At 65.3% G+C, this 56206-nt stretch carries 56 protein-coding genes and 1 pseudogene (1 of these 57 running past the window's edge); 27 read left to right on the forward strand and 30 right to left on the reverse strand.

The annotated features are described in order from the left end of the window. Positions 1-31: 31 nt before the first annotated feature. Positions 32-862: a helix-turn-helix transcriptional regulator gene (locus AB3X98_RS28825; protein ID WP_342947087.1), complete on the reverse strand. Its 831-nt coding sequence runs from the start codon at positions 860-862 to the stop codon at positions 32-34. A gap of 165 nt (positions 863-1027) precedes the next feature. On the opposite strand from AB3X98_RS28825, the gene AB3X98_RS28830 reads away from it, so the two are divergent. The 5 genes from AB3X98_RS28830 (at position 1028) to ampC (ending at position 6764) form a co-directional block, all read left to right on the forward strand. After that, a complete protein-coding gene (locus AB3X98_RS28830) occupies positions 1028-1372 on the forward strand; it encodes a cupin domain-containing protein (RefSeq protein ID WP_342947088.1) in 345 nt (114 codons plus the stop codon). A 68-nt stretch (positions 1373-1440) separates the two neighbouring features. Beyond that, positions 1441-2874 carry an NAD(P)/FAD-dependent oxidoreductase gene (locus tag AB3X98_RS28835; RefSeq protein ID WP_368603395.1) on the forward strand — a complete coding sequence of 478 codons (1434 nt, stop codon included), beginning with the start codon at positions 1441-1443 and terminating at the stop codon, positions 2872-2874. Between the two features lie 12 nt (positions 2875-2886). Then, positions 2887-3816, forward strand: a complete 930-nt coding sequence (locus tag AB3X98_RS28840; protein WP_342947089.1) for a LysR family transcriptional regulator — start codon at positions 2887-2889, stop codon at positions 3814-3816. A 160-nt stretch (positions 3817-3976) separates the two neighbouring features. Beyond that, positions 3977-5503 carry a cytosine permease gene (locus AB3X98_RS28845; protein ID WP_368603396.1) on the forward strand — a complete coding sequence of 509 codons (1527 nt, stop codon included), beginning with the start codon at positions 3977-3979 and terminating at the stop codon, positions 5501-5503. A gap of 88 nt (positions 5504-5591) precedes the next feature. Next, positions 5592-6764, forward strand: a complete 1173-nt coding sequence (gene ampC, locus AB3X98_RS28850; RefSeq protein ID WP_368603397.1) for a class C beta-lactamase — start codon at positions 5592-5594, stop codon at positions 6762-6764. On the opposite strand, the gene AB3X98_RS28855 is transcribed toward ampC, so the two are convergent. The 10 genes from AB3X98_RS28855 to AB3X98_RS28900 all read right to left on the reverse strand — a co-directional run bounded on the left by AB3X98_RS28855 (position 6761) and on the right by AB3X98_RS28900 (position 15567). Then, positions 6761-8161: an ATP-binding protein gene (locus AB3X98_RS28855; protein ID WP_069266136.1), complete on the reverse strand. Its 1401-nt coding sequence runs from the start codon at positions 8159-8161 to the stop codon at positions 6761-6763. The two genes, ampC and AB3X98_RS28855, sit on opposite strands and share 4 nt — an antisense overlap. Further along, positions 8158-8820, reverse strand: coding sequence for a response regulator (locus AB3X98_RS28860; protein WP_028203032.1), 663 nt, complete (start codon positions 8818-8820; stop codon positions 8158-8160). Before AB3X98_RS28860 ends, AB3X98_RS28855 begins: the two co-directional genes overlap by 4 nt. Positions 8821-8866: 46 nt before the next feature. Further along, entirely contained in the window at positions 8867-9022 is a 156-nt protein-coding gene (locus AB3X98_RS28865) for a hypothetical protein (RefSeq protein ID WP_368603398.1), read from the reverse strand. Between the two features lie 94 nt (positions 9023-9116). Beyond that, the gene (locus AB3X98_RS28870; protein WP_218108666.1) at positions 9117-10031 is read right to left on the reverse strand and encodes a dihydrodipicolinate synthase family protein; all 915 of its coding nucleotides are present in this window, start codon (positions 10029-10031) and stop codon (positions 9117-9119) included. Positions 10032-10210: 179 nt separating this feature from the next. Then, entirely contained in the window at positions 10211-10993 is a 783-nt protein-coding gene (locus tag AB3X98_RS28875) for a helix-turn-helix domain-containing protein (RefSeq protein ID WP_368603399.1), read from the reverse strand. An 89-nt stretch (positions 10994-11082) separates the two neighbouring features. Then, positions 11083-12351 carry an FAD-dependent oxidoreductase gene (locus AB3X98_RS28880; RefSeq protein ID WP_368603400.1) on the reverse strand — a complete coding sequence of 423 codons (1269 nt, stop codon included), beginning with the start codon at positions 12349-12351 and terminating at the stop codon, positions 11083-11085. After that, positions 12348-12623 carry a 2Fe-2S iron-sulfur cluster-binding protein gene (locus AB3X98_RS28885; protein WP_342947098.1) on the reverse strand — a complete coding sequence of 92 codons (276 nt, stop codon included), beginning with the start codon at positions 12621-12623 and terminating at the stop codon, positions 12348-12350. Before AB3X98_RS28885 ends, AB3X98_RS28880 begins: the two co-directional genes overlap by 4 nt. Next, entirely contained in the window at positions 12616-13773 is a 1158-nt protein-coding gene (locus tag AB3X98_RS28890; protein ID WP_069266131.1) for an FAD-binding oxidoreductase, read from the reverse strand. Before AB3X98_RS28890 ends, AB3X98_RS28885 begins: the two co-directional genes overlap by 8 nt. Beyond that, complete coding sequence (locus AB3X98_RS28895; protein ID WP_368603502.1) at positions 13773-14732, reverse strand: 4-hydroxyproline epimerase; 960 nt, start codon at positions 14730-14732, stop codon at positions 13773-13775. Before AB3X98_RS28895 ends, AB3X98_RS28890 begins: the two co-directional genes overlap by 1 nt. Positions 14733-14850: 118 nt before the next feature. Further along, positions 14851-15567, reverse strand: a complete 717-nt coding sequence (locus tag AB3X98_RS28900; RefSeq protein ID WP_069266187.1) for a TetR/AcrR family transcriptional regulator — start codon at positions 15565-15567, stop codon at positions 14851-14853. 63 nt (positions 15568-15630) lie between these two features. Between AB3X98_RS28900 and shc the strand changes: the two genes are divergently transcribed. Continuing rightward, complete coding sequence (gene shc / locus AB3X98_RS28905) at positions 15631-17667, forward strand: squalene--hopene cyclase (protein WP_368603401.1); 2037 nt, start codon at positions 15631-15633, stop codon at positions 17665-17667. Positions 17668-17703: 36 nt separating this feature from the next. Here shc and AB3X98_RS28910 read toward each other — a convergent pair whose 3' ends face one another. The 10 genes from AB3X98_RS28910 to AB3X98_RS28955 all read right to left on the reverse strand — a co-directional run bounded on the left by AB3X98_RS28910 (position 17704) and on the right by AB3X98_RS28955 (position 25876). Beyond that, positions 17704-19383, reverse strand: a complete 1680-nt coding sequence (locus tag AB3X98_RS28910) for a purple acid phosphatase family protein (RefSeq protein WP_368603402.1) — start codon at positions 19381-19383, stop codon at positions 17704-17706. A 191-nt stretch (positions 19384-19574) separates the two neighbouring features. Further along, a complete protein-coding gene (locus tag AB3X98_RS28915; RefSeq protein WP_342947101.1) occupies positions 19575-19733 on the reverse strand; it encodes a hypothetical protein in 159 nt (52 codons plus the stop codon). Between the two features lie 65 nt (positions 19734-19798). Next, positions 19799-19975 carry a DUF1328 family protein gene (locus AB3X98_RS28920; RefSeq protein WP_368603403.1) on the reverse strand — a complete coding sequence of 59 codons (177 nt, stop codon included), beginning with the start codon at positions 19973-19975 and terminating at the stop codon, positions 19799-19801. Between the two features lie 251 nt (positions 19976-20226). Next, the gene (locus AB3X98_RS28925; protein ID WP_069266127.1) at positions 20227-20523 is read right to left on the reverse strand and encodes a YciI family protein; all 297 of its coding nucleotides are present in this window, start codon (positions 20521-20523) and stop codon (positions 20227-20229) included. Positions 20524-20535: 12 nt separating this feature from the next. Next, entirely contained in the window at positions 20536-20820 is a 285-nt protein-coding gene (catC, locus tag AB3X98_RS28930) for a muconolactone Delta-isomerase (RefSeq protein ID WP_069266126.1), read from the reverse strand. Between the two features lie 56 nt (positions 20821-20876). After that, the gene (locus AB3X98_RS28935) at positions 20877-22208 is read right to left on the reverse strand and encodes a short-chain fatty acid transporter (protein WP_368603404.1); all 1332 of its coding nucleotides are present in this window, start codon (positions 22206-22208) and stop codon (positions 20877-20879) included. A 68-nt stretch (positions 22209-22276) separates the two neighbouring features. Then, a complete protein-coding gene (locus tag AB3X98_RS28940) occupies positions 22277-23257 on the reverse strand; it encodes a 3-hydroxyacyl-CoA dehydrogenase (RefSeq protein WP_368603405.1) in 981 nt (326 codons plus the stop codon). Positions 23258-23259: 2 nt separating this feature from the next. Beyond that, positions 23260-23961 (reverse strand): SDR family oxidoreductase, encoded by a 702-nt coding sequence (locus tag AB3X98_RS28945; protein WP_069266123.1) that lies wholly within the window; start codon positions 23959-23961, stop codon positions 23260-23262. A 45-nt stretch (positions 23962-24006) separates the two neighbouring features. Then, positions 24007-25059 (reverse strand): cyclase family protein, encoded by a 1053-nt coding sequence (locus AB3X98_RS28950; RefSeq protein ID WP_342947105.1) that lies wholly within the window; start codon positions 25057-25059, stop codon positions 24007-24009. Between the two features lie 73 nt (positions 25060-25132). Beyond that, complete coding sequence (locus AB3X98_RS28955; RefSeq protein WP_368603406.1) at positions 25133-25876, reverse strand: IclR family transcriptional regulator; 744 nt, start codon at positions 25874-25876, stop codon at positions 25133-25135. A gap of 89 nt (positions 25877-25965) precedes the next feature. On the opposite strand from AB3X98_RS28955, the gene AB3X98_RS28960 reads away from it, so the two are divergent. After that, positions 25966-26619, forward strand: coding sequence for a DinB family protein (locus AB3X98_RS28960; protein WP_368603407.1), 654 nt, complete (start codon positions 25966-25968; stop codon positions 26617-26619). On the opposite strand, the gene AB3X98_RS28965 is transcribed toward AB3X98_RS28960, so the two are convergent. Beyond that, the gene (locus tag AB3X98_RS28965) at positions 26616-27581 is read right to left on the reverse strand and encodes a LysR family transcriptional regulator (RefSeq protein WP_069266119.1); all 966 of its coding nucleotides are present in this window, start codon (positions 27579-27581) and stop codon (positions 26616-26618) included. The genes AB3X98_RS28960 and AB3X98_RS28965 overlap by 4 nt on opposite strands. A gap of 140 nt (positions 27582-27721) precedes the next feature. Between AB3X98_RS28965 and AB3X98_RS28970 the strand changes: the two genes are divergently transcribed. Then, positions 27722-30007 (forward strand): NADP-dependent malic enzyme, encoded by a 2286-nt coding sequence (locus tag AB3X98_RS28970; protein WP_069266118.1) that lies wholly within the window; start codon positions 27722-27724, stop codon positions 30005-30007. Between the two features lie 85 nt (positions 30008-30092). Here AB3X98_RS28970 and AB3X98_RS28975 read toward each other — a convergent pair whose 3' ends face one another. Further along, positions 30093-30362 (reverse strand): hypothetical protein, encoded by a 270-nt coding sequence (locus tag AB3X98_RS28975; RefSeq protein WP_368603408.1) that lies wholly within the window; start codon positions 30360-30362, stop codon positions 30093-30095. A 353-nt stretch (positions 30363-30715) separates the two neighbouring features. Between AB3X98_RS28975 and AB3X98_RS28980 the strand changes: the two genes are divergently transcribed. Then, complete coding sequence (locus AB3X98_RS28980) at positions 30716-31069, forward strand: hypothetical protein (RefSeq protein WP_368603409.1); 354 nt, start codon at positions 30716-30718, stop codon at positions 31067-31069. Positions 31070-31090: 21 nt separating this feature from the next. On the opposite strand, the gene AB3X98_RS28985 is transcribed toward AB3X98_RS28980, so the two are convergent. The 4 genes from AB3X98_RS28985 to AB3X98_RS29000 form a co-directional block, all read right to left on the reverse strand. After that, the gene (locus tag AB3X98_RS28985; RefSeq protein ID WP_069266115.1) at positions 31091-31639 is read right to left on the reverse strand and encodes a GNAT family N-acetyltransferase; all 549 of its coding nucleotides are present in this window, start codon (positions 31637-31639) and stop codon (positions 31091-31093) included. 53 nt (positions 31640-31692) lie between these two features. Further along, on the reverse strand, positions 31693-32283 hold the full coding sequence (locus tag AB3X98_RS28990) for a helix-turn-helix domain-containing protein (protein ID WP_368603410.1): 591 nt from the start codon (positions 32281-32283) through the stop codon (positions 31693-31695). Between the two features lie 103 nt (positions 32284-32386). Next, the gene (locus AB3X98_RS28995) at positions 32387-33778 is read right to left on the reverse strand and encodes a uracil-xanthine permease family protein (RefSeq protein ID WP_368603411.1); all 1392 of its coding nucleotides are present in this window, start codon (positions 33776-33778) and stop codon (positions 32387-32389) included. 94 nt (positions 33779-33872) lie between these two features. Continuing rightward, positions 33873-34334: a hypothetical protein gene (locus AB3X98_RS29000; protein ID WP_342947110.1), complete on the reverse strand. Its 462-nt coding sequence runs from the start codon at positions 34332-34334 to the stop codon at positions 33873-33875. A 71-nt stretch (positions 34335-34405) separates the two neighbouring features. On the opposite strand from AB3X98_RS29000, the gene AB3X98_RS29005 reads away from it, so the two are divergent. The 9 genes from AB3X98_RS29005 (at position 34406) to AB3X98_RS29045 (ending at position 44787) form a co-directional block, all read left to right on the forward strand. After that, entirely contained in the window at positions 34406-35185 is a 780-nt protein-coding gene (locus AB3X98_RS29005) for a DeoR/GlpR family DNA-binding transcription regulator (RefSeq protein ID WP_368603412.1), read from the forward strand. A 290-nt stretch (positions 35186-35475) separates the two neighbouring features. Beyond that, entirely contained in the window at positions 35476-37026 is a 1551-nt protein-coding gene (gene glpD, locus AB3X98_RS29010) for a glycerol-3-phosphate dehydrogenase (RefSeq protein WP_368603413.1), read from the forward strand. Positions 37027-37120: 94 nt separating this feature from the next. Next, entirely contained in the window at positions 37121-38623 is a 1503-nt protein-coding gene (gene glpK / locus AB3X98_RS29015) for a glycerol kinase GlpK (protein ID WP_368603414.1), read from the forward strand. Between the two features lie 112 nt (positions 38624-38735). Further along, positions 38736-39452, forward strand: a complete 717-nt coding sequence (locus AB3X98_RS29020; protein ID WP_028203061.1) for an MIP/aquaporin family protein — start codon at positions 38736-38738, stop codon at positions 39450-39452. 230 nt (positions 39453-39682) lie between these two features. Further along, complete coding sequence (locus AB3X98_RS29025) at positions 39683-40546, forward strand: fumarylacetoacetate hydrolase family protein (RefSeq protein ID WP_368603415.1); 864 nt, start codon at positions 39683-39685, stop codon at positions 40544-40546. After that, positions 40543-41295, forward strand: a complete 753-nt coding sequence (locus AB3X98_RS29030; RefSeq protein ID WP_368603416.1) for an SDR family NAD(P)-dependent oxidoreductase — start codon at positions 40543-40545, stop codon at positions 41293-41295. Before AB3X98_RS29025 ends, AB3X98_RS29030 begins: the two co-directional genes overlap by 4 nt. Before the next feature lie 94 nt (positions 41296-41389). Continuing rightward, positions 41390-42748: an MFS transporter gene (locus AB3X98_RS29035; RefSeq protein WP_069266106.1), complete on the forward strand. Its 1359-nt coding sequence runs from the start codon at positions 41390-41392 to the stop codon at positions 42746-42748. Between the two features lie 24 nt (positions 42749-42772). Beyond that, positions 42773-43951 carry an L-rhamnonate dehydratase gene (gene rhmD / locus AB3X98_RS29040; protein WP_368603417.1) on the forward strand — a complete coding sequence of 393 codons (1179 nt, stop codon included), beginning with the start codon at positions 42773-42775 and terminating at the stop codon, positions 43949-43951. Positions 43952-44004: 53 nt separating this feature from the next. Continuing rightward, positions 44005-44787, forward strand: a complete 783-nt coding sequence (locus tag AB3X98_RS29045) for an SDR family NAD(P)-dependent oxidoreductase (RefSeq protein ID WP_368603418.1) — start codon at positions 44005-44007, stop codon at positions 44785-44787. A 17-nt stretch (positions 44788-44804) separates the two neighbouring features. Here the strand turns inward: AB3X98_RS29045 and AB3X98_RS29050 are convergent, their stop codons facing one another. Beyond that, complete coding sequence (locus AB3X98_RS29050) at positions 44805-45797, reverse strand: LysR family transcriptional regulator (protein WP_069266186.1); 993 nt, start codon at positions 45795-45797, stop codon at positions 44805-44807. Between the two features lie 213 nt (positions 45798-46010). On the opposite strand from AB3X98_RS29050, the gene rhaM reads away from it, so the two are divergent. The 6 genes from rhaM to rhaS all read left to right on the forward strand — a co-directional run bounded on the left by rhaM (position 46011) and on the right by rhaS (position 51973). Further along, positions 46011-46325 carry an L-rhamnose mutarotase gene (gene rhaM / locus AB3X98_RS29055; protein WP_368603419.1) on the forward strand — a complete coding sequence of 105 codons (315 nt, stop codon included), beginning with the start codon at positions 46011-46013 and terminating at the stop codon, positions 46323-46325. A 20-nt stretch (positions 46326-46345) separates the two neighbouring features. Next, positions 46346-47251 (forward strand): amidohydrolase, encoded by a 906-nt coding sequence (locus AB3X98_RS29060; protein ID WP_368603420.1) that lies wholly within the window; start codon positions 46346-46348, stop codon positions 47249-47251. A gap of 28 nt (positions 47252-47279) precedes the next feature. Then, positions 47280-48821: a sugar ABC transporter ATP-binding protein gene (locus AB3X98_RS29065; protein ID WP_368603421.1), complete on the forward strand. Its 1542-nt coding sequence runs from the start codon at positions 47280-47282 to the stop codon at positions 48819-48821. Continuing rightward, a complete protein-coding gene (locus AB3X98_RS29070; protein WP_368603422.1) occupies positions 48818-49873 on the forward strand; it encodes an ABC transporter permease in 1056 nt (351 codons plus the stop codon). Before AB3X98_RS29065 ends, AB3X98_RS29070 begins: the two co-directional genes overlap by 4 nt. Further along, complete coding sequence (locus AB3X98_RS29075; RefSeq protein ID WP_368603423.1) at positions 49866-50885, forward strand: ABC transporter permease; 1020 nt, start codon at positions 49866-49868, stop codon at positions 50883-50885. The genes AB3X98_RS29070 and AB3X98_RS29075 overlap by 8 nt, the downstream gene beginning before the upstream one ends. An 80-nt stretch (positions 50886-50965) precedes the next feature. Next, a complete protein-coding gene (gene rhaS / locus AB3X98_RS29080; protein WP_368603424.1) occupies positions 50966-51973 on the forward strand; it encodes a rhamnose ABC transporter substrate-binding protein in 1008 nt (335 codons plus the stop codon). Positions 51974-52046: 73 nt separating this feature from the next. Here rhaS and AB3X98_RS29085 read toward each other — a convergent pair whose 3' ends face one another. Both AB3X98_RS29085 and AB3X98_RS29090 read right to left on the reverse strand, forming a co-directional pair. Continuing rightward, positions 52047-52742, reverse strand: a complete 696-nt coding sequence (locus AB3X98_RS29085; protein WP_368603425.1) for an SOS response-associated peptidase — start codon at positions 52740-52742, stop codon at positions 52047-52049. Between the two features lie 260 nt (positions 52743-53002). After that, positions 53003-53269: pseudogene (locus AB3X98_RS29090) on the reverse strand (tyrosine-type recombinase/integrase); the annotation flags it as partial. A gap of 592 nt (positions 53270-53861) precedes the next feature. Here AB3X98_RS29090 and AB3X98_RS29095 point away from each other — a divergent pair. The 3 genes in view from AB3X98_RS29095 to AB3X98_RS29105 are tightly spaced (at most 46 nt apart) and all read left to right on the forward strand, a layout consistent with a single transcriptional unit that may run on beyond the window. Further along, positions 53862-55505, forward strand: a complete 1644-nt coding sequence (locus tag AB3X98_RS29095) for a fatty acid--CoA ligase (RefSeq protein WP_368603426.1) — start codon at positions 53862-53864, stop codon at positions 55503-55505. Between the two features lie 36 nt (positions 55506-55541). Then, the gene (locus AB3X98_RS29100) at positions 55542-56006 is read left to right on the forward strand and encodes a MaoC family dehydratase (protein WP_368603427.1); all 465 of its coding nucleotides are present in this window, start codon (positions 55542-55544) and stop codon (positions 56004-56006) included. Between the two features lie 46 nt (positions 56007-56052). Beyond that, a protein-coding gene (locus AB3X98_RS29105; RefSeq protein WP_368603428.1) for an alpha/beta fold hydrolase crosses the window boundary here: on the forward strand, positions 56053-56206 show its beginning. 1553 nt of this gene lie beyond the right edge of the window; only the first 154 of its 1707 coding nucleotides appear in the window; the start codon lies at positions 56053-56055; its stop codon lies beyond the right edge, outside the window.

The following is a 56206-nucleotide window of genomic DNA, read 5'->3' on the forward strand; positions in this document are numbered from 1 at the left end:
ATGCGGGTCCTTAACAGGCCGACCAGCCTGACTAAACCGCGGCGTGGCCCCAGGCGATCAGTTCGCGCTTGGTGCGCACGCCCAGTTTCGCGAAGGCGCGCTTCACGTACGACTCGGCGGTGGCCACCTGCACGCCCAGGATCTGCGCGGCTTCGGGCACGGTCTTGCCGGTGATGAGGTGCGCACAGGTTTCGTATTCGCGCTTGGACAGGCGCACGTTGTCGGCCGCAAGGCGTGCGTCGAACTGCGCGAGCGGATGCATGAACGGAGCCGCATGGGCGATGCGCCGGGCCGCGCTCGTGGAGGCGTGCAATTCGAGCAGTGGAAACAGAAACTCGCTCACGCTGCGAAAACGGTTCATTTCCATGAGCGTAAACGGCGGTTCGCGCAGCCCGCGTTCGAGCGCGATGGAGTCCTGCGCGTGGCGGGTGCCGCGAGCGAGCACGCATTCGTGGGCAATGCGCGCCTCGTCGAAGAGCCGCTGGCGGAATTCGCCCGGCGGCATCGCGCCGATGTCGCGCACCACCAGCATCGTGCCGAGCTTGCCGCGAATGCCCGCGAAGAGCGGATCGCTTTCGTAGAAGCGGTCGTAGTAGAGCGTCATCACGTCCGAGATCGCGCCCGAATCCATTCCGACCCCGCCACTGCCGATCCATTCGCAGCGATAGCCCGTGGGCATCGTGTTGTCCGCGCGCGAACGTTCGATATGCACGACATTGACCGGCACGACCTCGTTGAGCAGCAGCGTGAGACGCGGCACGAAATCGGGCGTGCCGACGGCCTCGATCACGTTGCCGAGGGTCTTGAACGAGAGCGGAAAGTTCGGTTGGTCGCGGTTCAGCGGGGGGACGTTGAGCAGCATGGCACGCCCATTCATAATGGCTGATTGATTATAGCCGAACGCTATTGGCCCCCAAAATGCCCAAATCACGCAGCAAAATACCGCTTGCCCCCCCTGAGGGGGGGCATACCGCAACCGCGCGAGTCGGTAACTTTGGCGTCACTCAATCAACTGGAAGCGACGCAAATGAGCAAACTGATTCAGGACATCGTGCCGCTGGGCGCTGGCATCGGCGAATTCACCAAACTGGAATACGGCATGGACGAAAGCGACTGGCGCGCCACGGTCGGCAAGAACAATCACTACGTGATCGGCTGGTGGGAAGGCAAGGTCGGCGCGGTGGACTTCCCGGCCACGACCGCCGACGAAGCGGTATGGCTCGTGGAAGGCAAGATCGCCCTGACCGACGCGAACGGCGCCCGCAAGGAATTTGCGGCCGGCCAGGGCTATCTGCTGCCCGCCGGCTTTGCAGGCCGCTGGGAAACCCTCGAAGACGCGAAGAAGTTCTACGTCGTGCTCGAACAGGCCTAAGGACCATGGCGAGCCGCCTTCAACGGGAGGCGGTTCTGTTTCTCTCGTTCCGCGCAGTGAAGCCAATCATGAGTACCCCTGCAGAAGTTGAAGTCGAATCGCGCCCGGGAGCCACGCTCAGCGTGCAAGAGGTGCTTTCGCGCACACGGTTCTTTCCGTACTGGCTCGACAACCCCGCCGAGCCGCCGACCGAGCCCAGGCTCACCGCCAACGTCGAGGCCGACCTGCTGATCGTCGGCGGCGGTTTCACGGGGTTATGGGCCGCCGTGCAGGCCAGGGAGCAGATGCCGCATCTGAACGTCGTGCTGATCGAGGCGGGTAAGGTCGCGCACGGCGCGTCGGGCCGCGCGGGCGGCATCATCTCGACTTCGGTGATGCATGGACTGCCCAATGCCGTACGGGTATTCCCCAACGATATTGCGCAGCTCGAAGAATTCGGTCATCACAACCTCGATGGCTTCGAGCAGACGCTCAAGCGCTACAACATCGACGCCGACATCGAATGGAACGGCGAAATGACGGTGGCGGTCGATCCGGAGCATATCGAGCACTTGCGCGGCGACTACGAACTGCACAAGCGCTACGGGCACGATGTCGTTCTGCTCGACAGCAAAGCGACGCGCGAGCAACTCGATTCGCCGTTGTTCGCCGGCGCGCTGTGGTCGCGCAATCGCAGCGGCATCGTGCATCCGGCCAAGCTCGCGTGGGGCCTCAAACGCGCGGCGCTTTCGCTCGGCGTGAAGCTCTACGAGCACACGCCGCTCATCGATGTCATCGACGAAGGCCAAACTGTTTACGTGAAGACGCCCGAAGGCAGCGTGCGCGCGCCGCGGGTGGTGTTCGGCAGCGGTACGGCGAAGGTCGGCATTCCCGATATCAACCGGCGCGTGCTGCAGGTGCGCGACCACGTGCTCGCCACCGAAGCGCTCACCGAAGAACAGCTCGCGCGTATCGGCTGGAAGCATCGCCAGGGCATTTACGACACGCGCACGCAGCTCAATTACTTCCGCCTCACGAAGAACAACAACATCATCTTCGGCGGGCTCGTGAGCTATCACTTCGACGGCGATCCGAATCCCGCGCAGGACCAGAAGGCCGAGACCTACTATCGGCTCGCGCAGGCGTTCTACCGCACCTTCCCGCAGCTTGCCGACGTGCGCTTCTCGCATGCATGGGGCGGCCCGATCGACTACTGCTCGCGCGGCTCCGTATTCGCGAAGCGCTATCTGAACGACAAAGCTGTTTTCGTGGCGGGTTACACGGGCTTTGGCGTGGCGGCGAGCCGCTTCGGCGCCTTCATGGGCCTGAATATCCTGTTCGACCGCAACAGCCCCGAGCGCGCGCTCGATATCGCCAACCAGAGCCCGACCTATATCCCGCCGGAGCCAGTGCGCTGGCTGGCCGCCAAGGTCACGTTCCATGCGTTCGACGGCGCCGATGCCGAAGGCGGCTGGAAGCGCGCATGGATCAAGGGTATCAAGGCGATGGGATTTCCGATGTGAGGGACTAGCGGCATGTTCTCCAATACCTCCGATCTCGACCTGCGGCTCATCCGCGTGTTTCTCGCCGTGGTGGACGCGCGCGGTATCACGGCAGCCGAAGCGACGCTAGGCGTGCGGCAGTCCACCATCAGCACGCAGCTCTCGGCGCTCGAGGCGCGCGTGGGCTTCAAGCTCTGCGAGCGCGGACGCGGCGGCTTTCGTCTCACGTCGAAGGGCGAACGTTTCGTGCCCTCGGCGCGCGCGCTCGTTGCGGCCACCACCGAGTTCGTGGCGCGGGTGCGCGATATTGACCGAAAACTCGTCGGCACGCTCGGCATCGGCCTGATTGGCCAGGCTTCGCACGTCGAGAACGCGCGGCTCGCGGAAGCGATAGGCGCATTCCGCAAACGCGATCAGGCCGTGCGTTTCACGATGAAGGTCGCGGCGCCGCAGGAACTCGAAGAAAGCCTCGTCAACAACCACCTCGACATTGCGATCGGCTACTTCTGGCATCGCGTGGCGGGCCTCGACTACACCGAGCTGTTCAGCGAGCGCCAGGTGCTGTGCTGCGGGCGCGGGCACGCGCTGTTCCATCATGCGCCGCACGTCAATGTCGATGATCTGCGCGAGCACGACTGGGTCTGGCGCAGCTATCCGATCCCGGAGGAGCTTGCCGGTATCGGCGACCGGCAGGTGACGGCGATTGCCGACAGCATCGACGCCGCCACGGTCCTGATCCTCTCGGGCAGCCATATCGGCTATCTGCCTGCGCATCACGCCGAGCCGTTCGAGCAACGCGGCCTCATCCGGGCGCTCGGACGCACCACGTTCGGCTTCGACGTGCCGATGCATCTGGCCGTCAAGCGCAGCGCGGCGGAAAAGCCCATCGTGCGCGCCTTCTGCGACGATCTGCTGGGCGTCTACGGGCAGCATGCCGCCGCGCCCGAAGCGCTGGTTGAATGAAAGAAGCGCTGCGCGCCATACATTGGCTGCGCAAGATGTAAACGTATGGAATGCAGAATAATTAGCCCGCTGCCATCGATTAAAGTGGGCGAGAGACGTTGATAGTGCGTTGGCCGGTTGTTGCAAAAGCAGCCAGATCAGCGCGGCAAGGAGTGAGACAATGAGCAATAACAGCATTACCCAGATCGAAACATTCGGTTTCGAACGCATTCCCGATGCATCGCGCTACGCGCGGCCCATCGATCTTTTCCGGCTGCTGTTCGGCGGCTGCAATACCTTCTCCACCTCGGTGCTGGGCAGCTTTCCGGTGCTGGTCGGCCTCTCGTTCAAGGCGGGCGTGTGGTCCCTCGTGCTCGGCGTGCTCGCCGGCACCTGCATTCTCGCGCCCATGAGCCTGTTCGGTCCGCGCAACGGCACGAGCGATCCCGTTTCGTCGGGGGCGCACTTCGGCATCCATGGGCGGATCGTGGGCTCGTTCCTCGCGCTGCTCACATCGATCGCGTTCTTCGCGCTCGCCGTGTGGAGTTCGGGCGATGCACTCGTGGGCGGCGCGCACGACATGGTCGGCGTGCCGGTCAACGCCTGGACACTCAGCTCGGCTTACATGGTGTTCGCCGTGCTCGTGGTGGTGGTGTGCATCTACGGCTTTCGCTTCATGCTGTGGGTGAACAAGATCGCCGTATGGGCGGCGAGCCTCATGTTCGTGGTGGGCGCCTTCGCGTTCGCGGGCGCATTCGATCCCAACTACGCCGGCACGCTGCATGAGGGCGGCGCGGGTTTCTGGGTGGCCTTCGTGAGCGCCGTGCTCGTCGCATTGAGCAACCCGGTGTCGTTCGCCTCGACGCTCGGCGACTGGGCGCGCTACATTCCGCAGCACACACCGCGCCACCGCGTGATGGGCGCCGTATTCGCCGCGCAGATCGCCACTTTCGTGCCATTCTTCTTCGGCCTCGTCACGGCTACGCTCATCGCTACGAAGGCGCCGAGCTTTATTGCCTCGAACGACTATGTCGGCGGACTGCTGGCCGTGTCGCCGCGCTGGTTCCTGCTGCCTACTTGCCTCATTGCGATCATCGGCGGCATGTCCACGGGCACGACCGCGCTCTATGGCACCGGCCTCGACATGTCGAGCATGTTCCCGAAGCTCCTGAACCGCGTGCGTGCAACCATGCTGATCGGCACGCTGGCCATCGGCTTCATCTTCGTCGGCCGCTTCGCGTTCAATCTCGTGGAAAGCGTCTCGACATTCTCCACGCTCATCTGCACGTTCAGCTGCCCGTGGATGGCGATCATGGTGATCGGGTTCGTTACGCGCCGCGGCCACTATCTCAACGATGACCTCCAGGTCTTCAATCGCGGCGGCCGTGGCGGCCACTACTGGTTCACGCACGGCTGGAATCTGCGCGCGATGGGTGCCTGGCTGCCGGCGGCGTTCCTCGGTCTTTCGTTCGTGAATCTGCCGGGGCAATTCGTCGGTCCGCTTGGCTCGCTGGCGGGTGGACTCGATCTGAGCGTGCCGGTTTCGCTGGCGGTGGGCGGCATGATCTACGTCGTACTGCTGACGATCTTCCCCGAGCCGGATGCCGTGTACGGCCGGGAAGGGCGCCGCTTCGTGCGCGGCGGCGCGCGCAGGCAAGCGGCTGGTGCAGTGCGTGAACTGCAACGCAGCCCGGAGTACGCCGAGTAAGTCGGCAAGCACCAGGTCGCTTCGCCGGGAGCCGTTGCGCAGAGAGCGGGTAAGATCACGGCTTTGCGCAGCGCGTAAGGAGGCGATCTTGCTTCGTTCACTCGTAAGGGGCTGTGCCGGTGCCCTGCTCTTCGCCATCGCCATAAGCAGTCCCGCCTTTGCCGCCGAACCCGCCACCGGCAGCGACGCTCAGATACGCGAAGCCGCGCTCGCCTTCATGCGCGAGAACGGCATCCCCGGTCTCGCGATCGGGGTCGCCGTGAACGGCACGGAGCGCTTCTACAACTTCGGCGTCGCATCGAAGGAAACGGGCGAGCCGGTCACGAACGAAACGCTGTTCGAACTCGGCTCGATGAGCAAGACGTTCGCCGCCACCCTGGCCGGGTGGGCGCAGGTGAATGGCAAGCTCTCGCTCGATGCGCCGGTGAGCACCTATGTGCCTGAGATGCGCGGCACGCCATTCGGCGCGCTCACGCTCGTCAATCTCGGTACGCACACGGGCGGCGGCTTCCCGCTGCAGGTGCCCGATGAAGTCACGAACGACGCGCAGCTGACAGCTTGGCTCAAGGCATGGCGGCCGCGTTATCCGGCTGGCACGCAGCGCACCTACGCGAACCCGAGCATCGGCATGTTCGCGCGCATCGCGGCGCAGCAGCTCGGCATGAGCTACCCGGATGCGGTGGAGACACTGCTCTTTCCGAAGCTCGGGCTCACGCACACGTTCATCCGCGTGCCGGCCGCGGAGCGCGCGGCCTATGCGCAGGGCTACAACAGCAAGAACGCGCCGGTGCGTCTGCATCCCGGCGTGCTAGCCGACGAAGCCTACGGCGTGAAATCGGATACGCGAGACATGCTGCGCTTTCTCGAAGCGAACCTGGGCCAGGTCGAAGTGGAACCGGAGATGCAGCGCGCGCTGGAGGCCACGCATGTGGGCTATTTCCGCACGGGGCCGTTCGTTCAGGACCTCGTATGGGAGCAGTACGCGCAGCCGGTGGGCCTGAACGATCTCGTGAAAGGCAACGCGAACGTGATGGTGCTGGAGGACAACCCGGCCACGGCGTTGATTCCGCCGCTGCCGCCGCAGCCCGACGTGTTGCTCGACAAGACGGGCGCGACCAATGGTTTTGGCGGCTATCTGGCGTTCGAGCCTTCGCGCAAGACGGCCATCGTCATTCTCGCCAACCGCAATCACCCCACCGAGTCGCGCGTGCGGTTCGCCTATCGCGTGCTGGAACGGGTGCAGGGCGTGCCGGCACCTTAGGCCGAATCGCTCGTCGCCCGCGCGGTTCGGCTGGCGGGCGCATTCGTGTTAGCCGCCGGGCTGTCGTGCACAGGCAGCCCGCTCACCGCCGCCGTGAGACCGCGCCCGCCCGGGTTGTTGCGCAGCGTGAACGTCAGGCCATGACGCTGCGCGATGCGCGCCACGATCGAAAGACCGAGCCCGCTGCCTGTGCCCTGGGCATGATCGCCGCGAAAGAAGCGGTCGACCACGCGCTCGAGATCGGCTTCGGGAATCCCGGGCCCGTTATCGATGACTTCGAAGCCGAGCGTGTCCTGCGAACGCGTGAGCACGAGATCGATCTTGCCGCCTGAGGGCGTGTAGCGGATCGCGTTGTCGAGCAGGTTGTTCAGCAGGGTGTTCAGGCCGTGCGCGTCGGCGTTCACGTTGCAGATGCAATTGGGCGTGATGGGCGGCCGCGACTCGAGGCCGAGGTCGATGCCTTTCTCTTCCGCGAGCAGCGAGAAGTCGCCGATGGCTTGCTCGCCGAGCCGACGCAGGCTCACGACAGTGGCGGGCGTGCTCGCTTGCGCATCTTCGCGCGCAAGCGTGAGCAGTTGCTGCACGAGGCGGATCGTGCGGTTCAGGCGCGTTTGCATGCGCTCGAGCGTACGCGGCTCGCCGTTGAGCGTGCCGTCGTGCAGCGCCGCCTGCCATTGCAGCTTGAGCGCGGCGAGCGGCGAGCGCAGCTCGTGCGCCGCGTCGGCGATGAAGGTGCGCTGCGCCTGCGAAGCCGTATTCAGGCGGTCCAGCAGATCGTTGAGCGCGACGACGAGCGGGCGCAGTTCGACGGGCACCGAGCCGTCGAGGCGCAACGGCTCCAGCTCATGCGCCGAGCGCGAAGCGAGCAGCGCCGACAACGCGCCCACCGGCGCGAGCCCGCGCGTCACCACGAACAGCAGCAGCACGATGGCCACCGGCACGAGCAGTGCGAGCGGCCACAACGTATGCAGCGCGAGATGCAGCGCCAGCCCGTCGCGCACGGAAATGGGCTGCGCCACCTGAACGAAGCGATCCGGTTGCGCGATGCCGTACACGCGCCAATGCACCTCGTCGTGCTCGATGGTGCGAAAGCCCGTGGCCTGGCGCGGCAGCACGGGCGTTTCCTGCGAGCGGTAAACCAGCTTGCCGTCGTGGTCCCAGATCTGGATGAGAATACGGTCGTCGGCGATCTCGTCGAAGCCGGGGCCGGACTGCTCGACCTCGCGCGCCATCGCGGCGTTCGCGGGCATGGATTGCGCCACGGCATGCAGCTCGTAATCAAAGAGCTCGCCCGCTTCTTCACGCGCGCTGTGAAAAATGCCGAAGCCGGCCACGATGGAGGCGGCCGCGAATCCGCAGATGAGCCAGCCCAGCAGGCGGCGGCGGATGGAGTTCATTCCGATCTCTTGAGCCGGTAACCTACGCCGCGCACAGTCACGATCTGGTCGGTGCCGATCTTGCGGCGCAAGCTGTGCACGTGCACCTCGATCGCGTTGCTGCCGACTTCCTCGCCCCAGCCGTACATGCGCTCTTCGAGTTCGGCCTTCGTGAAGACGCGCGCGGGCTGCTCGATGAGCACGCGCAGCAGCGCGAACTCGCGCGGCACGAGCGCGACGCTTTCGCCGTCTTTCGTCACCTCGTGCGCGGCGGGGTCGAGCGCAAGGCCGCTGTGCGTGTAGACGGGCTGTTTCTGGCCCGTGCGGCGGCGGAGCATGGCGCGCGTACGGGCGGCCAGTTCGTCGAGATCGAAGGGCTTGATGAGGTAATCGTCGGCGCCGGCGTCGAGCCCGGCGATGCGGTCCGTCACCGAGTCGCGCGCGGTCAGGATCAGCACGGCCGCTTCGCCGCCCTTGCGGCGGTAGCCGTTCAGCACTTCGATCCCGTCCTTCTTCGGCAGCCCGAGGTCGAGCAGCACGAGGTCGTACACGTCGTTGTCGAGCGAAAGCTCCGCTTCCCGCCCGTCGCGCGCCCAGTCGACGGCATGACCCTCGCGGCGCATCGAGTCGAGCACCGTTTCCGCAATCATTTCGTCGTCTTCCACCAGCAACAGGCGCATCGCTCGCTCCCCCAATTTCCAGCCTTACATTGTCGCTCATCCTGGCTTAACCGGTGCTTAAGCGGCACGCTCCCACGGCCAGCACGCCGGGCGCGATATCGCGCAGCGTGGGCTCGGCGCGCGCATCGGACATGCCTTGCGGCAGCACGTTGCGCGAGAGCGTGAAGACTTCGTCGAGCGTGAGGACGATGGTGGCGGACATGGCATCCCGTGTAAAAAAACAAACCGGGCCAACGTGGCCCGGTTTCGGCGATTCGAATGAAGATTGGGAGAGAGGCGCGTTGAATGCGTAGCGCTTACAGACCGACGTCCGGCAGGGCGGGGCGCGTGGCGAGCGCCTTCTCGACCACGGCCTTCACATGCGCGAGCGCTTCGCCTTCGAGCGGCAGGCGCGGCGGGCGCGTGACGGCGCTGCCGCGACCCACCAGTTCCTCGCACAGCTTGATGCATTGCACGAGGTCGGGACGCGCGTCGAGGTGCAGCAGCGGCATGAACCAGTGGTAGAGCGCGAGCGCTTCGTCAAAGCGCTTTTGCTTCGCGAGGCGGAACAGCGTTTCGCCTTCCTTCGGGAACACGTTCGACATGCCCGAGACCCAGCCTTGCGCGCCCACGGCCACGCTCTCGACCACTACGTCGTCGAGGCCCGCGAACAGCACGAAGCGATCGCCCACGGCGTTGCGCAGATCGATGAAGCGGCGCGTATCGCCCGACGAATCCTTGAAGCAGACGATATTTTCGCAATCCTGAAGAGCGATCAGGATGTCGGGTGTGACGTCGTTCTTGTAGATCGGCGGATTGTTGTAGACCATCACCGGCACGTCGGTGCTCGACGCCACGGCGCGGAAATGCGCGGCCGTTTCGTGCGGCTTCGAGGAATACACGAGCGCCGGCATGACCATCACGCCGTCCACGCCGACGCTCGCCGCTTCCTTCACGGTTTGACGCGCGAACTCGGTGGTGAATTCGGCAATGCCCGCGATTACCGGCACCTTGCCGCCTGCCGCGTCGCGCGCGGCCTCGATCACCGCAATCTTTTCGCTCGTCGCGAGCGAGGTGTTCTCGCCGACGGTGCCGCACACCACGAGGCCCGACACGCCGTCCTTGACGAGATTGCTCACCACCCGGTGCGTGGCGTCGATATCGACCGAGAAGTCCGCCTTGAACTGCGTGCTGACGGCGGGAAACACCCCGCTCCACTGGATAGCGCTCACTGTGACTCACTCCTTGAATGCGTAGCGGCTCGCGCCGGTACCTGTTGAATATGAGTGAAGTATCGCTGTCCAGATCGTTTGACGCTTGAGGCCTTTCGCGCCTCAAAAAGACGAAATCTGCATAGTCCGCCGCTTGCTTCAGCGGCCCAGGGACAACCCTGGGCAAGCTGGCGCGAGGCTTAGGCGCCGGACGCCTGCGCGCTTTCGGGCGTTTGCAGCAGCGCGCGGTACTGGCTGGGCGTGACACCCACCGTGGCCTTGAATTGCCGCGTGAACGCGCTGTGATCGTTATAACCGCACTGCGTGGCGATGTCGGTGATGCTCAGCTCGCTCGCGAGCAGCACCGAGGCCGCATCCAGACGCGTTTTCAGCAGCATCTGGCGGGGCGTGAGGTGAAAGATCTTGTGGAAGTAACGCTCGATCTGCGCCACCGACATGTTGATGAGCTTCGCCAGGTGCGCGAGCTTGAGCGGTTGCGCATAGTTGTCCTGGATGTACTTCGCGGCGACCGCGAGCCGCTGGTAAGCGGGATGCGTGCCTTCGGCGGCCTGCAGGTCGCGCGAAATGCCCGCCACGCCCAGCACGCGGCCGCGCGCGTCGTGCAGCGGGACTTTCGAGGTGAGACACCAGCCCGGCTGCCGGCCCGGATACAGATGCAGTTCGAGCTGGTCGATGAGACTGCTGTCGAGCCGCACCACGGCCCGGTCCTGGGCGGTATAGCTGTGGCCGAAGCGCGAGGGAAAGACCTGCTCGGCCGTCTTGCCGAGCAGCGCGCGTTTCTCCTTGAAACCGCAGCGCGCGGCGAGCGTGGTGTTGGCGATCACGTAGCGCGCCTCGTGATCCTTCACGAAGAACACCACGTCGGGCATGGCGTCGAACAGCGGTTCGAGCATGGTGAAATGCGCGATCATCTGCGCAAACGTGGCGTTTTCGAGGGCGGCGGGCAGGACCGGTTCGGACATCGCGAGGCGCTTGGGGCGGTATCGGCGGAAAATACCATTGTGCCGATTTGCGCACGCGCGCGCATCTGCAACAAAAAGCGGGTGTGGCGCTATTGCGCCGCTTCTACCTGCAGCAAGGTGTCGATGCGCGCGGGCGAGAACGGAGGGCGCTGGCCATTTTGCGGCCAGCCGAAACAGAACGCCGCCGCCTCGCCGCAAATCTTGCCCTGACAGGGACCCATGCCGCAGCGCGTCTGCAGCTTGGCGTCGCGCCACGACGTATGGCGCGCGACGTCGCCATACGCGACGTCTTCGCAACGGCAAAACACAGTGTCGGGCTGCGGCAGCGCCCGCAACGCGGGGGCGAGTTCGAACGCCGCGTGCAGGCGCGTGGCGAAACGGCGGTAACGCTCGCGTTCGGCGAACAGGTGCCGGGCGTTCGCGTGGTCGCCGAGCGCAGCATACGCGGCGATGCGTCCTTCCACCGCCGCGAGTTCCATGCCGCCCACGCCTGTGCATTCGCCGGCCGCGTAAACGGCTTCGGCTGAGGTCTGCTGCCATTCGTTCACGGCGATGGCGGGAGAACCCGCATGGGTTTCGAGGCGGCAACCCAGCGCCGCGCCGATGCCCGTATTCGGCACGAGGCCATAAGCGCATGCGATCCGGTCGCAATCGACCAGCACGTCGTCGTTGCCGCGCCGCACGCGCGCCTGCGTCACGCGCGTCGTGCCGATGGCTTCGGCAACGTACGCATCGCACCAGTAGGGCGTCGCGCGCAGATCGAAGCGCATGCGCAGCGCCTGGGCGAGCTTCGCGGGCGTATGGACGAGGCCTGCCGCGAAGCGGCGCACCGCCTGGGGCGGCGCCTGCTCGACGACGGCGGCGATCGTTGCGCCATGCTGGCGCGCGGTGACCGCGGCGGCCCAGAGCAACGGCCCGCTCCCCGCGATGACGATGCGTTCGCCGCGCACGGGCATCCCGCCCTTGATGAGCGCCTGCAAGCCGCCCGCGCCCGTGACGCCCGGCAAGGTCCAGCCGGGATAAGGCAGGAAGCGTTCGCGCGCGCCCGAGGCGACGATGAGCTTGCCGTAAGCGAGCGCGAGCGCACGGTCGGGGCTCTCCGCGAGCAGTTGCCGCCCGGGCAGCGCCTGCACGATGCGGGTGGCGCCCAGCAGCGTGACGTTGGTGCGGGCCGCGAGGGCGTCTAGTACGGCGCGTGCGGGACCGGCGGCGCGATGCCCGGGACCCTGACGCCAGATCTGGCCGCCGGGCAGCGCATTGTCGTCGACGATGGCAACGCTTGCGCCCGCCTGTGCGGCGATGCGCGCGGCGTTCAATCCGGCCGGACCGGCGCCAATGATCAGGATATCGAACTTCATGGTGCCGCATTCCCGGTGACGACGTTCATGCCCGCGACGCAAACCGTCTGGCAGGCAAGCCGATGCGGCACGCCGTCGATGGTGACGCGGCATTCCTGGCAGACGCCCATTCCGCACAACGGCCCGCGCAGCGCGCCGCTCACCGAGCACCGCGTGACGGGCGCTGCGTGTTCTGCATGCGCGGCAATGGCGATGGCGGCTGCGACCGAGCTGCCCGGCGCGACGCCCACGTTGCGACCGTCGATCGTCAAGGTCGTATTGGCTTCAGGCATGCACGGCCCCCTGGTCAGCGAAGCGCGCGGGCAGATACGGCGTCGCGTCGATCTCGGCGGCGCGTCCGAGCATCTGCGCGGCAATCAGCTTCGCGGTGCCGAGCGCCGTGGTGACGCCGAGGCCCTCGTGCCCGGTGGCGAGCCACGTCGACGGATGGCTGTCGTCATCGGCGAACGCCGCCGCGGGGCCGATCAGCGGCATGCCGTCGCTCGATGCCGGGCGAAAGCCCGTCCATGCGCGGATCGCGTTGAGCGCGGGCAGTTGCGGCAGATAGTCGGCGGCGCGGCGCAGCATGCGCGCGAGAATCGCCGGCTCGACGGCGGGGTCCGTGCTGTCGAACTGGCGCGACGAGCCGATCAGCAATTGACCGGTCGGCCGCGGCTGCACGTTGAACGCCACCGAGGTGCCGCTCGCGTTGTGCGCGCTTTTGATGTAGCCGAGTTCGAGAATCTGATGACGAATCGCGCCGGGATAGCGGTCGGTAATGAGCAGGTGTCCCTTCTTCGCCTGGAGCGGCAGGCGCGGTAGCAACTCGAGCGCCGCCAGGCCGTTCGCGATCAATACCGCGCCCGCGCCGACGACCTCGCCATCGGAGAGGTGTACGCCCACGCGGTCGATACGCACGACCTGCGTCTGCGTGCGGCAGGTCAAGCGGCCGCTAACGGGCTGCTCGAGCAGCCATGCGGCTACGGCAGGCGCGTAAACCACGGCGTCGTTGTCGACGATCATGCCGCCCACGAGGCCCTTGCGCAGCCCCGGTTCCGCTTTGCGCAACTGGCGCGCGTCGAGCATCGAACACGCCACGCCCTGGTGTTGCAACGCCTGCTGACGCGTCTGCGCGAGCGCCAGTTCTTCTTCGTCGGCGGCGACCCAGAGCGTGCCGCAGCGCAGGAACGCGTGGCGCTCGTCGAGACGCGGCGCCAGCGCGTGCCACAGCGCCAGCGACCAAGCGCTCAGCGCGAATTCGGCGGGGGTGTCGTCCATCACGACGAGGTGGCCCATGCCCGCGGCCGTCACGCCGCCGCCTATGCCGGCGCGCTCGATGACGAGCACGTTCAGGCCCTGCGCCGCGAGTTCATGCGCGCAAGCCGCGCCCACGATGCCCGCGCCGATCACGACGACATCGTGTCGACGGCTCGAACCTTGCATCACGCGGGAATGCCCCACGCGAACGGATCGTCGTCGGAGAAAATCAGTTTGGACTCCGCGCTAATATGCGCGCTGCCGCGTATGCTCGGGCGCACATGGCCTGCGGGAAGGTCGGGCGTGATTTCATAGCAGGCTTCGAACACGCTGCCGATGATGCTTTCCTGGCGCCACCGCGCGCCGGGCGCGAGCGTGCCGTCCGCTGCGAGGCACGCGACTTTCGCGCTCGTACCGGTGCCGCACGGCGAACGGTCGTAAGCCTTGCCGGGACACAGCACGAAATTGCGGCTGTCGATGCCCTCGACGTCCGAGTGCGCGAACAGTTCGATATGGTCGATCAGCGCGCCGTCCGTGCCGGTCACGCCGTTCGCTTCGAGCGCCTGGCGCATGGCCCACGTGGCTTCGGTGAGCGCTTCGACGTTGCCCGCTTCGAGCGACAGGTTGTGATCGGCGACGAGGAAGAACCAGTTGCCGCCCCACGCGATGTCGCCGTGCACGCGGCCGTAGCCGGGCACGTCGAGCGGCACGGCCTGGCGGTAGCGATACGCGGGCACGTTGCGCACGGTGACGCTGCCGTCGGCGTTCAGTTCGGCTTCGACGTTGCCGACCGGCGTTTCGATGCGATGCACGCCTGGCGCGATGCGCCCGAGATGCGCGAGCGACGCGATGAGGCCGATGGTGCCGTGGCCGCACATGCCGAGAAAACCGACGTTGTTGAAGAAGATTACGCCGGCAGAGCAGGACGGATCATGCGGCTCGCAAAGCAGCGCGCCGACCATCACGTCCGAGCCACGCGGCTCGTTGACGACGCCTGCGCGCACGCGGTCGAAGTCGCGACGGAATACGGCGAGGCGTTCGGCGAGCGGGCCGCGGCCCAACTCGGGGCCGCCGTCGATCACGAGGCGCGTGGGCTCGCCGCCCGTGTGGGAGTCGATAACGGTCAGGGCTTTCATGCCGACAATCGTAGGTCGCGCCATTTTGGCCGTCTTGCTCGAACGACCCATGCGCGGTGACGATTTCGGCATAGTGCGCCGGGCGTGAATGCGCGGCGGTGAGGCGGAACCCTTGCGCGTGCTTTCGTCAGGCTTTCACGAGCGCCAGCTGCTCCAGCTGGCGCACCACTTCGGCGCGCAGGCGCGGCGGCATGTTCTGGTAGCCGAGCAGGTCGGAGATCCACAGGCCGTCCGCCGCGAGCCGGCAGATCATGAGGCGGGCGGCGGCTTCGAGCGGCAGCGGGTCGGGGCGCGTCCACTTGCGCATGGGCGCGGCGTAGCGCTCGCGAATCGCGGGATCGGTCATCATCGCGGCCACCAGCACGCGCAGCACGTTGGTGCTGGCGGCAGGGCTCGTTTCGTCGATCGTGGTGTGCAGGTAGGCGCGCGCGGCGGCGCCGTGTTTCGGCGTGCCTTGCGCCACGCCTTCGTCGATGCGCGTGTGCATCTGCTGCTCGAAGCGCGTTAGCGTCTGCTCGAAGAGGGCATCGAGCAAGCCCTGCTTGTTGGCGAAGTGATACTGCAGCGCGCCTTTGGTCACGCCCGCGCGTTCGGCCACGGCGTCGAGCGTGACGGCGGGCACGCCTTGATCGGTGGCGATATCGGAAGCCGCTTGCAGCAACTGCGCGCGCACCTGAGCCGGGGCTTTCTTGCGGCGCGTGCCGGCGGCAGGCGCCGCGTCCTTGCGTGGGGAACGGGGTTTCGGGGCCGGGGAGGCCGGCGGAGCCGAGGGGGCCGCTGCGTCAGCCGCCTTCGCGCTGCGCCTTGTCGCGCGCGCGGGCGCCTTGACGGAGGAGTCTTTCATGGCGGCGATCATACCATTCAGGCGCTGCTGCTAAACATTCCGTACGGATGGTATGATCCGCCGATGAATAATTCCAACCCGCCTTTTACCGCCTCTGCAGCCGCCATGGCGGCGCTCGACGCCTCGATCGTTCGCGGCCGCGACGCGCTCGTGCGAGAGCAGGACGCCGATGGAAGCTGGTGCTTCGAGCTCGAATCGGACGCCACGATCACCGCCGAATACATCCTCATGATGCATTTCATGGGCAAGATCGACACGGTGCGTCAGGAGAAGATGGCGCGCTATCTACGCGCGATCCAGCGTTTGCAAACGCACGGCGCATGGGATCTCTACGTGGATGGCGCGCCCGATGTCTCGTGCAGCGTGAAGGCGTACTTCGCGCTGAAGGCGGCAGGGGATTCGGCGAACGCGCCGCACATGGTGCGCGCGCGGGAGACCATTCTGAAGCTCGGCGGCGCGGCAAAGTCCAACGTGTTCACGCGCATTCTGCTCGCCACCTTCGGTCAGGTGCCGTGGCGCGCCACGCCGTTCATGCCGATCGAATTCGTGCTGTTCCCGAAGTGGGTGCCCATTTCGATGTACAAGGTCGCCTACTGGGCGCGCACGACCATGGTGCCGCTGCTCGCGCTCTGTTCGCTGAAGGCGCGCGCGGCCAATCCGCATGACGTATCGATCGCCGAACTGTTCGTCACCCCGCCCGAGAAGGAGCGCGAATACTTTGCGCGCGGCAAGGGCATCCGCCGGTTCTTTCTCGCGGCTGACCGGGCGCTGCGCCATATCGAGCCGCTGCTGCCGCGCGCGCTGCGCCAGCGCGCCATGAAATATGCCGAGGCCTGGTGCGCCGAGCGCATGAACGGCGAGGACGGCATGGGCGGCATCTTTCCGCCCATCGTCTACAGCTACCAGATGATGCAGGTGCTTGGGTATCCGGAGGATCATCCGTTGCGCCGCGATTGCGAGAACGCGCTGGAAAAGCTGCTCGTCGAGCGCCCGGACGGCAGCGTGTATTGCCAGCCATGTCTCTCGCCGGTGTGGGACACGGCCTGGAGCACGATGGCGCTCGAACAGGCGTGCACAGTCGTGCCCGCCGATCCGGCGTCGGCCGCGATCAGCGACCAGGAACTGCAGCGGTGCATTGCGCGCGCGTACGACTGGCTCGCCGAGCGTCAGGTGGACGACGTGCGCGGCGACTGGATCGAGAACGCGCAGCCCGACACGCCGGTTGGCGGCTGGGCCTTTCAGTACGAGAACCCGTACTATCCCGACATCGACGATACCGCCGTGGTCGCTGCGATGCTCCATCGTCGGGGCCTTGGGCAGGCGCGCAAAACGGGCACCGACCCGTATGCGGTACGCGTCGCGCGCGCGCTCGACTGGATGCGCGGCCTGCAATCGCGCAACGGCGGCTTCGGGGCCTTCGACGCCGATTGCGACCGCCTCTATCTGAACGCGATCCCCTTCGCGGATCACGGCGCCTTGCTCGACCCGCCTACCGAAGACGTATCGGGCCGCGTGCTGCTGTGCTTCGGCGTGACGGGCCGCGAGGAGGACAAGGCGGCGCTCGCGCGCGCCATCGAGTACGTGAAGGCCACGCAGCAAGCCGACGGCAGCTGGTGGGGCCGCTGGGGCACCAACTACATCTACGGCACGTGGAGCGTGCTGGCGGGTCTCGCGCTCGCGGGCGAGGACCCGAAGCAGCCGTACATCGCACGCGCGCTGGCGTGGCTGCGCGCCCGCCAGCACGCCGATGGCGGCTGGGGCGAAACCAACGACAGCTATATCGACCCGCGCCTTGCCGGCACCAATGGCGGCGAAAGCGCGTCGAACTTCACCGCGTGGGCGCTGCTCGCGCAAATGGCGTTCGGTGACTGGGAATCCGAATCGGTGCGGCGCGGCGTGGCGTATCTGCTATCCGTGCAACAGGAAGATGGATTCTGGTGGCACCGTTCGCACAATGCGCCGGGGTTCCCGCGCATTTACTACCTCAAGTATCACGGGTACACGGCCTATTTCCCCCTGTGGGCGCTGTCGCGCTACCGGCGGCTGGCTGCCGGTGCGGTCGCGGTGCGGGAAGTGGAAGAAGCCGCGCTCGCGGTTTGAATTCGAAGCGGGGCGCAAGCGCCCCGCGTGATTCGCTTAGCGTGACTTCGCCAGCGTAACCGTTTCGAACAACTCATAATTGCCGGTCGGCGTTTGATCCGCACCCGGCGCGTGATAGTAGTTCATCGTGATCGTCGTCTTGCCGCCGTGCGCGCCGGGATCGACGTCGAACACCGCAATGCCATAGCCCGTGCCCGTATCGCGCTGCGCCGACCAGATCGCGTCTTCGAGCGCATCCGCCGTGGGGCGCGCGAAGGTGCCCGCGGTCGTGCCCGCCACCGGGTGATTGGGCTTCGTGAACACCTGCGCCTGCGGATTGCCGTTGCCGGCATCCACGCCATACACGTCGAGCGGCGCGCTCGTGCCGCCGCCGCCCAGGATCAGGTGGATCGTGCCGTGGCTCGTGTCGAAGGTGTTGCCCGTGCCCTGAGCGTGCGTGACGGGGCGCGGCTGAAGCGTGTCGACGCTCGCGCCGGTCTTCGCATCGACGCCCGCGTGATGATTGCAGCCGCGCACCGGGTAGCTGCGCTCGTAGTCGTGATCGTGGCCGCACACCACGAGATCCACGCCATAGCGGTCGAAGAGGGGCAGCCACGCTTCGCGTATGCCCTTGTCCGAGCCGTTGCCCGTCTTCGACGAGCTGAGCGCGTCCTGGTGCATCTGCACCACGATCCAGTCGATATCGTCGTCCTCTCTTGCCTGCTTCAAGGTTTGCTCGAGCCAGCGCGTCTGCACGCCGTTGCTGTAGCCGCGCACGTAGAACGACGTGCCCGGCTGAACCGGCGCGTTGCCCGTGCTCGCCGCGGGCACGAGCGGCGACGGGCCGGCCACGAACGCGGCGGCGTCCTGGTAGACCACGTCGTCGGCGTCGAGCGAGACGAACAGCACGTTGCTCACGCGGAAGCTGTACCACCGGCCCGAAAACTGCGTGCCGTTATGCGGCAGTGTATAGCGCGTGAGATACGAATTCAGACCCTGCGGGCCGTTGTAGAACTCGATCTCGTGATTGCCGGGGCACGGCATCCAAGGACGATTCGCGGACGACGTCTGATTGTTGTTGCCGAAGTCGCGCCACACGTCGGTCTGGTGCGCGGGATTCAGGTTCGCATAGCAGAGGTCGCCATTGAGCAGATGAAAGAGCGGCTGGAAGCGCTCCACGGCCTCGACGGCGAAGCGGCTTTGCGGCGACGACAGCACCCAGCCCGTGTTCGGCGTGGCGAGGTCGCCGTAGCTCGTGAAGCGGAACTTTACGCGCCCGCGCGGCGCCGTGGTGAAGCTCGACGAAAACGGGCTGCTCGCGTGGCTGTCGTTATCGGCGGTGACTTCGTAGCGGTAGGTCGTGGCCGGGTCCAGCCCGCGCAGCCGCGCGTGATACGTGAAGACGACGACGCCGGTGAGCCCGTCGGTATAGGTGCGTTGAATGGCGTGCACCGTCTCGTGTTTGCCGCGATCGGCGCTGTAGATCACGCGCGGATTCGTGGAGGAGGCGAGCGATGCCCACGAAACGACGACTTCGCGTGTCGGATCTTCGCCCCAGGTGAGGTGGATCTGCTCGGGCGTGCCGTCGGCTGTGGCGGCGTCGGCTTTCGCACTGCCCGCGAAAGCGCTCGCCGCGCTCGCGAAGCCGGAAGCGCCGGCGAGCTTGAGGAAGCCGCGGCGCGAGACACTGGCGCCGCTTTCGGTGGATGCATTCTCGGGGATGTCTTTATTCGTCATGTCGTCTCGCCTCGGGAGCAGAAGGCGAAGCCTGCGCTGGCGGACTTGCATGACTGACGCGCGCGGGCGCAAGCATCGCAGGGTGAGTGTCTGCGCAACGATGGCGCGCTTGCATGACCTGGCGATGACACTGCCCTTATTTTACGCAGCACGACGGGCCGCGCTTGCATCGCGCGGCCCGCGCTTGGCCGTTAAGCATGGGCTTGGAACTTCAGGCGCATGCCTGCCGCGACGACTGCTTGCGTATTGCTCGGGAAGTTATTGAACCTCAGGTAGTCGGCGTCGAACGCATTGAGCGAGCCACCCCGGGCGGTCTGCGTGGGCTCGGCAACCATCGTGCGCGTGAACACGAGCCCCACCTTTGCCGGCCCGATCGTCTAGCTGCCGCCCGCGCCGGGCGTCGTTCGCGCTTCGGTCAATCGACGATCTTCTTCGTAACCACGAGTGCGATCACGAGGAATACCACGCACAGCACCACAAAGATAAAGAACAGGATCTTCGCAATCGCGGCCGCGCTGGCCGCAATACCCGTGAAGCCAAACAGGGCCGCGATCACGGCGATCACGGCAAAGAACAGGGCCATTTTTAGCATGATCGGTTTCCTCCTCGCGTGAAGGCGCCGCCACATGGGCCGCGCTGCTTGATGGACTGACAGCGCACCTGCTCAGCAATCGATGTGCCCAGCACCGGGGCACGCAGCCAGGCGCCTAACCGGGCGGGAATGAAAAACGGCCCGGCGTGCGGAGGCACACGCCGGGCCAAAACGGCGCTGTACAGGGGAGCACGGCGCCGTCGAGGTCGAAAAACGAACTTAACGTTCGCGGGACTGCAGGTGCGTTGCGCTTACAGGTAGGAGGTTCCGTCAATATAGGCCTTGCGCCAGCGAACGATCTTCACGCTCTCGAACAGCCCGACATGCGTGAACGGATCCTGCGCGATGAAGCGCTCGGCTTCCTCGCGCGTTTCGAGATCGACGATATAGATGCCGCCGCCTGCGCTGCTCCCGTCGTCGTTGAGCTTCGCGCCGCAGGCCAGCAACAGCGCCTTGTTTTGCGCGAGAAACGCCAGATGTGAATCGCGCTCGCGTGCGCGCACTTCGGCGTGACCGGGCTTGTCGAACGTTTCGATGAGAAAAGGCATGGCGCGTTCCTCTTAATTGGGCACGATGGCCGACGGATGCTGGGCGAGCGGCGTCACGCTGATCTTCAGGAACGGGAAGAGCGGCAGCGCGGTCAGCAGCGTATGGAGTTCGTCGTTCGATTCGACATCGAACACGCTGTAATTCGCATATTCGCCGGCCACGCGCCACAGGTGGCGCCATTTGCCTTCTCGTTGCAGCTTCTGCGAAAACGCTTTTTCCTCGGCCTTCAGGGCGTCGGCGAAGGCGGCGTCGGTGCCGTGCGGAATCTGCACCTGCATGTGCACAAGAAACAGCATGAATAGTCTCCGGTGAGGATGGGGTTCAGAAAGGGGCGCCTATAAGGGAGAGCCAATCAGCCCCAGGCGAGAATCGCAACCGAATACACGATGCCGATCCAGAACATCATGATGACCGTGTAGCCCATGATGTCCTTGAGCTTGAGCTTCGAAAGCGCAAGCGCGGGCAAGATCCAGAACGGCTGCACGAGGTCGTTCCATGCGTTGCCGAGCATCACAGCCGTCGAGGTATGGCCCACGGAGGCGCCGATGGTCTTCGCCGCTTCGATCATGAACGGTCCCTGAATGACCCAGTGGCCGCCGCCCGAAGGCGCGAAGAAGTTGATCACGAACGAACTGATCAAGCCCCAGAACGGCAGCGTGCCCGGCGTCGCGACCTTCACGAACGCTTCGGAAAACGTATTGACCAGACCCGAAGACGCCATGATCGCCATGATGCCCGCGTAGAACGGGTACTGCAGAATGATGCCGCTGATCGTGCGAATGCCTTCGTTGAGCTTCTCCACATAGCGGATCGGCGTGCCGAGCAGCAGGATGCCGAGGAACAGAATGAAGAAGTTGATGAGGTTCAGGTCGATCGAGCCGCCCTGCACGAAGTGCAGCGCGACATAGCCCATGCCGATCAGGCCGATCACGTAGCTCAGAAGACGGCTGTTGTTCAGGCGGTTGGCGAGCGTGTTGCCTTCGTCGAGATCCACGCCGAGCGCGGCGGCCTTCTGCTGCTTTTCTTCCTGGGCGCGGTCGATTTCCTTGATCGGCTGACCCGGCTTCGGGTGCAGCCATGCGTTCAGCAGCGGCAGCGTGATGAGGGTCACGAGGCTCGTGATGAGCATGGTGGTCGAGAAAATCGTTTCGGAGAGCGGAATGACGCCCATCTGCGCCTCGAGCGGATGCCCCTTCGTGGAGATCAGCACGGGAATGCTGGCGGAAAGCCCGAGGCCGTAGAGCGTAAAGCCGCTATAGGCCGAAGCGATGATGAGCGGGTAGTGCACGCCTTTCACGCGCAGCGCGAGCTTGCGCGCGACGATCCCACCTACCACGAGGCCGAAGCCCCAGTTCAGATAGCTGCCGATGCCGCCCACCAGCGTCGCGACGATGATCGCCATGCGCGGATCGTTCACGCGCGCCACCAGGCGGTTCAGAAAGCGGTCGGTGAGCGGCGCGGTCGCGAGCACGTAGCCCATCGCGAGAATCACCGCCATTTGCGTGGTGAACGCGAGCAGCGCCCAGAAGCCCTTGCCCCAGCTCGTGGTGAGCGCCGTGACGGCTTGTCCTTGCACGATCACGGCAAGGGCCATCGTCAGCAGGGTGAGGCCGATCGCGAAGACGAACGGATCGGGCAAATACCGGCGCATCAGCTCGGTAAAGAAAGCGGTGACTTTCTGCATGGAAGTGTCTCTATCTGAAATGTAATAGTTGTCGGGTCTCTTCGGCTCTCGGCGCGTGTTCGATGCGCTTATGAGTCGTCGTGGCTTTGGGTCTTGCGATGGCGGGCGAGATGCATGAGCTGGCGGTCGCGCCAGCCCACGCGCTCGTCCCATTGATCGAGCGGCAATGCCGCGCGTCTCGCCGTCTCGACCTCGGCGACGAGTTCGGGCGTCCACGGGTCGTGCTGGCCGCGCTCGGCGCCCATGCGCGCGTACGAGGGACCCATCTTCTGCGCATGCGAGGCGATGCCGCCGCGCGTGTTCAGATCGACGGTCTCGAACGGGCCGATCACCGACCAGCGCGGGCCGAGGCCTTCACGCATCACGGTGTCGATGTCTTCCACCGACGCGACGCCGTCGCGCACGAGGCAATACGCTTCACGCAGCACGGCGCCTTGCAGGCGGTTGAAGATGAAGCCTTCCACTTCGTGCTTTACGCGCACGGGCTTCATGCCCGCTTCGGCGTAGAGCGCGATCGCGCGCGTGGTCGCCGCTTCGGACGTGAACGGTGCGGGCACGACCTCGATCACGGGTACGAGGTAGGGCGGGTTGCCGGGATGGGCAACGAGGCAGCGCGCGCGACCCGGCAGTGTAGCGTCGACGAATTTCGAAGCCGCGAGAAACGACGAAGCGCTCGCGAGGATCGCTTCGGGCGGCGCGGCGCGGTCGAGCTGCGCGAAGATTTCGCGCTTGAGTTCGGCGCGCTCCGGTGCGCATTCCTGCACGAGATCGGCGTGCGCCACCGCGGCTTCGAGCGTGTCGACGATCGCGACGCGTGTGGCGATTTGCTGTGCGCTTTCATCGAGCAGCGCGTATTGCGTGAGAGCGTCGAGGCGCAGCGCAATCTCTTCAGGCGCGGCGGCGCGGCGTGCCGCGTCGGGATCGTAGAGGCGCACGCGCCAGCCGGCCCGCGCAAAGCAGATCGCGAACGCCACGCCGATGCTGCCCGCGCCGACGATGCCGGCGCGGCGCGGTTCGCATGGTTGTGCAGGCGTTTCGAGGGCCGCCATCGTCAGACTCCCGCGACGCCAACGGTCATGCCGCCGCACACGTAGAGCACCTGGCCGGTCACGAAACCGCTGCGCGCGTCGAGCAGATACGAGGCGGCGTGCGCGACATCGTCGGGGGTACCTACACGTTTGACCGGCACGGCGTTGATGATCGCCTCGGTGCGCGGCGCGCCGGGCGGATTGGCGCGGTCGAACAGCTCGGTGCGAATCGGGCCCGGCCCAATGGCGTTCGCGGTCACGCCGAATGCGCCGAGTTCGAGCGCCCAGACGCGCGTCATGCCGATCAACGCGGCCTTGGTGGCCGAATAGGCCGTACGCAGCTCTTTACCGAGCGCGGCGCGCGACGACATGTTGACGATGCGCCCGAAGCGCGCCGCCTTCATGCCGGGCAACAGCGCCTGCATGCACTGCTGCGCGCAGCGCACGTTGAGGGCCCATGCGCGTTCGAGTTCTTCGAGCGACTGGTGCTCGGCGTCATTGGGCACGACCACGCCCACGTTGTTGATGAGGCGCGTGATCGGGCCGCCTTCCAGCGCGCGGGCGAGTGCGGCTGCCGTTGCCTCGGTGTCGGAGAGATCGGCGATGATGCCGTCGCCCACGCGGTCGATCACGACGGCTTCGTAGCCATCGGCCGCGCAGCGCGCGGCGCACGCGGCGCCGATGCCGGCGGCGCCGCCGGTAATCAGGACTCTTTCTTTAGCCATGTTTTTCGGGAATGCGGATAAAACAGAGGATAGCGAAGCAGTTCGTCAAACCGTGGCGACCGGCGTGACGGGCGAGCCCATGGCCCCAGGCAGCCGCAGCGGCGGCGCGGTGAGCATGAAGCGCGAGCGCCGGTGCTCGCGCAGCCACAGGGCGAGATCGCGCAAATACCAAAGCTCGCCCAGCGGCAGGCCGAGCTTGAAGAGACAGTGGTGATGCAGCGGCATGAGCGGGTGATCGCCGGGTGTGGCGGGCGCACGCGCGGGGTAGCGTTCGACTGCGTAGTTGTCGGCAGCGAGCGCCGCGATGCCCGAATCGGTGATCCATTGCAGCAGGCGCTCGTCGCGCCCGTCGAGTGCGCTGCAGTGGCTCGACAACACGGCTTCGTCGGGCTGGCGGTTCATTTCGAGCACCATCTCAGCAAACCCGGTGCGCAGCACGAGCATGTCGCCGCGCTCGACTTCCACGCCGTCGGCCTCGATCACGCGCATCAGGTCGTCGTAGCCCACGGTGCGAAACTCGCGGCCAAAATGCGCGGCGAAATCGATCAGCACGCCGCGCCCTTGCATGCCCTTCACGGCAAGATGCTCGATGCCGAGCACATCGGCATGGCTATGCTCTCCCCCGCACGCGTGAGGCGCGAAGTTGTCTTCCGCGCGATATTCCATCGGGCCGACCACGTCCACGTTCGCGCGAAAGCCGTTGTAGTAGACGCTTTCGGCTACGCCGTCGCCGTTGGCGTCGAAGCGTGCGCCCACGTGCGCGAGCGAATCCCACTGCGTGGAGTATTGAAGCGAGAGCAGTACCTGGTCGTCGCTCACCACGTCGGTCGCGCCCGCAACGTTCCGCGCGAACGGGAAGTTCACGTAGGGCAGGCCGTCGCGGAAGGTAGGGCGCAGCACTGGCGGATGGCGGCGCACGTTGAGCTTGCTGTCGCCGGGAAAGTCGAGCGGCAGCGAAAGGGTGAACGTGAGGCCCGCGCGAATTTCCTGCGCGCCCTTGATCACCTGCTCGGCGCCGATGAGGTTGGGGCGCCCCAATTGATCGTCGGGACCGAAGTCGCCCCAGTTCGAGCCTTGCGGCCGGTTCTTCCAACGCATGCTTGACCCTCCACTTCAGGAATTTCGCGCTTCGCGCATCGCTGCAGTCAGTGCCCGAGACGTTTAACGTGCCTCAGGCTGCGAGCAGCGTGGGCGGGATTTGCGCGTACACCTCGAGCAACGCCTTCACGGCGTTCTGCTCGTTCTTGAGAAGACGCGCCTTGGGCGCGCCGATGACGAGCGCAAACGCCTCGCCATGGATCAGGAAACCGCGCGCGAGGCCGGCTACGTCCTCCACGCTCTCGCCCGTCGAGCGATGCCAGCCGTCCGTCACGCCCTGCTCGACATCGCGCTCGAACGCGCCGCGCTCGATCACCGCCCCGTTGGCCGAGTGCAACGGCGGCTCGCAACTGTCTAGCAGTTTGCGGCGCACGGCCGGGGCAAGCGCGCCAAGCAGCGCCTTGCCCGCGGCGCTCGCAATGGTCATGAAGCCGCCCGGCTCGTCGCTGTAGCGGATCTTCTGGCGCGACTCCATCACGTCGAGATAGACCACGCGGTTGCCCGCAAGCGTGGCGAGCGCGGCGGTTTCGCCGGTTGCGTCGCGCAACGCGGAAAGCAGCGGCTGGAACATCAGCGTGAGCGGGTCCTCGCTGCAGATGTCGCGCGCCACATGCAGAAGACGCTGCGTGGGGTAGTAGCCCGCCTTCACGCCCGGCGCGTACAGATAGCCTTTGGCCACCATCGTCTGCAACAGCGCGTGGCAGCTCGACAGCGGGATCTCGGTTCGACGCGCAATCTCGCTGTAGATCATCGGTTGCCGGACTTCGGCAAAGAGGTTGATCACGTCGAAGACGCGCACTGCAGTTTTCACATCCATGAGAGCATTATCGACATACCGATAACCAGCTGACAATACGATTACGGGTAAACACCTAAATCGGCGCGTCGATCAAGTCCGCGCCCCGTTTGCGTTCGAGCACTTGCCGCTTCGCGGAAATCGGCGAAGACACCACGGCGCGCCAATACTGCGGCGCGCTGGTTGCCGAGGTGATGCGCCGCCACGGCCACGAAGTCGCTCAGGCGCGGGGCCGCGTGAGCGGGGCGCTTTTCAGCTATGGTGCGGTGTTCAGCGCGCAGCCGGTGGTCCTGCCGTTCGAAGCGGTGATCGAAGCGCTCGCAACCATGCCGGAGCGCTTCGCGGCGCTCGTCAAGCGCGTGCCTATGGATCTATGGGCGCGCCGGCCAGGCGGCACGGGCTTCTCGTTGCTCGAGCACGCGTGCCATTTGCGCGATCTCGACGCCGTATTCGCCGAACGATTCAGTGTCGTGCGCAAGGCTCAGCTGCCGGAAATCGCATCGGTGAACGGCACGGTGCTCGCGGAAGAACGCGAATACGGGAAGCAGGATCTCGTCGCCGCAATGGGCGAATTCAGCGAAGGGCGGCGCCGTCTTTGCGCCTCGCTCAAACGCCTCACGCCCAAGCAGCGCTTGCGCTGCGGGCTGCGCGACGGCGTCCGGCGCATGACGCTGGAAGAACTCGTGCGCGAGTTGCTCGACCATGACCGTACTCACGGCCTGGAGCTGGAAGAGCTGGAAAGCGAGCTGCAGGAAGCGGCTTAACCCCGCGCCTTCTCCGCCTCCTGGTACAACTCGCGCAGCGACTGCCCGAAAGTGGCGTCGACGTCGCGCAGCACGCCCGCGCGCGTGAACATCGCAACCGGCGGCAGCGTCCAGTCGAGCGTGTACGGCACGATCGCCACGCCCGCGAAGTGCACGAGTTCCTCGGCGATATCGGCGGGCACGATCGACACGGCGTTCTCGTTCGTGCTGATCATCTCGCCGATCAGCCGCGACGTGTAGCTCTCCACGATAGGCACGGGCGGCGCCACGCCCGCGTGCAGGAAGAGGTCGGAAATCTGCTCGCGGATGGGCGTGTGCGGCGCGCCCAGGATCCAGTCCAGTTCGACAAGCTTTTCCCAGTCGAGCTTGCCGCGCGCGAGCCGCGCCGCGAGCCGGCGGCTGGCGATGAGCCGCGGCTTTTGCTGATGCAGCACCTCGAAGCGCAACTGCGAGACGTCGACCGCCGAAGACGCGCGCCCGATCACGATATCGAGCGTATGGTCGCGCAGTTGCGGCAGGAGTGCGTCGCTCGTGCCTTCATGAATCGTCATGGTGACGCGTTGCGGCAGCCGCGACTGCGTAAGGCGAATGGCGGCGGCGAGCGTGCGCCCCGAGATGAACGGAATCACGCCCACGTGCACGCGCGTGGCGTGGCCGGCCACCACGGCTTCGATGTCGCGCGCGAGGTGGTCCAGGTCGTGCAGCATGGCCTGGGCACGTGCGAGCACCACATTGCCGAGCGCTGTAGGCGTCATACCGCGCGGCGTGCGGTCGAAGAGCGGCGCGCCGAACATGCTCTCCATTTCAGCCAGCGCGTTGGTGACGGCGGGCTGGCTCGTCGCCATGTGTTCCGCCACGCGCGTGAGCGAGCCGTGCTGGCGGATCTGCAGGAGCAGGACCAGATGGCGCATTTTCAGGCGCGTATTCAACCGCCTCGTCACGTCGTCAATGCTGAAAGACACGATTCCCCAGGGTATTACCAAAAAATGATGGCCCCATACTAAATCAAAATGAGCAGGTTATGAGGTCTCTCTAGAATCGCCTCATTCGAACATGACCGCCGCGCCTTCCGTGCGTGCGGCACACCATCAGAGTGAGGAACATGAACAAGACCGATCGTCAGGCCGCCCTCGAATATCACGAATTCCCCACTCCGGGCAAGATTTCGGTGACGGCCAGCAAGCCGCTCGTCACCCAGCGCGACCTCGCGCTCGCCTATACGCCGGGCGTGGCCGTGGCCTGCGAGGAGATCGTCGACAATCCGCAGAACTCGTTCCGCTATACGGCGCGCGGCAATCTGGTGGGCGTGATCACGAACGGCACGGCCGTCCTCGGCCTCGGCAACATCGGCGCGCTGGCCTCCAAGCCGGTCATGGAAGGCAAGGCGGTGCTCTTCAAGAAGTTCGCCGGCATCGACGTTTTCGACATCGAAATCACCGAAAGCGATCCGGACAAGCTCGTGGACATCATCGCGAGCCTCGAAGCCACGTTCGGCGGTATCAATCTGGAAGACATCAAGGCCCCCGACTGCTTCACGGTCGAGCGCAAGCTGCGCGAGCGCATGAAGATTCCGGTCTTCCACGACGATCAGCACGGCACCGCCATCACCGTTTCGGCGGCGTTCATGAACGGCCTGAAAGTGATCGGCAAGGACATCTCGAAGGTCAAGGTCGTGACCTCGGGTGCGGGCGCGGCGGCGCTGGCCTGTCTGGATCTCATGGTGGATCTGGGCCTGCCGCTCAAGAACATCTGGGTGACCGACATCGACGGCGTGGTCTACCAGGGCCGCACGACGCTCATGGACCCGGACAAGGAACGCTTCGCGCAGGACACCTCGGCGCGCTCGCTGTCCGACGTGATCGAAGGCGCGGACGTGTTCCTCGGCCTGTCGGCCGGCGGCGTGCTCAAGGCCGAAATGGTCAAGAAGATGGCGGACCAGCCGCTGATTCTCGCGCTTGCCAACCCCACGCCGGAAATCTTCCCCGAGGTCGCGCTCGAAGCGCGCCCGGACGCGGTGATTGCCACGGGCCGTTCGGACTTCCCGAACCAGGTCAACAACGTGCTGTGCTTCCCGTACATCTTCCGCGGCGCACTCGATGTCGGTGCAACGACCATCACGCGCAACATGGAAATCGCGGCGGTGCACGCGATCGCCAAGCTCGCGGAAGAAGAGCTGAACGATTCGGTGGCGGCCGCTTACGGTGCCTATGATCTGCGCTTCGGCCCGAAGTACCTGATTCCGAAGCCGTTCGACTCGCGTCTGATCGTGCGTATCGCGCCGGCCGTTGCGAAGGCGGCGATGGAAGACGGCGTGGCCACGCGTCCGATCGACGACTTCGCCGCCTACACGAACGAGCTTCAGCAGTTCGTGTATCACTCGGGCGCGTTCATGAAGCCGATTTTCGCGGCCGCGAAGCAGTTCGTGCGTGACGGCGGCAAGTCGCGCATCGTGTTCGCCGAAGGCGAGGAGGAGCGCGTGCTGCGCGCGGTGCAGGTGATCGTCGACGAGAAGCTTGCGCGTCCGATCCTGATCGGCCGTCCGGAAGTGCTGCTCGCCCGCATCGAGAAGTTCGGCCTGCGGCTGAAGCTCGGCGAAGACGTGGAAGTCACGAACCCCGAGTACGACGAGCGCTTCCACCAGTACTGGACGACCTATTGGGAACTGCGTTGCCGCGACGGCATTTCGAAGGAAATGGCGCGCGTGGAAATGCGCCGCCGCCTCACGCTGATCGGCGCGATGATGGTGCGCCTGGGCGACGCGGACGGCATGGTGTGCGGCACGGTGGGCGCGTATCACGACCACCTGCGCTTCGTCGACGAGGTGATCGGCAAGCAGCGCAACGCGAATACGTACGCGGCGATGAACATCCTGCTGCTCGACAAGCGCACGGTCGCGATCGTCGACACGCACGTCAACGACAACCCGAACGCCGAGCAGATCGCCGAATTCACGCTGGCCGCGGCACGCCAGATGGAATGGCTGAACCTGCAGCCGAAGGTAGCGCTGCTCTCGCGTTCGAACTTCGGCTCGGGCAGCTCGGCTTCGGGCACGAAGATGCGCGAAGTGCTCAAGCTGGTGACGGAAAAAAATCCCGACCTGGAAATCGACGGGGAAATGCACGGCGACTGCGCGCTGGACGAAGCCCTGCGCCTGCGCATCCTGCCGCATTCGAAGCTCAAGGGCGCGGCGAACCTGCTCGTGTGCCCGAACGTGGACTCGGGCAACATCGCCTACAACCTGCTCAAGACGGGTGCGGGCAGCAACGTGGCGGTCGGCCCGTTCCTGCTGGGCGTGAATGCGCCGGTGAACGTGCTGACGTCGAGCTCGACGGTGCGACGCATCATCAACATGGCCGCTTTGACCGTGTTGCAGGCGAACCGCGACTAAACGCAGGCACAGGACGCACACAGTGCGTCCCGATGAAAAACGCGCGATGGCTTCCGGCTGTCGCGCGTTTTTTTGCTTGGGCAGGTCAGGGCGCCGTTGCGGCGAGCTGTTCGTCGATCAGGCGGCAGGCCGCGCTGTAGCCGCCCATCAAGGCGTCGATATCGGAGTGGAAGGGCAGCCCGGCGGCGTTGTCGATTCTCAGGGGCGAGGGGACGGCGCGCTCGTAGATTGCCGCGATGCTCACCACCGCTGCATAGCGAGGCCGTTCGATTTCCAGGCGCTCGAGCGGGAGCGTGCCATTTGCTTCGACGCCAACGCGGATTGCGTAGCCGCGATATTCATAAGTGCGATTCATGACTGCATTGCCGTGCGGATTACAACCTGCAAGGGTACGGCGCGCGAGCTTAAGTCAACCTTAGGTAAGCACTGAATGAACTGGAAGAGACCTTTCTGCGCTGCGCATCAATCGAGGCAAGACGAAAGGCGCTGAAAGGCGTTGGTCGGTAAGGTGCATAAACAATTATCGTCCGACGATAAAAGCGTAATCGCAGGCGCCTTTCCTTAAGGTTCTCATCAGCCTGGAGCAGGCACGATCCCTTCACGCTGCCCAGCTTCGCGCGTTGCCATGCGCCTGACATTCGCGAGGCGTAGGGTATAACCAGCCAGACTCGATATCGTTGTCCGCGCAACTTTCTGGAGTGCAGCCCCATGAAGCCGCCGACCGATCGCCTGCACGCCTACCTGTTCGTCGCTTCGCTTTCGGCGATCCTCATTCAGGTCGCCGTGTTCATTTCCATTCTTCTGCTGCACGTGCCGGAACGCGCCTTCGAATCGTCGCCGTTTCGCGTGGCCGTGGTCGCCGCAATCGGCTGCGTGCTGCTCGTCGTGCGCAGGCAGGCGCGGCGCGCCACGCGCGAGGCCGAGTCCCGCAACCGCAGTCAGGCGAAGCGGCGTGCCACGCGCGCGGCGTGCGCCTCGAAGCGCGCGGCACGCGCGCCGCTGCGGGCGCGCCATCTCCGCAATGCCATGACGGCGGCTGCGGCCCGCCCGAGCGCACGTTGAGTCGCGAGGCGCGCGCTCGCCTCAGCCGTCCACCGGCGGGGCGGGCATCTCCAGATTGAGCTGGTAAAACGCGGCGTCGAGCCAGCGTCCGAACTTGAATCCCGCTTCCTTGATCGTGCCCGAGTGCGTGAAGCCCAGCTTGACGTGCAGCGCGATGCTGCCGGCATTGGCGGCGTCGATGCAGCCGACGATCACGTGAATCTGTTCCTCACGGGCGCGGCGGATCAACTCGAGCAGCAGGCGTTCGCCGAGGCCACGGCCGCGCTGGTCGCGGTGCACGTACACGCTGTGCTCGACCGTGTACTTGTTGGCGGGAAACGCGCGAAACGTACCCCAGCTCGCGAAGCCGAGCAGTGTGCCGGCCTCGTCTACGGCGCCCACTACCGGAAAGCCGTTCGCGCGCTTGGTGCCGAACCACGTGACCATGGCCTCGGGCGGACGCGGCTTGTAGTCGTAGAGCGCGGTCGAATTGACGATCGCGTCGTTGAGGATCTCGAGAATCGCCGACGCGTGGTCCGTTTCGTTGCAATCGATGAAGCGCACGCCATCGCTGCGTGAGTTCGAATTCATGGGGAATCCTCTTTAAATGGATAGGGTGGAAGATCGAGGCGAATGACGCGGGTTCAGAGGCCGCTCGCGTCGCAAATCGCGACGACGTAACGCGCGGCCTGCGAACCGGGATTGCTGAAGATGAGCGGCTGATCGAGCCGCATGGCGAGGCAATCGCCTGCATGAAGCGCATGGCGTTCGGTGCCCAGTTCCACGTCGATCCGTCCTTCCATCACCCAGACCTGCTGGTGAATCACAGTCTCGCGGCTGCCCGTTTCGTAGGCTACGCGCGCGCCGGCCGGGAAATCCACTTCGACCAGCTGGATCCGCGAAGGCCAGTTGGGCGGCGACACGCTCCGGCGCGTATAGCCCGATTGCGGGTCGCGCCACTGTACCTGCTGCGCACGGCGTACCAGCGGCTCGGCGGGCGTGCTCTCGCCGCTGGCGCCGAACAGGCTCGCCATCGAGACCGACAGCCCCGCCGCGAGCTTTTCGAGCACTACGGCCGTGGGGCTGGCGGCGCCGCGCTCGATCATCGAGATCATCGAACGGCTCACGCCGCTGCGCGTCGCCAGCGCGTCGAGCGTGAGGCCGCGCGTGGCGCGCAGGTCGCGCACGCAGCGGGCAATGCGCTCGTTGATGCCGGCGTCGGTCGGGGTATCCATGGGGTTCGTTTCCAAGATGATGGAGTCATTATCCAGTAAATTGGAAATTACGGCCAATAAAAAAGCGTGCGGCCCGGCATCAGGGCCACACGCTCGACGGGCGTTAAGCCTTTTCCGGCAGGAACCAGTTCATCACGAGCGCGCAAATGCCGCCCGTTGCGACGCCCGACTCCAGCACGTTCTTGAGCGCATGCGGGAGGCTGGTCAGAATCTCCGGCACCTGCGAGACGCCCAGGCCCAGTGCCAGCGACACGGCGATGATGAGCAGCGCGCGGCGGTCGAGGCGCGTGCCCGCGAGGATGTTGATGCCCGAAGCGGCCACCGCGCCGAACATCACCATGGCTGCGCCGCCCAGCACGGGTTCGGGTACGGCCTGCAGCACGCCGGCCACGGGCGGGAAGAGGCCCAGCACGACGAGCATGCCCGCGATCCAGAGGCCAACGTGGCGGCTGGCAATGCCGGTGAGCTGGATGACGCCGTTGTTCTGCGCGAACACGGAGCTGGGAAACGTGTTGAAGAAGCCCGCGAGCAGCGAGTTGAAGCCGTTCACGAGCACGCCGCCCTTGATGCGCCGCATCCACACCGGGCCTTCCACCGGCTCCTTCGACACCTTGCTGGTGGCGGTGACGTCGCCGATCGCTTCGAGCGAGGTCACGAGGTAGATGATCAGCATCGGCACGAAGAGCGACCACGAGAAGCCCAGGCCGAAATGCAGCGGGGTCGGAATCTGGAACAGCGCGGCTTCGCGCGCGCCGGTGAAGTCGAGCCGACCCATTGCGCCCGCAACGATATAGCCGATGGCGAGTGCGATGACGAGCGCCGTGCTGCGCACCCAGACGACGGGCACGCGGTTGAGCACGATGATGGTGCCGAGCACGAGGCCCGAGAGCGTGAGGTTCTGGACGCTCGCGAAGTTGCCTTTGGCGATGGCGCCATAGCCGCCGCCCATGCTGACGAGGCCGACCTTGATGAGCGTGAGGCCGATCAGCAGCACGACGATGCCGGTGACGAGCGGGGTGATGAGCCGCTTGATGAAGGGCAGGATGCGCGACACGGCCATTTCGACGAACGAGCCCGCAATGACGACGCCGAAGATGGCGGCCATCACGGTTTCGACGGGCGTGCCCTGCTTGACCATCAGGCTGCCGCCCGCGATGAGCGGTCCGACGAAGTTGAAGCTCGTGCCCTGCACGATGAGCAGGCCTGCGCCGAGCGGCCCCACGCGCTTGCATTGCAGGAAGGTGGCGATGCCGGAGATCACCAGCGACATCGAGACGATCAGCGTGGTGTCGCGGCTGGAGACGCCCAGCGCCTGGCAGATCAGGAGCCCTGGCGTCACGATCGGCACGAGGATCGCGAGCAGATGCTGGAGCGCGGCCACGAAGGCGATGGTGGGCGCGGGGCGGTCGTTGGGGCCGTAGACGAGGTCGTGGGTGAGTTCGGTGTCGTTCGCTTCGCGGGCAGCGGCGGGCGAGGTCGATGGAGCGGAGTGCATCGGGCGCGGCGGGGGAATAGAGAAAGCGCAGCATTTTAACGGAAGCTTCGGAGCAACCTTGGGCGCGCCTGCTTCAGGGCGCGCCCGCGTTCCGCTACTTGCCGTTGCGCGCCCGCGCCTGCTCGGCGAGCGCCTTGTAGTCGTAGGTCGGATAAAACTCCGTGTGATAGCCGCCCCATGCGGTTTCCTCGATCGCGCGGTTCACCTCGCGCAGCCGGTCGGCCGGCACCCGCAGCGTCACGACCTGGCCGATCCCCATCATTACGTACCACGAGACCACTTCGATGCCGGGCGGCGGAAAGGCCTTGTAGAAGCCCTGTTCCGCGAGTTGCTGATTGATCTTCGGCAGCGGCTTCGACTCGTCGTGCTTCAGGAAGATCGTCAGGAGGAAGGTGCCGTCGCCGGCTGGCGTGGCGGAGGCGGCGGGCGCAGCCGGAGGCGTCGCGCCGGGGTTCGTTTGCGCGGCGGCGGGAAGCGGGTTCAGCAGCGGGGCCCACAGCGGGGCCAGCATGGCGGCCACGGCGGCGCCTGCTATCCATTTGCGTACGGCATGCATCGGCTTTCTCCTGATTCGGGTGGGCAAGCCCTTACAATAGGTCGGTCCTCACTTGCATGCCAAACGAGCCAATGACACGAGATCCTCGCCTCACCCTGAACGCGCGCCAGCAGGCAATGCTCGAATGGGTGCAACGCGACGGCTTCGTCACGGTCGACGATCTCGCCTCGCATTTCGACGTCACGCCGCAAACCATTCGCCGCGACGTGAACTGGCTCGCCGGCATGAATCTGCTGCGCCGCTATCACGGCGGCGCGAGCCTGCCCACGAGTGCGGAGAACGTCTCGTACAGTGCACGGCAGCACATGTTCCACGAGGAGAAGCGCCGCATCGCGGCCCTGGCGGCCCAGCACATTCCCGATCAGGCCTCGCTCTTCATCAACCTCGGCACCACGACCGAGGAAGTCGCGCGCGCGCTCAATCATCATCAGGGACTGCGCGTCGTCACGAACAACCTCAACGTGGCGAGCGTGATGAGCGGCTACCCCGACTGCGAAGTGATGATCACGGGCGGCGTCGTGCGACCCTGGGACAAAGGCATCGTCGGCGAGCACACCATCGACTTCATCCGCCAGTTCAAGGTGGATTACGCGATCATCGGCACCTCGGCCATCGAGACCGACGGCACGCTGCGCGACTTCGACACGCGCGAAGTCCGCGTGGCGCAGGCCATCATCGAACATGCGCGCACGGTCTACCTCGTGGCCGACCATTCGAAGGTCGGCCGCCCGGCGCTCGTGCGCCAGGGGCACCTGAGCCAGATTCACGCGCTCTTCACCGACCAGCCGCTGCCCGAGGAAATGAACGAGGCGGTGCTCGCCGCGGGCACGCAGGTTCACGTCGCCGCGTAAGCCGCGGGGTTTTCGTACGCGCTTTTCCGGACGCGTCGGCTGCGCGTTTTCTCCATTTCCGATCTGCCATCCAACGCGCTTCGCGAGCGGGCGGGGTGCTGCCCATCGGGCGCGCAAGGCCCCGTTTTCATTCGCGCCTGACGAACGTTCGATAATGTCCGATGTATGTTCGTTTACGCACTGCTTTCGGTCAAAAGCCCGAAAATCGAACCTTTACTTTTTCGTTAATGTTCGATAAATTTCGAATTCGAACATTTCGAGGTTCGTTTTTCTTTCAGGGACACAGCAGGGTGACTCAACAGAACCGGTACGATCTGCTCGTCGTGGGCGGCGGGATCAACGGCGCGGGCATCGCGCGCGACGCGGCCGGCCGCGGGTTGTCGGTGCTCCTTTGCGAGCAGGACGATCTCGCCTCGCATACCTCGTCGTGCAGCACCAAGCTGATTCACGGTGGGCTGCGCTATCTCGAGTACAGGGAATTCGGGCTCGTGCGCAAGGCGCTGCAGGAGCGCGAAACGCTGCTGCGCGCGGCGCCCCACATCATGTGGCCGCTGCGTTTCGTCATGCCGCACATGCCGAATCTGCGTCCCGCCTGGCTCATTCGCATGGGCCTCTTTCTCTACGACCATCTTGCGAAGCGCGAATTGCTGCCGGGTTCGCGCGGCATCGACATGCGCCGCCATGCGGCCGGTGAGCCGCTCATCGACTCGATCCAGCGCGGCTTCGTGTATTCGGACGGCTGGGTCGACGACGCGCGCCTCGTCGTGCTCAACGCGCTCGACGCGCAGGAGCGCGGCGCGCAAATCCTCACGCGCACGAAGCTCGTTTCCGCCGTGCGCACGAACGCCACGAACGGCGCGCAAAGCGAATGGCAGGCGCTCCTGCGCCGCCCGGACGGCAGCACCTTCGACGTGCGCGCTCGCGCCATCGCCAACGCGGCCGGGCCGTGGGTGGGCGAGGTGCTCCACGGTGCGCTCGGGCGCGGCGCGCAGCACAGCGTGCGGCTCGTGAAGGGCAGTCATATCGTCACGAAGCGCCTGTTCGAGCACGACCACGCGTACATCTTCCAGAACCCGGACAAGCGCATCATCTTCGCGATTCCGTATGAGCACGACTTCACGCTCATCGGTACGACCGACGTGGAGTATCACCACGACCCCGCGAAGGTCTCGATCGACGGCGACGAAACGCGCTACCTGTGCGAGTCGATCAATCGCTATTTCAAGCGCAAGATCTCGCCGGCCGACGTGCGATGGACCTACTCGGGCGTGCGTCCGCTGCTCGAGGAAGAGGGCGCGGAGAATGCGTCCGCCGTCACGCGCGACTACAAGCTCGAACTCGACGAAACCGCCGGCGCGCCGCTGCTTTCGGTGTTCGGCGGCAAGATCACGACCTTCCGCAAGCTCGCGGAAGAAGCTTCCGACATGCTGTGCCGCGTGCTCGGCCACGCCGCGCCTTCGTGGACGGCCGGCGCGCCGCTGCCCGGCGGCGATATCGCGAACGCGCGTTTCGAGCCCTTTGCGCAGGACTTCGCGAGACGCCATGCGTGGCTGCCTGCACCGCTTGCGCGCCGCTACGCACGCGCATACGGCACGCGCGCCGAGCGGCTGCTCGACAACGCGCAATCGCTCGCGGGCCTCGGCTGCGAAGTCGCGCCGGGCATCTTCGAGGCCGAATTGCGCTACCTGCGCAACGCCGAATGGGCCACGCGCGCGGAAGACGTGTTGTGGCGCCGCTCGAAGCTGGGCCTGCATGTCGCGCCGGGCACGCTCAACGGCGTGGCCGCCGCAATCGATCACTGGTTTGCCGCAACAAGCGCGACGGCGACCGCGCAGCACTGAAGTTCGCCGGCATCACGCAAGGTAGGTCACGTACCCCCCCACGCGCCGTCCCCGCGGTGCGTCATCACAACTAGTACAGACGGAGATGAGAGACATGCAGGAACAGTACATTCTTGCGCTCGACCAGGGCACCACGAGTTCGCGCGCCATGCTTTTCGACCGCCAGGGCAACATCGTTTCGGTTGCCCAGAAAGAGTTCGAACAGATTTATCCGCAGCCGGGCTGGGTCGAGCACGATCCGCAGGAAATCTGGTCGACCCAGGCGGGCGTCGCCGCCGAGGCCGTGACGCGCGCCGGCATGAACGGCACCAACATCGCCGCGATCGGCATTACGAACCAGCGCGAGACGACGATCGTCTGGGATCGGGAGACGGGCCATCCCGTCTATAACGCCATCGTTTGGCAGGACCGCCGCACGGCCGACTTCTGCGACTCGCTCAAGGCGCGCGGCCTCGAAGAGAAAGTGCGCGCGAAAACGGGTCTGCCGATCGATTCGTATTTCTCGGCAACCAAGATTCGCTGGATTCTCGACAACGTGCCCGGCGCACGCGAAAAAGCGCGTCAAGGCAAGCTCGCGTTCGGCACCGTGGACAGCTGGCTCGTGTGGAACTTCACCAAGCACGAACTGCACGTGACCGACGTGACGAATGCGTCGCGCACCATGCTCTTCAATATTCACACGCGCCAATGGGACGACGAGCTGCTCGACGCGCTCGAAATTCCGCGCAGCATGCTGCCCGAAGTCCGTTCGTCATCCGAAGTGTATGGTCCGACCAAGACCACGGTGTTCGCCTCGAAGATTCCGCTGGCCGGCATCGCGGGCGACCAGCAGGCAGCGATGTTCGGCCAGATGTGCACGAGCACGGGCATGGTGAAGAACACCTATGGCACGGGCTGTTTCCTGATGATGAACACGGGCACGACGCCCATCGAGTCGAAGAACAACCTCGTCACGACGATCGCGTGGCAGATCGGCGACGAAGTCAACTATGCGCTCGAAGGCAGCATCTTCATTGCGGGCGCGGTGGTGCAGTGGCTGCGTGACGGTATGGGCATCATCAAGAGCGCACCGGAAATCGAAGCGCTCGCCGCGAGCGTGCCGCATACGGACGGCGTGTACCTCGTGCCGGCGTTCGCGGGCCTCGGCGCGCCGCACTGGAACGCGCGCGCACGCGGGACGCTGTTCGGCGTGACGCGCGGCACGACCTCGGCGCATCTCGCGCGCGCGGCGCTCGATTCGATCGCGTACCAGTCGCTCGACGTGCTGGCGGCCATGGAAGCGGATTCGGGCATCAGCGTGGGCGAACTGCGCGTGGACGGCGGCGCGAGCGCGAACAACCTGCTCATGCAGTTCCAGGCCGATCTGCTCGGCGTGGATGCGGTGCGCCCGAAGATCACCGAAACCACGGCGCTCGGCGCGGCCTACCTTGCAGGCCTCGCAACCGGCTACTGGCAGAACGTGGGCGAACTGCAGAGCCAGTGGAAGCTCGACCGCCGTTTCGCGCCGTCGATGCAGGGCGCGCAGGTCGACGCCTGTCGCGCAGGCTGGCAGCGTGCGGTGCGCGCGGCCAAGGCCTGGGCGGACGACTCGCACTGAGCCGCGAGTCAGCTTTACAACATACAAGCATAACTAATTAACATAACCCGCAGCGGGATCGCATGCGCTTCGTGCGCATGCACCGCGCGGGCAGAGAGAGACTACGACAATCATGTCACCCTATATTGCGGAATTCATCGGCACGGCCATTCTCGTGCTGCTCGGTAACGGCGCCGTTGCGAACGTGCTGCTGGCAAAAACGAAGGGCAAGGGCGCCGACCTCATCGTCATCGTGATGGGCTGGGCCATGGCCGTGTTCGTGGCGGTCTACGTGACTGCCTCGTTCAGCGGCGCGCACCTCAACCCGATCGTCACGATCAGCCTGGCGCTCGCGGGCAAGTTCGCGTGGTCGAAGGTCGGCGGTTATATCGCGGCGCAGATGCTCGGCGGCATGGCGGGCGCGCTGCTCGTATGGCTTGCCTATCGACAGCACTTCGCGAACGAAGCCGATCCGGATATCAAGCTCGCGGTGTTTTGCACGGCGCCCGCTATTCGCAGCAAGCGGCACAACGTGTTGACGGAAGCGATCTGCACCTTCGTGCTGATCCTGGGCGTGCTTTATCTGGCCTCGCCGCAGGTGGGTCTCGGCGCGCTCGACGCGCTGCCCGTGGGCCTGCTCGTGCTCGGCATCGGCATTTCGCTCGGCGGCCCGACCGGCTACGCGATGAGCCCGGCGCGCGATCTCTCGCCGCGCATCATGCACGCGCTGCTGCCGATTCCGGGCAAGCGCGACAGCGACTGGCGCTATGCGTGGATTCCGGTGTTCGGGCCGCTTGCCGGCGGTGCCGCGGCGGCCGGTCTCTATCACTACCTGCACGCGATGCACTGACCATGCTGTGACTCATGCCGCGCCTGCGAGCCAGGCGTGTTGCAGTGCACAAAGCCCGCGTACGCCACGGCGTTCGCGGGCTTCTGTTTTTCTGCGTACCCACGACACATAAGGCGACAAAGGGCGCGATCCGCTTTCGCTATCGCCTCATGCGGCTTTCGGATTGTTCGGCTATCGCGGCACCCCTATATTGGCTGTCAACGATCCATTCCAATATCAGGAGACGCCGCATGAAGCTGGTCCGCTGGGGCAGTAAGGGGGCTGAAAAGCCGGGTGTGATCGATAACGAGGGGCGCGTGCGCGATCTCTCCGGCGTCACGCTGGACGTCGCCGGTAACGGCCTCGGCGCGACCGCGCTGCGCCAGCTCGCCGGACACGATCTCGCCGCCTTGCCGCTCGTCCCCGCCGACACCCGCCTGGGTCCGTGCGTGGGCAGCGTCGGCAAGATTGTCTGCGTGGGCCTCAATTATTCCGACCATGCCGCCGAATCCAATATGCCCGTCCCCACAGAGCCCGTGCTCTTCCTCAAGGCAACGAGTTCGATCACCGGTCCCAACGACGACGTGCTGATTCCCCCGGACGCGAAGAAGGTCGACTGGGAAGTCGAGCTGGGTGTGGTGATCGGCGAAGCAGCGCGCAATGTACCGCGCGAGCGCGCGCTCGATTATGTGGCCGGTTATTGCGTGGTCAACGATGTTTCCGAGCGCGCATGGCAGATCGAGCGCGGCGGCCAGTGGGACAAGGGCAAGGGCTACGACACCTTCGCGCCGCTCGGCCCCTGGCTCGTCACGCGCGACGAGATCGCCGACCCGCAGGCGCTCGACATGTGGCTCGAAGTCGACGGCAAGCGTTACCAGAACGGCAACACGCGCACGATGATCTTCGACGTGGCCACGCTCGTTTCCTATATCAGCCAGTTCATGAGCCTGCAGCCCGGCGACGTGATCTCGACCGGCACGCCGCCTGGCGTCGGCATGGGGCAGAAGCCGGAACCCATCTATTTGCGCGCGGGACAGACCATGCGGCTGGGCGTGAGCGGCCTGGGCGAACAACAGCAACGCCTCGTGGCGGAACAAGGAGAGCAGGTGCAATGAATCAACTGGATCTGAACAATCGCGTGATGGTCGTGACGGGCGGCGCGCGCGGTCTGGGTTATGCCGTGGCGCAGCGGGCATTGCGTTCGGGCGCGTCGGTCGCGCTCTGGGACATCGACGCGGAACGGCTCGAACGCGCGCGCGCCGAGTTGTCGGAGCTGGGCAAGGTTTCGGTGGTGACGGTCGAACTGACCGACGAAGCCTCGGTCGAGGCAGCCGCACAGCAAACCGTGAAAACGCATGGCGCGATTCACGCGCTCGTGAACAGCGCAGGCATCACGGGCGGCAATGGTCTCACGTGGGAACTACCCGTCGACGTGTGGCGCCGCGTGATCGAAGTGAACCTGATCGGCAGCTACCTGACCTGCCGCGCCGTGGTGCCGCGCATGATCGAGCAGGGCTATGGACGCATCGTCAATATCGCCTCCGTGGCCGGCAAGGAAGGCAATCCGAATGCTTCGCACTACAGCGCATCGAAGGCCGGGCTCATCGGACTGACGAAGTCGCTCGGCAAGGAGCTGGCCATGAAGGGCGTGCTCGTCAATGCCGTGACGCCGGCGGCGGCCAAGACCGAGATTTTCGATTCGATGTCGCAGCAGCATATCGACTACATGCTCGCGAAGATCCCGATGAACCGCTTCCTCATGCCGGACGAAGCGGCTTCGATGATCGTCTGGCTCACGACGGAAGACTGCGCGTTCAGTACCGGCTCGGTATTCGATCTTTCGGGCGGGCGCGCGACATACTGAGGCGGGAAGCAGGACCCGCGCGTATCGGCCGGACAACGCGCGGGATCACGATAACGGCGCGGTGGTAACAGGAGAGCGCCGACAGGAGACATCGATGTCGATCGAGGCACCTACCTTGGCACCTACGCTGGCGGAAGCCGCGGGCCGCAAGGCCATGCGCCGCCTTTTGCCCTTCCTGCTCTTGATGTACGTGCTCGCGTTTCTCGACCGCGCGAACATCGGCTTCGCGCAAAAGGCGCTGTTGCACGATACGGGCCTTTCGGACGCGGCATTCGCTTTCGGCGCGGGCGTGTTCTTCGTCGGCTACGCACTCTTCGAAGTGCCGAGCAATCTCGCGCTGCACCGTGTGGGCGCGCGGATCTGGATGTGCCGCATCATGGTCACGTGGGGCATGATTTCCGCGGCGATGGCGTGGGTGCAGGCGCCGACTTCGTTCTATGTGCTGCGATTCCTGCTGGGCGTGGCCGAAGCGGGTTTCTTCCCCGGCATCATCTATTACCTCACGCAGTGGTTTCCGCAGTCCTCGCGGGCGCGCGCCATCGGCGTGTTTTATTTCGGCGCGCCGCTGGCCTTCATCTTCGGCGGCCCGTTGTCAGGACTCCTGCTCGAGATGCACGGCACCTTCGGGCTCGCAGGCTGGAAGTGGCTCTTTCTCGTGGAAGGCGGGCTGGCCTCGGCCGTTGGCGTGTGGGCCTTCTGGTATCTCGTCGACAAGCCCGGGGACGCGCGCTGGCTCTCCCCCGACGAGCGCCGCGCGCTCACGAGCGCGATCCAGCTCGACGCGCGCGAAGCCGCCGCGCACGGCCCGCGCGATGCGCTCGCCGCGCTGTTCGACCGCCGCGTGCTCGCCTATGCCGGCATCTATGCGCTGATCCAGATGAGCGTGTACGGCGTGATCTTTTTTCTGCCGCAACAGGTGGCCTCGCTCGTGGGCGCCTCCGTGGGCCTCGAGGTAGGCCTGCTCGCGGCCGTGCCCTGGCTGTGCGCCGTGGCGCTCACGTGGATCGTGCCGCGCCGCGCGGACCGCCTCGGAGGGCATCGCGCTTGGGCCGCGCGCCTGCTCGTGATGTCGGGCGTCGGCATCGCCGTCTCGGGCCTGGCGGCAGGCCTTGGCGGCACCGCGGGCGCGATCGTCGCGATGCTCGGCCTGTGCTGCGCGGCGAGCGGCTTCATCGCGGCGCAGCCGCTCTTCTGGACCTTCCCGGCGCGCGATCTCGCGGGCGCGGCCTCTGCCAGCGGCATCGCGCTCATCAATTCGCTCGGCGGCCTGGGCGGCTTCATCGCGCCGATGCTGCGCGCCGCCGCCGACCGAAACTTTGCTTCCCACGCGGCGGGCCTCGAACTGCTCGGGCTTGCAAGCATTGCCGCCGCGCTGCTCATTCTTGTCGTCGCGCCGCGCGCCGTTGCGCCGGCGGCTCGCTCATTCGAGCCGCCCGTGCGGCGCGCGCGCTAATCCTCTACCCAGGAGCTACGTAACATGGCCATGCCAACCATCAAACACGTGCGAGCCTTCACCGTGCGCGGCGGCGGTGCCGATTATCACGATCAACCCGACGGCCACTGGATCGACGACCATATTTCCACGCCGATGGCGCGCTATCCCGAGTATCGTCAGAGCCGCCGCTCGTTCGGCATCGACGTGCTCGGCACGCTCGTCGTGGAGGTGGAGGCGAGCGACGGCACTGTGGGATTTGCCGTGACCACGGGCGGCGAGATCGGCGCATTCATCGTCGAGAAGCATCTCGCGCGTTTTCTCGAAGGGCAGCGCGTGACCGACATCGAGAAGATGTGGGATCAGATGTACTACGCCACGCTCTACTACGGCCGCAAGGGTGTCGTGCTCAACACCATCTCGGGCGTCGATCTCGCACTGTGGGACCTGCTCGGGCAGATCCGCAAGGAACCCGTGTATCAGTTGCTCGGCGGCCCCGTGCGCGACGAGCTGATGTTCTACGCCACCGGCGCGCGCCCCGATCTCGCAAAGGAAATGGGCTTCATCGGCGGCAAGCTGCCGCTGCTGCACGGTCCGGCCGAAGGCGAGGAGGGCCTCAGGAAGAACCTCGAACTGCTCGCCACCATGCGCGAGCGCGTGGGCGACGACTTCTGGCTCATGTACGACTGCTGGATGAGCCTCGACGTGCGCTATGCCACGCGCCTCGCCCAGGCCGCAAAAGAGTACGACCTCAAGTGGATCGAGGAATGCCTGCCGCCCGACGACTACTGGGGCTATGCCGAACTGCGCCGCAGTGTGCCGCGCGGCATGATGGTTTCCACCGGCGAACACGAGGCCACGCGCTGGGGCTTTCGCATGCTGCTCGAAATGGGCTGCTGCGACCTGATCCAGCCCGACGTGAACTGGTGCGGCGGCATGACCGAACTCATCAAGATCTCGGCGCTCGCCGACGCGCACAACGTGCTGGTCGTACCGCACGGCTCCTCGGTGTACAGCTATCACTTCGTCGTGACGCGCCATAACTCGCCGTTCGCGGAATTCCTCATGATGGCGCCGAAGGCCGACAAGGTGGTGCCGATGTTCACACCGCTGCTGCTCGACGAACCGGTGCCGGTGCAAGGACGGCTCAAGGTGCCGGATGCGCCGGGCTTCGGTGTGCGGCTCAATCCGGACTGCAAACTTTCCCGGCCATACACGCACTGAGCGCGCCGAACGCGCACCAGGCGAGGCTCATCACAAGCTACGAGGAGAAACACGTGCTGCTCAAGGACAAGGTGGTGATCGTCACCGGCGGTTCGCGCGGCATTGGCCGCGCCATTGCGATTACGAGCGCCCGCGAGGGCGCCGATGTCGCGATCAACTACTGGGGTGACAACGACGCCTCGTACGGCCGTCGCTCGGCGATCGACGAGGTGCTAGGCGAGATCGAGCGGCTAGGACGCCGCGCGCTCGCGCTGGAAGGCAACGTGGCCGCGCCGCAAACGGGAGTGGATCTCGTGCGTCAGACGGTGGAGCGCTTCGGCAAGGTCGATGTGCTCGCCAGCAATGCGGGCATCTGCCCGTTCCACTCGTTTCTCGACATGCCGCCCGCCGTGCTCGAACGCACGATAGGCGTGAACCTGAACGGCGCGTTCTACGTGACCCAGGCCGTCGCGCGGCAAATGAAGGAGCAGGGCACGGGCGGCGCGATCGTGGCGACGAGTTCGATCAGCGCGCTCGTGGGCGGCGGCATGCAGACGCACTACACGCCGACCAAGGCCGGCGTGCATTCGCTCATGCAGTCGTGTGCGATCGCGCTCGGGCCCTATGGCATACGCTGCAATTCGGTGATGCCGGGCACCATCGCCACCGACCTGAACGCCGAAGACCTGAGCGACGAAGGCAAGCGTGCGTACTTCGAAAAGCGCATTCCGCTCGGGCGGCTGGGCGCGCCCGAGGACGTGGCCGAATGCGTGGTGTTTCTCGCCTCGGACCGCGCGCGCTATGTGACGGGCGCCGCGCTGCTCGTGGACGGCGGGCTATTCGTGAATCTGCAGTGAGCCCTGGGCCACGCGTTTCAATGAGGAGCGAGCACGACCGCGTGCGAACCATCGTGAGCGATATCGTCCATCTTGAAGGGCTGCGAAAAGCGCCGCAGCAAGCCGACGAAATGCTCGGCGGGCTCGGCGAGCGGCTCGTTCTTGCGCGTGAGCACGCCGTAGCCCGGGAGGCTCTTGCCGATTTCGAGCGGCAGCACGACGAGCAGCTTGCCGCGCACATGGTCGCGCACGACCGGCTCGGGCAACATGGCCACGGCGTCGAAACTTTCGAGCAGTTGCAGCGTGGCGAAGATCGAGGCCGACTCGGTGAGATTGGCGGGCGTGCCGAGACCGGCGCGCGCGAGTTCGCCTTCGAACAATTCACGCGCGGGACTCGTGATGGGCTGCGCAACCCACGGCCAGTCCATCAGTTCCGCGAGCGTGACCTGTTCGCGCCGCGCAAGCGGATGGCGCGCGCGCACCACGAGCACGAGCGTTTCCCGCGCGATCGGTTCGAAGCTGAAATCGTTGTGCTGCAGCGGCGTAGTGAGGCGCCCGAGCGCGAGATCGACTTCGCGGCGATGCAGCAGCTGCACGACCTGGTCGCTCGTTTCGCCGAGGATGCGCACGTGCAGCAGCGGCCGTTCGGTCTTGAGCGTGGCGACGGCTTGCGCGAGCAGGTCGGGCGCGGCGCCCATGATCGCGCCCACGGTGAGCTGGCCGTGCCCGCCGCGGCGCTTCACGTCGAGGTCTTCGGCAAAGCGCGTGAGTTCGGCAAGCGCGCGGCGCGCGTAGGCGAGCGTGACGACGCCGAGCGCGGTGGGCTGCATGCCGCGGGCGTTGCGCTCGAAGAGCCGGAAGCCGAACGCTTCCTCGATGTCGCTCAGCATGCGGCTCGCGCTGGGCTGCGCCACGTTGATGGCATCGGCGGCCTGATGAACATTGCGCGCGTCGTCGAGCGCGACGAGCAGGGCAAGGTGCTTGAATCTGAGCCGGTTGACGAGTGCGACGACGGAAGTGTGATGGTTCATGGAGCGATCCGGTTTGTGCATCGCCCGATCCCAACATCGGATTGGTTGGCTATCGATGCGGGAATTATAGTCGGATCACAACGCAGCTAACCACGTAAAAACGCGTGCAACCGCGCACCGCGAAGCCAGGGCAAACACCGAGTCGACGCGTGCCCCTGCTTCGCATGAGCGGTACAAGCGCACGACGTATCAAGGCTGGACGGAGACACGATCATGGAGACAATTGCGTTTCGCATGCAGCTCGATCCCGGCAAGCGGGACGAATACGAGCGGCGTCACCGCGAAATCTGGCCCGAACTGGCGAGCGCGCTGCGCGATGCGGGCGTAAACAATTACCGCATCTTTCTCGACGAAGCGACGCACCATCTCTTTGCCGTGCTCGAGCGCCGCGACGATCACACCATGGACGCGCTGCCCGAGCTGCCCGTCATGCGCAAATGGTGGGATTACATGGCCGACATCATGCAGACGGATGCCAACAACGTGCCGCTGCAACAGCCGCTCGTGCAGGTCTTTCATTTGCCTTGAGCACACGCGAGGAACATGCCATGCAGGTCGTCGATCCGCACGTCCACTTCTGGAACCTCGATACGCATCATTACCCGTGGCTCGCGAATCCGGGCACGTCGTTCGTCTGTGATGCGCGCGAACTCAAGCACAACTATCTGCCCGCCGACCTGTTGCGCGAGGCCGGCGACATCGACGTGCTCAAGGTCGTGCATGTCGAAGCGAATCACGATCCGGACGATCCGGTGGAAGAAACGCGCTGGCTGGAAGGGCTCGCGGATATTGCCAAGAATGCGGGGGAGCCACGTGCGTTGCCCGACGCGATCGTCGCGGCCTGCGATCTCAGTTCGCCCAATGCGCCCGCGGTGCTCGAGGCGCACGCGGCGTTTGCGCGTACGCGCGGCATTCGCCAGATTCTCAACGTTCACGAGAACCAGCTCTACGACTACGTGGGGCGGCATTACATGCGCGAGGCGGCGTGGCGCGAGAACTTCGCGCTGCTGGAGAAGCACGGTCTGTCGTTCGACCTGCAGCTATATCCCTCGCAGATGGAGGAGGCCGCCGCGCTCGCGCGTGCGCATCCCGGCATTCGGCTCGTGATCAACCACGCGGGCATGTTCGTCGACCGCAGCAGCGTGGCGGGCTACCGCGCGTGGCGCGACGGCCTGCGCCTGCTTGCGGCATGCCCGAACGTGGCCGTGAAGATCAGCGGACTGGCGATGTTCGACCATGCATGGAGCGTCGAAAGCCTGCGGCCTTATGTACTGGAAACGATCGACGCGTTCGGCGCGGATCGCGCGATGTTCGCCTCGAACTTTCCGGTCGACCGCCTGTTCGGCGGCTATTCGAAGCTTTGGCATGCGTATGCGTCGATCGTGAGCGGCGCCAGCGAGAGCGAACACACGGCGCTGTTTCGCGGCAACGCGGAACGTATCTACCGTATTTGAGTGTGCGCGCAACGACAGGGAGACAGGCGTGGAAGCAGAAGCAAAAAGCAGGTCCGGCGACACTCCGCGGCTCGAACTGCGTAACGCGAGCAAGTCGTTCGGGCGCGTGCGCGCGCTCATCGACGGCAGCCTGAGCCTCATGCCCGGCGAGGTGCACGCGCTGCTCGGCGAAAACGGCGCGGGCAAGTCGACGCTCGTGAAGATCCTCGCGGGCGTGTATCAGCCCGATGGCGGCGCAATGCGCATCGACGGTGTGGAGCGCGCGTTCGCGACGCCCGCTCAGGCGCGCGACGCCGGTATCGCGGTAATTTATCAGGAGCCCACACTGTTCTTCGATCTGTCGATCGCGGAGAACATCTACATGGGGCGTCAGCCCGTGGATCGCGTGGGCCGCATCGACTACGACACGATGCATCGCGAGGTCGCGGCGCTGCTCCAGTCGCTCGGCGTCGAATTGAAGCCCGAACGGCTCGTGCGCGGACTTTCGATTGCGGACCAGCAGGTGATCGAAATTGCGAAGGCGCTTTCGCTCAACGCGAACGTACTCATCATGGACGAGCCCACGGCCGCGCTCTCGCTGCCCGAGGTCGAGCGGCTCTTTACGATCGCGCGCACGCTGCGCGACCGTGGCGTGGCGATTCTCTTCATCACGCACCGGCTCGAAGAAGTCTTCGCGCTCACGCAGCACGTGACCATCATGCGCGACGGCGCCAAGGTGTTCGACGCGCCCACGGCCACGCTCAAGACCCAGGACATCGTCGCGAAGATGGTGGGACGCGACCTTGCGACGTTCTATCCCAAGGCGGACGTGCAACCGGGCGAAGTGATGCTGCGCGTGCGCGGCCTCACGCGCCGCGGCGTCTTCAAGGACATTTCGTTCGACGTGCGCGCGGGCGAGATCGTCGCGCTCGCGGGGCTCGTGGGCGCGGGGCGCAGCGAAGTGGCGCGCGCGATATTCGGCATCGATCCGACCGACGCGGGGCAGGTGCAGATCGCGGGCAAGCCGCTGGCCTCCGGCATGCCCGCTGCCGCCGTGAAGGCCGGCCTCGCGCTCGTGCCCGAGGACCGGCGTCAGCAAGGTCTCGCGCTCGAACTGAGCATTGCGCGCAACGCCTCGCTCACGGTGCTCGGGCGGCTCGTGCGCTTCGGCCTCATCTCCACGGGGCGCGAAGCGGAGCTGGCCGGGCAATGGGGCAAGCGTCTGCGTCTGAAGGCGAGCGATCTGAACGCGCCGGTGGGCACGCTCTCCGGCGGCAACCAGCAGAAGGTGGTGCTCGGCAAGTGGCTCGCCACCGGGCCGAAGGTGCTCATCATCGACGAACCGACGCGCGGCATCGACGTGGGTGCGAAGGCCGAAGTCTACGGCGCGCTCGCGGAACTCGTGAAAGAGGGCATGGCCGTGCTGATGATTTCTAGCGAACTGCCCGAGGTGATCGGCATGGCCGACCGCGTGCTCGTCATGCACGAAGGCCGCATCACCGCCGATATCGCACGTGCCGATGCCAACGAAGAGCGCATCATGAGCGCCGCGCTCGGCGAAACCAACATTCATCTGGGGCACGCCGCATGATGCGCCATTCCACTTCTCCTCATCCCCTGCACGGCCGCGAGCCGCGCCCGCAGCGGCGCAACGCGGGTGCATTGGCCGAAGCGCTGGCGCGCAGCCGCGAGACCACGCTTTTCGTGGTGCTGCTGCTGATCGTGGGCGGTACGGCGCTCGCCCGGCCGCAATTCCTCAACCTGCAGAATCTGCGCGACGTGCTGCTCAACGTCTCCATCGTGAGCTTGCTCACGGCGGGCATGACGATCGTGATCCTGATGCGCCATATCGATCTCTCGATCGGCTCGACGGTCGGCATCAGCGCCTATGGCGTGGGCAGTCTCTACGTCGCGTTCCCGCACATGCCTGTGCTCGTGGCGCTGGTCGCGGGGCTCGCCATCGGACTCGTGGCCGGCTCGATCAACGCGCTGCTCGTGGCCGTGGGGCGCGTGCCGTCGCTCGTCGCGACGCTCTCCACGCTCTACATCTTCCGCGGCGCCGATTACGCGTGGGTGCATGGCGGCCAGATCAACGCCACGAGCCTGCCCGACGCGTTTTCGCGGCTCGCCACGGGCTCTGTGCTCGGCGTTCCGGTGTTGGCGCTCATCGCGATCGTGCTGCTTGCTGCGCTCTCCGTGTATCTGAAGCAGTTCCGGCCGGGCCGCGAATACTACGCGATCGGCTCGAACCCGGAAGCGGCGCGCCTTGCCGGTATCAACGTTGAGCGCCGCGTCGCGACGGGCTTCTTGATCAGCGGCGCGATAGCGGGCCTGGCCGGCGCGCTGTGGCTCGCCCGCTTCGGCACCGTGGACGCGAGCACCGCCAAGGGCATCGAGCTGCAGGTGGTGGCGGCCGCCGTGGTCGGCAGCGTGGCGATCACGGGCGGCGTGGGCACGATACTCGGCGCGACGCTCGGCGCGCTCGTGCTGGGCGTGATCAGCATCGCGCTCGTGGTGCTGCACGTCTCGCCGTTCTGGGAGCAGGCGATCCAGGGCGCGCTGATCGTGGCCGCCATCGCCGCCGATACGCTGCTCGCCCGCTCCGTGGCAAAACGCATGATGAGGAAACGCGACCATGGCTAAGAACGCCCCGAAACCCGACGCCGCGCTGCTCACGCGCAAGCCCGGCTTGCCGCTCAGCTGGGAAGCGCTGCTCGTCGTCATTCTCATTGCATCGCTGGTGGTGGGGCGCGTGCTCTCGCCGGTTTTTCTCTCGAGGGCGAACGTCAGCAACGTGCTCGCGGACCTCACCGAAGTCGCGCTCATGGCCTTGCCGATGACGCTCATCATCGTCGCCGCCGAAATCGATCTTTCGGTGGCCTCGGTGCTCGGCGCCTCGAGCGCCTTGCTCGGCGTGCTCTGGCACATGGGCTTGCCGATGCCGGTCGCCATGGCGCTCGTGCTCGTGGCAGGCGGCCTCGCGGGTCTCTTCAACGGGCTCGTGATCGTGAAGCTCAATCTGCCTTCGCTCGCGGTGACGATCGGCACGCTCGCGCTGTTTCGCGGGCTGGCCTACGTGTTGCTCGGCGATCAGGCGATTGCCGACTTCCCGCCCGCTTATACGCTCTTTGGCATGAGCAACCTGGGCAACACGTTCATCCCGTTGCCGTTCCTGATCGTCGCGGCGTGCGCGATCGTGTTCACGGTATGGCTTCAGGCCACGGCGTTCGGCCGCAGCCTCTTCGCGATCGGTGCGAACACCACGGCCGCGTCGTTCTCGGGCATCGACGTGCCGAAGATCAAGCTGCGCCTCTTCGTGCTCTCGGGCGTCATGAGCGCGCTCGCGGGCATCGTCTATACGTTGCGCTTCACGAGCGCGCGCGGCGACAACGGCGAAGGCTTCGAGCTTTCGGTGATCGCGGCGGTGCTGTTCGGCGGCGTGAGTATTTTTGGCGGGCGCGGGTCGATGTACGGCGTGCTGCTCTCGCTGCTGATCGTCGGTGTACTGAAGAATGCGCTCACGCTCGTCGATGTGTCGAGCGAAACGCTCACGATCGTGACCGGGGCGCTGCTGCTGGCTTCGGTGCTGATCCCGAATCTCGCCGCGCGCTGGCGCACGATGCGTGACCGGCGCGCACTGGCGCGGGCGGCATGAACGAGGTGTGAAGAAGGGCAAGGAAGTCAAGAGGCAGTCAATCAGCCGGACGCGTCCGGTACCCATCGAGGAGACGATTCATGAGAAAGCCAGTACGTCACGTGTGCACGGCCCTGCTGTGCGCGATGCTAGTGGGAGGCGGTGTCGCGGCGCATGCGGCCGGCATCAAGGAAGGGTTGAAGATCGCGTTCGTGCCCAAGCAGATCAACAACCCCTACGAGGTGATCGCCGATAACGGCGGTCTGGACGCGATCAAGGAGTTCAAGGGCGAGGGCAAGGCAGTGGGTCCTTCGGACGCGGGCGCGTCCTCGCAGGTCTCGTACATCAATACGCTGACCACGCAGCACCAGGACGCGATCATTATCGCGGCCAACGATGCGAATGCGCTCGTGCCGTATTTGAAGCGCGCGATGGATCAAGGCATCAAGGTCGTGACTTTCGACTCGGACACGGCGCCCGAAGGGCGGCAGATCTTCGTGAACCAGGCGAACGCGGAGAGCATTGGCCGCGGCCAGATCCAGCTCGTTTCGAAGCTGATGGGCGGCGAAGGCGAGTTCGCGATTCTCTCGGCCACGCCTAACGCGACGAACCAGAATACCTGGATCAAGTGGATGCAGGAAGAGCTGAAGAAGCCCGAGTATTCGAAGATGAAGCTCGTGAAGATCGCCTACGGCAACGACGACGACCAGAAGTCCTTCGTCGAGACGCAAGGCTTGCTGCAGGCGTATCCGAACCTGAAGGCGATCGTTGCGCCCACCTCGGTCGGCATCGCGGCGGCGGCGCGTTATATCTCTTCGTCGCCGAGCAAGGGCAAGGTGGTGGTGACGGGCCTCGGCACGCCTAACCAGATGCGCGCGTTCGTGAAGAACGGCACCGTGAAGGCGTTCCAGCTTTGGGATCCGGGTGCACTCGGCTACCTCGCCGCGTATGCGGCCGCCAATCTTGCTTCGGGCACCATCACGGGCAAGGAAGGCGAGTCGTTTGAAGCAGGCAAGCTCGGCAAGCGCACGATCGGCAAGAGCGGGGAAGTGATTCTCGGGCCGCCCACGACGTTCGATGCTTCGAATATCGATAACTTCAATTTCTGATTTACGTTGCTGGTTTGATTGACGTGGAGTGCTAAACGACCCGGTTTGCCGGGTCGTTTGCCCGGGTCGTTTGCTATTGGCCGTTCGTATCGGGCTTCGGGCTCGCGCGCGGGGGCAGGGGCTGAGGCTCGGCCGCCATCCCCTCCACCGGATACAGATTGAGAAATGACCTCGCCTCGTCCATCGAACGGCTCGCCAGCCAGCTCTCATACTCGGAAGGCGGCACGATCACTACGGATCGTTTCTCGTCCCCGGGCTTGTGAAAACGCTTCATGAGCGGATGATCGCTCGCATTGACGGTGAGCATCGTGAACGAGTACGCCTTGCCGGCCTCGCCTTCGTCCCACTCGCGCCATAAGCCGGCAATGGCAAACGGCGCGCCGTCGGCGAGACCAATGCGCCAGCGCACCGCCTTGCCGGTTTCGTAGCTCGGCTCAAAAAACGCCTCGCATGGAATCAGGCACAGCTGCAGCTTCTTCCATGCGCCGCTGAAGCTGCGCCTCTCGCCCACCGATTCGGCGCGCGCGTTCATCGTGTCGAACACCTTCACGCCGGGCGCAATCTGTTTGCGCGGCACCATGCCGAACGTCGCGAGCAGGGCTTCGCGCGCATCGGGAGTCCCGGGCAGATCGTCCGTCGGGCTCGCCCGGCGGATGACCGGCGCGGCATAGTCCTTAAAGATCTCGTCGCGCCACGGGTCGTCGGGCGGCAGGACGCCGTAGTGCCTGAAGAGGTAGTCACGGCGTGCGGCGGCGTAGTTCGTGCACATGGTCGTCTCCGTCCCGTCCTTCAAGTCGGTATGGCTAATGGATGCACGCATTTGGAGGATCGGATTGACTGTAAGCAACTGTTTTATAAAGAAAAAATTAGATCACTTATCCACATTTAGATACGTTCTGTGGGTGATATGTCACATGAAGCCCCGTTTTCGACCGTTATCAAGGGACTAGAATACATTTTCGTGCGGCGGGCGTGCAGTCTTCCGAATGGAGGGGAATTGCATTGCCGATTACGAGGGTGAGCGCTGTGTTATTGACGAGCACTGTTGCCCGGGGCGGCGCGGCTGAACGCGGCGCCTACCTGGCGCGCGCGCCGTTTGTCGCTTCCGTGCGGGTAGGTTGAGGTCGTCGCAATCGACGCGTGCCGCAGGTTGTCGCGCGCGGCCACGAGTTCGACCCCGGCGCCCAGCGCATGCGAGGCGTGGGTGTGCCGCAGCCAGTGCGGGCTCGCCAGCCTCAGCTTCACGGCGAGCGGCGGATTTCGCGCTTCCACGCAGGCCGCCACCTCCTGGAAAAACTCACCTGTGATCCGCCGCAGCCGCGCGGCACTAATCCCCGTGTCCGTCGTGCCGCGGGCGTCATGCTCGCCCGTTTCATGTTTGACATCCAGCGCGCCCACCAGCGGCGTGGCGGGATGCCAGCCTCCTGCCGCTCTGGTGTCGTTACGGCCACTGACCAGAGTTCATCGATATATTGCACTTACGCATTCACGCTTGTCTCACTGGGGCTCTCCTGCGGTTGGCCTTGATCTACAGGGAGGCGGCTTTGGGGCACCCAACCCCAAATCTTGGCGGAGTCGTCCCGTTTTGCCAGAGTTTGTTCGCGTGGAATCTCGGGCATGAGGAAGGCCATCTTCCCAATCCCTGAATCCCGTTGAAATCTGCTCGGGTGCCGCCACGCACAGCGGCACGTCTGCGCGCGCGTCCCCCATGGGGTGCCCTCGTCCGCCCCTTCCTCTCTTCGCCTCACCCCCCTCGCTCCCCCGTTCAGGGGATGTTCCGCCCCCTTGTCTGAGCCGAAGATGACGTCATTCGGGATGTCACTGTCCACCAGTAGTACGACAAATCTGTGCCAGCCCGCCATCCACTTTCAGACTCAAGGAGAGATTGATGCAGGACGACGTGCAGAAAGCGGCGCCTTCGGCCCATGCCTATCCGCTGTTGATCAAGCAACTGCTGCATACGCCATTCGTTCAGGCGCCGGACCAGGAGATCGTCTACCGCGGGCAGCTGCGCATGACCTATTCGACGCTTCGTGAGCGCATCGCGCGCCTCGCCAGCGGCCTGAAGGGGCTCGGCGTGCAGCATGGCACCACGGTCGCTGTGATGGACTGGGACAGCCATCGCTATCTGGAGTGCTACTTCGCCGTGCCGATGATGGGCGCCGTGCTGCAGACGGTCAATGTGCGTCTTTCGCCCGATGAAATCGCGTACACGATCGACCATGCCGGCGCCGAGGTGCTGCTCGTGCACACCGACTTTCTGCCGGTCGTCGAAGCGATCAAGGACAAGCTCGAGAACGTGCACACCTTCGTCTATATCGACGAGCCGGACAGTGTGGCCGCCGCACATTCGATCGACTTCGTGGCGGAATACGAAGCGATGCTGGCGCAGAGCGAAGCGCACTACGACTTTCCCGATTTCGACGAGAACACCCGCGCCACGACGTTCTACACGACGGGCACGACCGGCCTGCCGAAAGGCGTCTACTTTTCGCATCGTCAACTCGTGCTGCATACGCTCACGCTGATGGCGGCGCTGGCGAGTCCCGTGTCCGGTCAGCGCTTCCATCGCGGCGACGTGTACATGCCGCTCACGCCGATGTTCCATGTGCACGCGTGGGGCATGCCCTATATCGCGACGGTCATGGGCGTGAAGCAGGTTTATCCGGGCCGCTACATGCCGGACCGCCTGCTGCACCTGGTCCGCGACGAAGGCGTCACGTTCTCGCACTGCGTGAGCACGATTTTGCACATGCTGCTCAACAACGCCGAGTCCGAGTCGGTCGACTTGAGCAAGTGGAAGATCGTGATTGGCGGCGGAGCCTTGCCGCAGGGCCTTGCGCGCAGCGCGCTCGAACGCGGCATCGACATCTTTGCCGGCTACGGCATGTCCGAGACTGGCCCCGTGCTGAGCCTCGCACAACTGCCGATTGGCAGCGAGGCGGTCGATCTCGACGAACAGGTGCGCCTGCGCTGCAAGACGGGCTTCCCGGTTCCGCTCGTCGATCTGCGCGTCGTCGACGAGGAGATGAACGACCTCCCGCGCGACGGCAAGGCCAGTGGCGAAATCGTCGTGCGCACCCCCTGGCTCACGCAGGGCTACCTGAAGAATCCCGAGGCATCGGAGCAGCTCTGGGCGGGCGGCTATCTGCATACGCAAGACATCGCCAATATCGACCCGACCGGCAATCTGCAGATTACCGACCGCATCAAGGACGTGATCAAGTCGGGCGGCGAGTGGGTGTCGTCGCTCGAGATCGAAAGCCTGATTTCGCTGCATGCAGCCACGGCCGAAGTGGCGGTCATCGGCATCAAGGACGAGAAGTGGGGCGAGCGTCCCGTGGCGCTCGTGGTGCTCAAGCCCGGTGCCAAAGCGAGCGAGAGCGACATCAAGCAGCACGTCATGACGTTCGCCACGTCGGGCCGGATCTCGAAGTACGCCGTGCCGCAGATCGTCAAGTTCGTCGATGCACTGAAGAAGACGAGCGTCGGGAAAATCGACAAGAAGTGGCTGCGCGAGCAGTTTGCCTGATCGGTCATTCACAAGGTTAAAAGAGGAATACTCACTATGAGCATCAAGGGATACAGCATCGCCACGATCGACGACTTCGTGGGCCGCGAGCTGGGCGTATCGGAATGGGTCGTCGTCGATCAGGCACGCATTGACGCATTCGCACACTGCACGGGCGACCGGCAATGGATTCACGTGGACGTCGAGCGCGCCAGACGCGAGAGTCCGTTTGGCGGCACGATCGCGCACGGCTATCTCACGCTTTCGCTGCTGGCCGCGCTCGCCATGGAGATCGGCATGATTCCGGAGGATGCGTCGGCGGGCCTGAACTATGGACTGGACAAGGTGCGCTTCATGACGCCGGTGAAGGCGGGCGCCCGGGTGCGCAACCGCGTGACCCTGGTGTCGGTGGAGAAGAAAGGCGGCGGGCGCATCATCGTCAAGACGATGAACGAACTGCAGATCGAAGGCGAAGACAAGCCCGCGCTGGTCGCCGAGACCCTCGCGATGCTCGTGGCGTAATTCGGGCGTTCAAGGACGCACAATGCGTCGAATAAGGAGCAGGAAAATGGCTGCAACCCCGAAAGACAATTCGCATAACGAACAGATCGACGATATCTCGGCGTCGGCAACGGAAGGCATGCTCGGCCCCAATCCGTTTGTCGGGCTGCGGCCGTGCGATATCCTGGCCACGGCGCAGCAGATCGGCGCGCAGGCCGTGC

Source organism: Paraburkholderia sp. BR14312 (assembly GCF_040948675.1).
Taxonomy (GTDB): domain Bacteria; phylum Pseudomonadota; class Gammaproteobacteria; order Burkholderiales; family Burkholderiaceae; genus Paraburkholderia; species Paraburkholderia nodosa_A.

What these genes read in the sequence shown, in the direction of transcription:
- AB3X98_RS28825 (WP_342947087.1), bottom strand. Translation starts at nt 862, where the DNA reads ATGCTGCTCAACGTCCCCCCGCTGAACCGCGACCAACCGAACTTTCCG.
- AB3X98_RS28830 (WP_342947088.1), top strand. Translation starts at nt 1,028, where the DNA reads ATGAGCAAACTGATTCAGGACATCGTGCCGCTGGGCGCTGGCATCGGC.
- AB3X98_RS28835 (WP_368603395.1), top strand. Translation starts at nt 1,441, where the DNA reads ATGAGTACCCCTGCAGAAGTTGAAGTCGAATCGCGCCCGGGAGCCACG.
- AB3X98_RS28840 (WP_342947089.1), top strand. Translation starts at nt 2,887, where the DNA reads ATGTTCTCCAATACCTCCGATCTCGACCTGCGGCTCATCCGCGTGTTT.
- AB3X98_RS28845 (WP_368603396.1), top strand. Translation starts at nt 3,977, where the DNA reads ATGAGCAATAACAGCATTACCCAGATCGAAACATTCGGTTTCGAACGC.
- AB3X98_RS28855 (WP_069266136.1), bottom strand. Translation starts at nt 8,161, where the DNA reads ATGAACTCCATCCGCCGCCGCCTGCTGGGCTGGCTCATCTGCGGATTC.
- AB3X98_RS28860 (WP_028203032.1), bottom strand. Translation starts at nt 8,820, where the DNA reads ATGCGCCTGTTGCTGGTGGAAGACGACGAAATGATTGCGGAAACGGTG.
- AB3X98_RS28865 (WP_368603398.1), bottom strand. Translation starts at nt 9,022, where the DNA reads ATGTCCGCCACCATCGTCCTCACGCTCGACGAAGTCTTCACGCTCTCG.
- AB3X98_RS28875 (WP_368603399.1), bottom strand. Translation starts at nt 10,993, where the DNA reads ATGTCCGAACCGGTCCTGCCCGCCGCCCTCGAAAACGCCACGTTTGCG.
- AB3X98_RS28880 (WP_368603400.1), bottom strand. Translation starts at nt 12,351, where the DNA reads ATGAAGTTCGATATCCTGATCATTGGCGCCGGTCCGGCCGGATTGAAC.
- AB3X98_RS28885 (WP_342947098.1), bottom strand. Translation starts at nt 12,623, where the DNA reads ATGCCTGAAGCCAATACGACCTTGACGATCGACGGTCGCAACGTGGGC.
- AB3X98_RS28890 (WP_069266131.1), bottom strand. Translation starts at nt 13,773, where the DNA reads ATGCAAGGTTCGAGCCGTCGACACGATGTCGTCGTGATCGGCGCGGGC.
- AB3X98_RS28900 (WP_069266187.1), bottom strand. Translation starts at nt 15,567, where the DNA reads ATGAAAGACTCCTCCGTCAAGGCGCCCGCGCGCGCGACAAGGCGCAGC.
- shc (WP_368603401.1), top strand. Translation starts at nt 15,631, where the DNA reads ATGAATAATTCCAACCCGCCTTTTACCGCCTCTGCAGCCGCCATGGCG.
- AB3X98_RS28910 (WP_368603402.1), bottom strand. Translation starts at nt 19,383, where the DNA reads ATGACGAATAAAGACATCCCCGAGAATGCATCCACCGAAAGCGGCGCC.
- AB3X98_RS28920 (WP_368603403.1), bottom strand. Translation starts at nt 19,975, where the DNA reads ATGCTAAAAATGGCCCTGTTCTTTGCCGTGATCGCCGTGATCGCGGCC.
- AB3X98_RS28925 (WP_069266127.1), bottom strand. Translation starts at nt 20,523, where the DNA reads ATGCCTTTTCTCATCGAAACGTTCGACAAGCCCGGTCACGCCGAAGTG.
- catC (WP_069266126.1), bottom strand. Translation starts at nt 20,820, where the DNA reads ATGCTGTTTCTTGTGCACATGCAGGTGCAGATTCCGCACGGCACCGAC.
- AB3X98_RS28935 (WP_368603404.1), bottom strand. Translation starts at nt 22,208, where the DNA reads ATGCAGAAAGTCACCGCTTTCTTTACCGAGCTGATGCGCCGGTATTTG.
- AB3X98_RS28940 (WP_368603405.1), bottom strand. Translation starts at nt 23,257, where the DNA reads ATGGCGGCCCTCGAAACGCCTGCACAACCATGCGAACCGCGCCGCGCC.
- AB3X98_RS28945 (WP_069266123.1), bottom strand. Translation starts at nt 23,961, where the DNA reads ATGGCTAAAGAAAGAGTCCTGATTACCGGCGGCGCCGCCGGCATCGGC.
- AB3X98_RS28950 (WP_342947105.1), bottom strand. Translation starts at nt 25,059, where the DNA reads ATGCGTTGGAAGAACCGGCCGCAAGGCTCGAACTGGGGCGACTTCGGT.
- AB3X98_RS28955 (WP_368603406.1), bottom strand. Translation starts at nt 25,876, where the DNA reads ATGGATGTGAAAACTGCAGTGCGCGTCTTCGACGTGATCAACCTCTTT.
- AB3X98_RS28970 (WP_069266118.1), top strand. Translation starts at nt 27,722, where the DNA reads ATGAACAAGACCGATCGTCAGGCCGCCCTCGAATATCACGAATTCCCC.
- AB3X98_RS28975 (WP_368603408.1), bottom strand. Translation starts at nt 30,362, where the DNA reads ATGAATCGCACTTATGAATATCGCGGCTACGCAATCCGCGTTGGCGTC.
- AB3X98_RS28980 (WP_368603409.1), top strand. Translation starts at nt 30,716, where the DNA reads ATGAAGCCGCCGACCGATCGCCTGCACGCCTACCTGTTCGTCGCTTCG.
- AB3X98_RS28985 (WP_069266115.1), bottom strand. Translation starts at nt 31,639, where the DNA reads ATGAATTCGAACTCACGCAGCGATGGCGTGCGCTTCATCGATTGCAAC.
- AB3X98_RS28990 (WP_368603410.1), bottom strand. Translation starts at nt 32,283, where the DNA reads ATGGATACCCCGACCGACGCCGGCATCAACGAGCGCATTGCCCGCTGC.
- AB3X98_RS28995 (WP_368603411.1), bottom strand. Translation starts at nt 33,778, where the DNA reads ATGCACTCCGCTCCATCGACCTCGCCCGCCGCTGCCCGCGAAGCGAAC.
- AB3X98_RS29000 (WP_342947110.1), bottom strand. Translation starts at nt 34,334, where the DNA reads ATGCATGCCGTACGCAAATGGATAGCAGGCGCCGCCGTGGCCGCCATG.
- AB3X98_RS29005 (WP_368603412.1), top strand. Translation starts at nt 34,406, where the DNA reads ATGACACGAGATCCTCGCCTCACCCTGAACGCGCGCCAGCAGGCAATG.
- glpK (WP_368603414.1), top strand. Translation starts at nt 37,121, where the DNA reads ATGCAGGAACAGTACATTCTTGCGCTCGACCAGGGCACCACGAGTTCG.
- AB3X98_RS29020 (WP_028203061.1), top strand. Translation starts at nt 38,736, where the DNA reads ATGTCACCCTATATTGCGGAATTCATCGGCACGGCCATTCTCGTGCTG.
- AB3X98_RS29025 (WP_368603415.1), top strand. Translation starts at nt 39,683, where the DNA reads ATGAAGCTGGTCCGCTGGGGCAGTAAGGGGGCTGAAAAGCCGGGTGTG.
- AB3X98_RS29030 (WP_368603416.1), top strand. Translation starts at nt 40,543, where the DNA reads ATGAATCAACTGGATCTGAACAATCGCGTGATGGTCGTGACGGGCGGC.
- AB3X98_RS29035 (WP_069266106.1), top strand. Translation starts at nt 41,390, where the DNA reads ATGTCGATCGAGGCACCTACCTTGGCACCTACGCTGGCGGAAGCCGCG.
- rhmD (WP_368603417.1), top strand. Translation starts at nt 42,773, where the DNA reads ATGGCCATGCCAACCATCAAACACGTGCGAGCCTTCACCGTGCGCGGC.
- AB3X98_RS29050 (WP_069266186.1), bottom strand. Translation starts at nt 45,797, where the DNA reads ATGAACCATCACACTTCCGTCGTCGCACTCGTCAACCGGCTCAGATTC.
- rhaM (WP_368603419.1), top strand. Translation starts at nt 46,011, where the DNA reads ATGGAGACAATTGCGTTTCGCATGCAGCTCGATCCCGGCAAGCGGGAC.
- AB3X98_RS29060 (WP_368603420.1), top strand. Translation starts at nt 46,346, where the DNA reads ATGCAGGTCGTCGATCCGCACGTCCACTTCTGGAACCTCGATACGCAT.
- AB3X98_RS29070 (WP_368603422.1), top strand. Translation starts at nt 48,818, where the DNA reads ATGATGCGCCATTCCACTTCTCCTCATCCCCTGCACGGCCGCGAGCCG.
- AB3X98_RS29075 (WP_368603423.1), top strand. Translation starts at nt 49,866, where the DNA reads ATGGCTAAGAACGCCCCGAAACCCGACGCCGCGCTGCTCACGCGCAAG.
- rhaS (WP_368603424.1), top strand. Translation starts at nt 50,966, where the DNA reads ATGAGAAAGCCAGTACGTCACGTGTGCACGGCCCTGCTGTGCGCGATG.
- AB3X98_RS29085 (WP_368603425.1), bottom strand. Translation starts at nt 52,742, where the DNA reads ATGTGCACGAACTACGCCGCCGCACGCCGTGACTACCTCTTCAGGCAC.
- AB3X98_RS29095 (WP_368603426.1), top strand. Translation starts at nt 53,862, where the DNA reads ATGCAGGACGACGTGCAGAAAGCGGCGCCTTCGGCCCATGCCTATCCG.
- AB3X98_RS29100 (WP_368603427.1), top strand. Translation starts at nt 55,542, where the DNA reads ATGAGCATCAAGGGATACAGCATCGCCACGATCGACGACTTCGTGGGC.